58 protein-coding genes and 1 rRNA gene are annotated in these 40,780 nt (G+C 54.8%); 33 read left to right on the top strand and 26 right to left on the bottom strand.

All coding sequences use genetic code 11. The features are described 5' to 3' along the window. A partial coding sequence (locus F7C11_RS01435) for a methylmalonyl-CoA mutase family protein (RefSeq protein WP_297090319.1) occupies positions 1-388 on the bottom strand: 388 nt, incomplete at its 3' end. A gap of 132 nt (positions 389-520) precedes the next feature. Here F7C11_RS01435 and F7C11_RS01440 point away from each other — a divergent pair. From F7C11_RS01440 to F7C11_RS01460, 5 genes are all read left to right on the top strand, one after another. Then, positions 521-1,399, top strand: a complete 879-nt coding sequence (locus F7C11_RS01440; RefSeq protein ID WP_297090235.1) for an MBL fold metallo-hydrolase — start codon at positions 521-523, stop codon at positions 1,397-1,399. 256 nt (positions 1,400-1,655) lie between these two features. Further along, complete coding sequence (locus F7C11_RS01445) at positions 1,656-1,940, top strand: hypothetical protein (protein ID WP_297090237.1); 285 nt, start codon at positions 1,656-1,658, stop codon at positions 1,938-1,940. A 114-nt stretch (positions 1,941-2,054) separates the two neighbouring features. After that, positions 2,055-2,540, top strand: coding sequence for an Hsp20/alpha crystallin family protein (locus F7C11_RS01450; protein ID WP_297090239.1), 486 nt, complete (start codon positions 2,055-2,057; stop codon positions 2,538-2,540). 107 nt (positions 2,541-2,647) lie between these two features. Continuing rightward, on the top strand, positions 2,648-5,035 hold the full coding sequence (locus F7C11_RS01455) for a CDC48 family AAA ATPase (RefSeq protein ID WP_297090240.1): 2,388 nt from the start codon (positions 2,648-2,650) through the stop codon (positions 5,033-5,035). Between the two features lie 74 nt (positions 5,036-5,109). Continuing rightward, the gene (locus tag F7C11_RS01460; protein ID WP_297090242.1) at positions 5,110-5,607 is read left to right on the top strand and encodes a transposase; all 498 of its coding nucleotides are present in this window, start codon (positions 5,110-5,112) and stop codon (positions 5,605-5,607) included. Between the two features lie 2 nt (positions 5,608-5,609). Here the strand turns inward: F7C11_RS01460 and F7C11_RS01465 are convergent, their stop codons facing one another. Next, positions 5,610-5,759, bottom strand: a complete 150-nt coding sequence (locus F7C11_RS01465; protein WP_297068768.1) for a hypothetical protein — start codon at positions 5,757-5,759, stop codon at positions 5,610-5,612. Between the two features lie 192 nt (positions 5,760-5,951). Further along, on the bottom strand, positions 5,952-6,101 hold the full coding sequence (locus F7C11_RS01470; RefSeq protein WP_297068767.1) for a hypothetical protein: 150 nt from the start codon (positions 6,099-6,101) through the stop codon (positions 5,952-5,954). Between the two features lie 64 nt (positions 6,102-6,165). Here F7C11_RS01470 and F7C11_RS01475 point away from each other — a divergent pair, with 64 nt between their 5' ends. The 3 genes from F7C11_RS01475 to F7C11_RS01485 are packed head-to-tail and all read left to right on the top strand — an operon-like array spanning position 6,166 to position 7,282. Next, positions 6,166-6,618, top strand: a complete 453-nt coding sequence (locus F7C11_RS01475) for a M67 family metallopeptidase (protein WP_297090245.1) — start codon at positions 6,166-6,168, stop codon at positions 6,616-6,618. Then, positions 6,615-6,812 carry a hypothetical protein gene (locus tag F7C11_RS01480; protein ID WP_297090247.1) on the top strand — a complete coding sequence of 66 codons (198 nt, stop codon included), beginning with the start codon at positions 6,615-6,617 and terminating at the stop codon, positions 6,810-6,812. Before F7C11_RS01475 ends, F7C11_RS01480 begins: the two co-directional genes overlap by 4 nt. Beyond that, positions 6,809-7,282 (top strand): PIN domain-containing protein, encoded by a 474-nt coding sequence (locus tag F7C11_RS01485; protein ID WP_297068764.1) that lies wholly within the window; start codon positions 6,809-6,811, stop codon positions 7,280-7,282. Before F7C11_RS01480 ends, F7C11_RS01485 begins: the two co-directional genes overlap by 4 nt. 1 nt (position 7,283) lies before the next feature. Here F7C11_RS01485 and mobB read toward each other — a convergent pair whose 3' ends face one another. After that, positions 7,284-8,018, bottom strand: a complete 735-nt coding sequence (gene mobB / locus F7C11_RS01490) for a molybdopterin-guanine dinucleotide biosynthesis protein B (protein WP_297090249.1) — start codon at positions 8,016-8,018, stop codon at positions 7,284-7,286. A 9-nt stretch (positions 8,019-8,027) separates the two neighbouring features. After that, complete coding sequence (locus F7C11_RS01495) at positions 8,028-8,243, bottom strand: LSm family protein (RefSeq protein ID WP_297090251.1); 216 nt, start codon at positions 8,241-8,243, stop codon at positions 8,028-8,030. 63 nt (positions 8,244-8,306) lie between these two features. On the opposite strand from F7C11_RS01495, the gene F7C11_RS01500 reads away from it, so the two are divergent. Next, complete coding sequence (locus tag F7C11_RS01500; RefSeq protein ID WP_297090253.1) at positions 8,307-9,134, top strand: hypothetical protein; 828 nt, start codon at positions 8,307-8,309, stop codon at positions 9,132-9,134. Here the strand turns inward: F7C11_RS01500 and F7C11_RS01505 are convergent. Both F7C11_RS01505 and F7C11_RS01510 read right to left on the bottom strand, forming a co-directional pair. Beyond that, on the bottom strand, positions 9,118-9,825 hold the full coding sequence (locus tag F7C11_RS01505) for a 6-hydroxymethylpterin diphosphokinase MptE-like protein (protein WP_297090255.1): 708 nt from the start codon (positions 9,823-9,825) through the stop codon (positions 9,118-9,120). The two genes, F7C11_RS01500 and F7C11_RS01505, sit on opposite strands and share 17 nt — an antisense overlap. Positions 9,826-9,857: 32 nt before the next feature. Further along, complete coding sequence (locus F7C11_RS01510; protein ID WP_297090257.1) at positions 9,858-10,319, bottom strand: Mut7-C RNAse domain-containing protein; 462 nt, start codon at positions 10,317-10,319, stop codon at positions 9,858-9,860. 64 nt (positions 10,320-10,383) lie between these two features. Here F7C11_RS01510 and F7C11_RS01515 point away from each other — a divergent pair, with 64 nt between their 5' ends. After that, a complete protein-coding gene (locus F7C11_RS01515; RefSeq protein WP_297090321.1) occupies positions 10,384-11,133 on the top strand; it encodes an MBL fold metallo-hydrolase in 750 nt (249 codons plus the stop codon). A gap of 41 nt (positions 11,134-11,174) precedes the next feature. Next, positions 11,175-11,738 carry a nitroreductase family protein gene (locus tag F7C11_RS01520; protein ID WP_297090259.1) on the top strand — a complete coding sequence of 188 codons (564 nt, stop codon included), beginning with the start codon at positions 11,175-11,177 and terminating at the stop codon, positions 11,736-11,738. Here F7C11_RS01520 and proC read toward each other — a convergent pair. Then, the gene (gene proC / locus F7C11_RS01525; protein WP_297090261.1) at positions 11,735-12,514 is read right to left on the bottom strand and encodes a pyrroline-5-carboxylate reductase; all 780 of its coding nucleotides are present in this window, start codon (positions 12,512-12,514) and stop codon (positions 11,735-11,737) included. The genes F7C11_RS01520 and proC overlap by 4 nt on opposite strands. Before the next feature lie 136 nt (positions 12,515-12,650). Then, positions 12,651-13,097 (bottom strand): dual specificity protein phosphatase family protein, encoded by a 447-nt coding sequence (locus F7C11_RS01530; RefSeq protein ID WP_297090323.1) that lies wholly within the window; start codon positions 13,095-13,097, stop codon positions 12,651-12,653. Between the two features lie 141 nt (positions 13,098-13,238). Between F7C11_RS01530 and F7C11_RS01535 the strand changes: the two genes are divergently transcribed. From F7C11_RS01535 to F7C11_RS01545, 3 genes are all read left to right on the top strand, one after another. After that, the gene (locus tag F7C11_RS01535) at positions 13,239-13,985 is read left to right on the top strand and encodes a DUF2202 domain-containing protein (RefSeq protein WP_297090325.1); all 747 of its coding nucleotides are present in this window, start codon (positions 13,239-13,241) and stop codon (positions 13,983-13,985) included. Positions 13,986-14,079: 94 nt separating this feature from the next. Further along, positions 14,080-14,874 (top strand): hypothetical protein, encoded by a 795-nt coding sequence (locus tag F7C11_RS01540; protein WP_297090263.1) that lies wholly within the window; start codon positions 14,080-14,082, stop codon positions 14,872-14,874. 4 nt (positions 14,875-14,878) lie between these two features. Beyond that, positions 14,879-15,121 (top strand): DUF4405 domain-containing protein, encoded by a 243-nt coding sequence (locus tag F7C11_RS01545; protein WP_297090265.1) that lies wholly within the window; start codon positions 14,879-14,881, stop codon positions 15,119-15,121. Between the two features lie 12 nt (positions 15,122-15,133). Here the strand turns inward: F7C11_RS01545 and F7C11_RS01550 are convergent, their stop codons facing one another. Together F7C11_RS01550 and F7C11_RS01555 are read right to left on the bottom strand one after the other, a co-directional pair. Beyond that, entirely contained in the window at positions 15,134-15,802 is a 669-nt protein-coding gene (locus F7C11_RS01550) for a carbon-nitrogen hydrolase family protein (RefSeq protein ID WP_297090267.1), read from the bottom strand. Beyond that, positions 15,771-16,487 carry a carotenoid biosynthesis protein gene (locus tag F7C11_RS01555; protein ID WP_297090269.1) on the bottom strand — a complete coding sequence of 239 codons (717 nt, stop codon included), beginning with the start codon at positions 16,485-16,487 and terminating at the stop codon, positions 15,771-15,773. The genes F7C11_RS01550 and F7C11_RS01555 overlap by 32 nt, the downstream gene beginning before the upstream one ends. Positions 16,488-16,604: 117 nt before the next feature. Between F7C11_RS01555 and F7C11_RS01560 the strand changes: the two genes are divergently transcribed. The 4 genes from F7C11_RS01560 (at position 16,605) to F7C11_RS01575 (ending at position 19,677) form a co-directional block, all read left to right on the top strand. Further along, complete coding sequence (locus F7C11_RS01560) at positions 16,605-17,357, top strand: DUF2202 domain-containing protein (RefSeq protein WP_297090327.1); 753 nt, start codon at positions 16,605-16,607, stop codon at positions 17,355-17,357. 113 nt (positions 17,358-17,470) lie between these two features. After that, positions 17,471-18,184, top strand: a complete 714-nt coding sequence (locus tag F7C11_RS01565) for a class I SAM-dependent methyltransferase (protein ID WP_297090329.1) — start codon at positions 17,471-17,473, stop codon at positions 18,182-18,184. Further along, positions 18,181-19,110, top strand: coding sequence for a hypothetical protein (locus F7C11_RS01570; protein WP_297090271.1), 930 nt, complete (start codon positions 18,181-18,183; stop codon positions 19,108-19,110). The genes F7C11_RS01565 and F7C11_RS01570 overlap by 4 nt, the downstream gene beginning before the upstream one ends. 12 nt (positions 19,111-19,122) lie before the next feature. Then, the gene (locus F7C11_RS01575; protein ID WP_297090272.1) at positions 19,123-19,677 is read left to right on the top strand and encodes a GNAT family N-acetyltransferase; all 555 of its coding nucleotides are present in this window, start codon (positions 19,123-19,125) and stop codon (positions 19,675-19,677) included. A gap of 27 nt (positions 19,678-19,704) precedes the next feature. Here the strand turns inward: F7C11_RS01575 and F7C11_RS01580 are convergent, their stop codons facing one another. From F7C11_RS01580 to F7C11_RS01595, 4 genes are all read right to left on the bottom strand, one after another. Continuing rightward, on the bottom strand, positions 19,705-19,845 hold the full coding sequence (locus F7C11_RS01580) for a hypothetical protein (RefSeq protein WP_297090274.1): 141 nt from the start codon (positions 19,843-19,845) through the stop codon (positions 19,705-19,707). A 71-nt stretch (positions 19,846-19,916) separates the two neighbouring features. After that, on the bottom strand, positions 19,917-20,399 hold the full coding sequence (locus F7C11_RS01585) for a hypothetical protein (protein WP_297090277.1): 483 nt from the start codon (positions 20,397-20,399) through the stop codon (positions 19,917-19,919). A 10-nt stretch (positions 20,400-20,409) separates the two neighbouring features. Further along, positions 20,410-20,850, bottom strand: coding sequence for an ArsR family transcriptional regulator (locus tag F7C11_RS01590; RefSeq protein WP_297090278.1), 441 nt, complete (start codon positions 20,848-20,850; stop codon positions 20,410-20,412). 25 nt (positions 20,851-20,875) lie between these two features. Further along, positions 20,876-21,490, bottom strand: coding sequence for a class I SAM-dependent methyltransferase (locus F7C11_RS01595; protein WP_297090280.1), 615 nt, complete (start codon positions 21,488-21,490; stop codon positions 20,876-20,878). Between the two features lie 52 nt (positions 21,491-21,542). On the opposite strand from F7C11_RS01595, the gene F7C11_RS01600 reads away from it, so the two are divergent. The 7 genes from F7C11_RS01600 to F7C11_RS01630 all read left to right on the top strand — a co-directional run bounded on the left by F7C11_RS01600 (position 21,543) and on the right by F7C11_RS01630 (position 27,708). Further along, positions 21,543-22,715, top strand: a complete 1,173-nt coding sequence (locus F7C11_RS01600; RefSeq protein WP_297090281.1) for an MFS transporter — start codon at positions 21,543-21,545, stop codon at positions 22,713-22,715. A gap of 214 nt (positions 22,716-22,929) precedes the next feature. Beyond that, positions 22,930-23,964: a hypothetical protein gene (locus tag F7C11_RS01605; protein ID WP_297090283.1), complete on the top strand. Its 1,035-nt coding sequence runs from the start codon at positions 22,930-22,932 to the stop codon at positions 23,962-23,964. Between the two features lie 104 nt (positions 23,965-24,068). After that, on the top strand, positions 24,069-24,539 hold the full coding sequence (locus tag F7C11_RS01610) for a hypothetical protein (protein WP_297090285.1): 471 nt from the start codon (positions 24,069-24,071) through the stop codon (positions 24,537-24,539). An 83-nt stretch (positions 24,540-24,622) separates the two neighbouring features. Next, positions 24,623-25,006 (top strand): hypothetical protein, encoded by a 384-nt coding sequence (locus F7C11_RS01615; RefSeq protein ID WP_297090287.1) that lies wholly within the window; start codon positions 24,623-24,625, stop codon positions 25,004-25,006. A gap of 169 nt (positions 25,007-25,175) precedes the next feature. Then, positions 25,176-25,988: a GNAT family N-acetyltransferase gene (locus F7C11_RS01620; protein WP_297090330.1), complete on the top strand. Its 813-nt coding sequence runs from the start codon at positions 25,176-25,178 to the stop codon at positions 25,986-25,988. Between the two features lie 40 nt (positions 25,989-26,028). After that, positions 26,029-26,490: a GNAT family N-acetyltransferase gene (locus tag F7C11_RS01625; protein WP_297090288.1), complete on the top strand. Its 462-nt coding sequence runs from the start codon at positions 26,029-26,031 to the stop codon at positions 26,488-26,490. A 24-nt stretch (positions 26,491-26,514) separates the two neighbouring features. Further along, positions 26,515-27,708: an MFS transporter gene (locus tag F7C11_RS01630; protein ID WP_297090290.1), complete on the top strand. Its 1,194-nt coding sequence runs from the start codon at positions 26,515-26,517 to the stop codon at positions 27,706-27,708. Positions 27,709-27,746: 38 nt separating this feature from the next. Here F7C11_RS01630 and F7C11_RS01635 read toward each other — a convergent pair whose 3' ends face one another. From F7C11_RS01635 to F7C11_RS01650, 4 genes are all read right to left on the bottom strand, one after another. Then, complete coding sequence (locus tag F7C11_RS01635) at positions 27,747-28,310, bottom strand: nicotinamide-nucleotide adenylyltransferase (protein WP_297090292.1); 564 nt, start codon at positions 28,308-28,310, stop codon at positions 27,747-27,749. Further along, complete coding sequence (locus F7C11_RS01640; RefSeq protein WP_297090294.1) at positions 28,303-28,752, bottom strand: type II toxin-antitoxin system VapC family toxin; 450 nt, start codon at positions 28,750-28,752, stop codon at positions 28,303-28,305. Before F7C11_RS01640 ends, F7C11_RS01635 begins: the two co-directional genes overlap by 8 nt. After that, positions 28,733-28,936 (bottom strand): hypothetical protein, encoded by a 204-nt coding sequence (locus F7C11_RS01645; RefSeq protein WP_297090296.1) that lies wholly within the window; start codon positions 28,934-28,936, stop codon positions 28,733-28,735. The genes F7C11_RS01640 and F7C11_RS01645 overlap by 20 nt, the downstream gene beginning before the upstream one ends. Before the next feature lie 87 nt (positions 28,937-29,023). After that, on the bottom strand, positions 29,024-29,794 hold the full coding sequence (locus tag F7C11_RS01650) for an S-adenosyl-l-methionine hydroxide adenosyltransferase family protein (protein WP_297090332.1): 771 nt from the start codon (positions 29,792-29,794) through the stop codon (positions 29,024-29,026). 50 nt (positions 29,795-29,844) lie between these two features. Between F7C11_RS01650 and F7C11_RS01655 the strand changes: the two genes are divergently transcribed. The 3 genes from F7C11_RS01655 to pgsA are packed head-to-tail and all read left to right on the top strand — an operon-like array spanning position 29,845 to position 32,556. Then, positions 29,845-31,446 carry a transglutaminase domain-containing protein gene (locus F7C11_RS01655; RefSeq protein ID WP_297090298.1) on the top strand — a complete coding sequence of 534 codons (1,602 nt, stop codon included), beginning with the start codon at positions 29,845-29,847 and terminating at the stop codon, positions 31,444-31,446. After that, complete coding sequence (locus F7C11_RS01660; protein ID WP_297090300.1) at positions 31,446-31,982, top strand: tRNA (cytidine(56)-2'-O)-methyltransferase; 537 nt, start codon at positions 31,446-31,448, stop codon at positions 31,980-31,982. Before F7C11_RS01655 ends, F7C11_RS01660 begins: the two co-directional genes overlap by 1 nt. A 10-nt stretch (positions 31,983-31,992) precedes the next feature. Beyond that, positions 31,993-32,556, top strand: a complete 564-nt coding sequence (gene pgsA, locus F7C11_RS01665; protein WP_297090302.1) for an archaetidylinositol phosphate synthase — start codon at positions 31,993-31,995, stop codon at positions 32,554-32,556. 109 nt (positions 32,557-32,665) lie between these two features. On the opposite strand, the gene F7C11_RS01670 is transcribed toward pgsA, so the two are convergent. Next, positions 32,666-33,373 carry a TIGR02253 family HAD-type hydrolase gene (locus F7C11_RS01670; protein ID WP_297090334.1) on the bottom strand — a complete coding sequence of 236 codons (708 nt, stop codon included), beginning with the start codon at positions 33,371-33,373 and terminating at the stop codon, positions 32,666-32,668. Between the two features lie 155 nt (positions 33,374-33,528). Between F7C11_RS01670 and F7C11_RS01675 the strand changes: the two genes are divergently transcribed. After that, the gene (locus F7C11_RS01675) at positions 33,529-33,795 is read left to right on the top strand and encodes a hypothetical protein (protein ID WP_297090304.1); all 267 of its coding nucleotides are present in this window, start codon (positions 33,529-33,531) and stop codon (positions 33,793-33,795) included. On the opposite strand, the gene F7C11_RS01680 is transcribed toward F7C11_RS01675, so the two are convergent. After that, entirely contained in the window at positions 33,776-34,345 is a 570-nt protein-coding gene (locus F7C11_RS01680) for an ASCH domain-containing protein (RefSeq protein ID WP_297090305.1), read from the bottom strand. The two genes, F7C11_RS01675 and F7C11_RS01680, sit on opposite strands and share 20 nt — an antisense overlap. After that, the gene (locus F7C11_RS01685; protein ID WP_297090336.1) at positions 34,342-34,680 is read right to left on the bottom strand and encodes an ASCH domain-containing protein; all 339 of its coding nucleotides are present in this window, start codon (positions 34,678-34,680) and stop codon (positions 34,342-34,344) included. Before F7C11_RS01685 ends, F7C11_RS01680 begins: the two co-directional genes overlap by 4 nt. Before the next feature lie 93 nt (positions 34,681-34,773). Between F7C11_RS01685 and F7C11_RS01690 the strand changes: the two genes are divergently transcribed. Then, positions 34,774-34,938 (top strand): class III signal peptide-containing protein, encoded by a 165-nt coding sequence (locus F7C11_RS01690; RefSeq protein WP_297090307.1) that lies wholly within the window; start codon positions 34,774-34,776, stop codon positions 34,936-34,938. Positions 34,939-34,947: 9 nt separating this feature from the next. Continuing rightward, complete coding sequence (locus F7C11_RS01695; protein ID WP_297090309.1) at positions 34,948-36,168, top strand: A24 family peptidase C-terminal domain-containing protein; 1,221 nt, start codon at positions 34,948-34,950, stop codon at positions 36,166-36,168. Positions 36,169-36,320: 152 nt separating this feature from the next. Here the strand turns inward: F7C11_RS01695 and F7C11_RS01700 are convergent, their stop codons facing one another. The 3 genes from F7C11_RS01700 to rrf all read right to left on the bottom strand — a co-directional run bounded on the left by F7C11_RS01700 (position 36,321) and on the right by rrf (position 37,837). Next, on the bottom strand, positions 36,321-36,944 hold the full coding sequence (locus tag F7C11_RS01700) for an HAD-IB family phosphatase (protein WP_297090311.1): 624 nt from the start codon (positions 36,942-36,944) through the stop codon (positions 36,321-36,323). A 40-nt stretch (positions 36,945-36,984) separates the two neighbouring features. Next, positions 36,985-37,647 (bottom strand): protein-L-isoaspartate(D-aspartate) O-methyltransferase, encoded by a 663-nt coding sequence (locus tag F7C11_RS01705; RefSeq protein WP_297090338.1) that lies wholly within the window; start codon positions 37,645-37,647, stop codon positions 36,985-36,987. A 68-nt stretch (positions 37,648-37,715) separates the two neighbouring features. After that, a 5S ribosomal RNA gene (gene rrf / locus F7C11_RS01710) occupies positions 37,716-37,837 on the bottom strand. A gap of 53 nt (positions 37,838-37,890) precedes the next feature. On the opposite strand from rrf, the gene F7C11_RS01715 reads away from it, so the two are divergent. Both F7C11_RS01715 and F7C11_RS01720 read left to right on the top strand, forming a co-directional pair. Then, positions 37,891-39,402, top strand: coding sequence for a hypothetical protein (locus tag F7C11_RS01715; RefSeq protein WP_297090313.1), 1,512 nt, complete (start codon positions 37,891-37,893; stop codon positions 39,400-39,402). Positions 39,403-39,406: 4 nt separating this feature from the next. Next, a complete protein-coding gene (locus F7C11_RS01720; protein ID WP_297090315.1) occupies positions 39,407-39,787 on the top strand; it encodes a ribonuclease P protein component 4 in 381 nt (126 codons plus the stop codon). Between the two features lie 50 nt (positions 39,788-39,837). On the opposite strand, the gene F7C11_RS01725 is transcribed toward F7C11_RS01720, so the two are convergent. After that, the coding region (locus F7C11_RS01725; protein WP_297090317.1) for a cell wall-binding repeat-containing protein at positions 39,838-40,780 on the bottom strand (943 nt) is incomplete at its 5' end.

The following is a 40,780-nucleotide window of genomic DNA, read 5'->3' on the forward strand; positions in this document are numbered from 1 at the left end:
CGGAGTCGTAGCCTATCTGGGTGGGCAGGTCGAAGGCGACGCTCAGACCGGTCTGGCCCTGCTCCAGGAGGTATTTGTAGCGCCTGTTGGACTCCTCAGCGGTTCCGAAACCGGCGTACTGCCTCATCGTCCAGAACCTGCCGCGGTACATGGTGGCGTAAACGCCGCGGGTGAAAGGATATTCGCCCGGGAAGCCGAGCTTTTTGAGGTAATCCCAGTCCTCGCCGAGGTCAGCGGGGGTGTAAATCCTCTTTATCTCAAAACCGTCATCCGTCATGAACTTCTCCTTTCTCTCTGGCCTCTTCTCGATGAACTTTTTGACGGTCGTTTCCTCCCAGCGCTTCTCCTCCTCCCTAATCTTCGCGAGCTTCTCCTTATCGAAGGTCATGCCTACCACCTGCCCCTATTTGGGCGGCGGCCTATAAAAAGCTTTTACATAACTAAAGGTTGGGCTTGACGTTGGATAAATTATCCAGCTAGCGGAGAAGGTCTAAAAGGACTCAACCCCTATTTATTAATGATGATAATAGGTAATGTCGGCCTCGACAGCTCCGCCCGCTTCGCCTTCCAAAGCCACGCCCACACCGACCACTTCGTCAGCGGTGAGGTTATCTACTCCACCAGAGCGACCAAGTTCCTCAGCCACCTCAGGAAGGGCGGTTTTTACCGCGAGGTGGGCTTTGGAAAGACCTTCTACCTGGGCGACTTCAGGGCGAGGCTCTATCCAGCAGGCCACATGCTCGGCTCGGCCGGGATAAAGCTGTGGCTCGAAAACGGGACGCTCTTCTACACCGGAGACACCAAGTGGTTCAAGCTAAGAACGGCAGAAAAGAGCCGCTTCCCGAGGGCGGACTTTCTGGTAATCGAGGCCACCTTCGGCGTTCCCCACTTCACGTTCCCCGCCCCAAGGGAGGCAGAGAAGAAGCTGATAGCCTTCGTCGAGGAGGCCATTGAGAGGGGCAAAAAACCCGTTCTCTACGTCAACCAGATGGGGAAAGCACAGGAGGTCATGAAAATACTCGACCTTCACGGCTACACGGTAAAGGCCTCGCGGGAGATGCTCAAGGTGGCGCGCGTTTATTCGAAGTTCGGCCTCTCGTTCGGCAACGTATCGGTTGATGGAGAGGTCGTCCTGCGTTCCTACCGCTCTCCCCGGGTGGAGAACACACTTTCGCCCTGGGAGCTGACTGTTTCCGGTTTTGGAAGGCTGAAGCTCAGCAACCACGCCGACTTCTGGGAGCTGATGCGGATCGTGGAGAGGGTAAACCCGGAGAAAATCTTTACGGTCTACGGCTTCGCCGAGGAGTTCGCGAGGATTCTCCGGGGACTCGGCTACGACGCCCGCCCCGTGTCCCAGAATTCCGTCCTGGATCCCGTGGACATGATGACAAAAACCTAACTCTACCCGGAGCAAAAACTCAAACTCTTCCATTGAGATGCACATGAACAGACAAATCTTCCAAAAAATTGGCCGAAAAGCTAATATTTTTCAAAGTCGTAGGGATCTAATGAAACCCACGGTGAGTGGGTGGTAGCAGGACGCGGCAGTGCCTGAAATCCGCCCCGAAAAATAGGTCTGTCGTGCCAATAAGCCAAAGGGGGTGGTAGCCAAGCGCCCCTTTCCTTCTTCTCCCATTACCCCTGGGGGTGAATCCATGGAGGCTGTAACCAGACGAAGGCTTCGTCCAAAGTGGGTTACCGGATTAAGGCCCAGGCTTGAGGCCATATTAAGGAACGGCATCAGCAGGGGTTCTCTTCTCGGAAAGGGCCGTATAGTCAGTGACATGCTCGAAGTCACGGAGCTCACCTTGGTAAACGAACCCAGAGAGATGGAGGCCAAGGTAGAAGGGAAGGAGGTCAGGTTCGTTTACCCACTCAGGGGAAACGAGAGCTTTGATGATGTCTACTACCCACTCGTCCGCATGCTGAGCAACCTTTGATCTTTCCCCTGTTCTTTCCAGATTTTAGTCACCGATGCACATTAAAAGACGAAAAACTTTATAAACCTTGAGCTTTTAGTTACTACTGGTAACCAAAAGGTTGGGGGTGAGAGCATGGTCTGGAGGAGGGACCGCTACTGGGACCCCTTCGACCTGATGAGGGAGATTCAGGAGGAGATCGACGCCATCTTCAGGGACATCATGCGCGGGCCAAGGCTCTGGAGCACCAGGGAGCCAGAGCGCTACGAGTTCGTCAGCGAGACCTGGCGCGAGCCCTTCGTCGACATCTTCGACCGCGGAGACAGGTTCGTCATCACCGTTGAGCTTCCGGGAGTCAGGAAGGAGGACATCAAGCTCCGCGTTACGGAGGACACCGTCTACCTCGAAGCCCAGGTGAGGCGCGAGAAGGAGCTTGAAACCGAGGGGGCCATAAGGATCGAGCGCTACTACAGCGGTTACAGGAGGGTCATCAGACTGCCCGAAGAGGTCATTCCAGAGAAGACCAAGGCGCGCTACAACAACGGCGTCCTTGAGATAGAGATACCCAAGAAGAGGCCCAGCAAGCCAGAGGGTGAGGGCTTCGAGGTGAAGATTGAGTAACCCTTTCGTTGTTTCCCATCTTGACTTTGCACCCTACAACCACGGGATAAAATCAAAGTCTCGAATCTCACGATCATCAGTCATGAAAAGTTTGGAGGTGGTGAAAAATGGCCGAAAAGAGGGAGGTCAAGCTCAAGGTCGCCTCTGCCTATCAGCGTGACGTTGGCAGGGGAATAGTAAGGATAGACCGCAAAGCCATGCGCGAGATAGGTGTCCAGAGCGGCGACATCATCGAGATAATCGGAACCAAGAACACTGCCGCCGTCGTCTGGCCGGCATATCCGGAGGACGAAGGACTGAGCATCATCAGAATGGACGGAACCATAAGGAAGAACGCCGGCGTCGGCCTCGGCGATGAGGTCACGGTGAGAAAGGCCGATGTCAAGGAGGCGAAGAAGGTCATCGTGGCCCCGACCGAGCCCATTCGCTTCGGCCACGACTTCGTCGAGTGGTTCCACAGCAGGCTCGTCGGAAGGCCCGTCGTCAGGGGCGACTACATCAAGGTCGGCATCCTCGGGCAGGAGCTGACCTTCGTGGTCACGGCAACGACTCCTGCCGGGATAGTCCAGATCACCGAGTTCACCGAGTTCCAGGTTAGTGAGAAGCCGGTCAAGGAGGTCAGCAAGACCGCCGCCTTAGGCGTCACCTACGAGGACATCGGCGGCCTCAAGGACGTCATCCAGAAGGTCAGGGAGATGATAGAGCTCCCACTCAAGCATCCGGAAATATTCGAGAAGCTCGGCATAGAACCGCCGAAGGGTGTGCTCCTCTACGGTCCGCCCGGAACGGGTAAGACTCTCCTCGCCAAGGCGGTAGCGAACGAGGCGAACGCCCACTTCATCGCCATTAACGGGCCGGAGATAATGAGCAAGTACTACGGTGAGAGCGAGGAGAGGCTCAGAGAGGTCTTCAAGGAGGCTGAAGAGAACGCCCCGGCGATAATCTTCATCGACGAGATCGATGCAATAGCCCCAAAGAGGGAGGAGACCCACGGCGAGGTCGAGAAGCGCGTAGTTTCACAGCTGCTCACCCTGATGGACGGTCTCAAGAGCCGCGGAAAGGTCATAGTCATAGGCGCTACCAACAGGCCTGACGCCATAGACCCGGCCCTCAGGAGACCCGGAAGGTTCGACCGCGAGCTTGAGGTCGGCGTTCCCGACAAGAAGGGCAGGAAGGAGATACTCCAGATACACACCAGGGGAATGCCTATCGAGCCCGAGTTCAGGAAGGGCAGGGTCATTGAGATACTTGAGGAGCTTGAAAGAAACGATGCCTACCGCGAGAGCGCCGAGAGGGCCCTGCTGAAGGTCAAGAACGCAAGGGACGAGGAGATCCCTGAGATACTCAAGGGCGTAGACGAGAAGCTCTACGAGGAGGTCAAGGCCAGGCTCATCGATGCCCTGCTGGAGGAGCTGGCCGAGGTCACTCACGGCTTCGTTGGTGCAGACCTTGCCGCGCTGGCGAGGGAAGCGGCGATGGCAGCACTCAGGAGGCTCATCAGGGAGGGCAAGATAGACTTCGAGGCCGAGCACATACCCAAGGAGGTCCTGGAGGAGCTCAGGGTAACCAGGAAGGACTTCTATGAGGCCCTCAAGATGGTAGAGCCGAGCGCCCTGAGGGAAGTCCTGCTTGAAGTGCCAAACGTCCGCTGGGACGACATAGGTGGACTTGAAGACGTCAAGGAGGAGCTCCGCGAGGCCGTCGAATGGCCGCTCAAGTACCCGGAGGCCTTTATGGGGCTTGGAATCACCCCACCGAAGGGGATCCTGCTCTACGGTCCTCCTGGAACCGGTAAAACACTGCTCGCGAAGGCAGTCGCCAACGAGAGCGAGGCCAACTTCATAGCCATCAAAGGTCCAGAGGTGCTCAGCAAGTGGGTCGGCGAGAGCGAGAAGAACATCAGGGAGATATTCAGGAAGGCAAGGCAGGCGGCTCCAACGGTGATATTCATCGACGAGATAGACGCAATCGCTCCAAGAAGGGGAACCGACGTCAACCGCGTCACCGACAGGCTCATCAACCAGCTCCTCACCGAGATGGACGGAATACAGGAGAACAGCGGAGTGGTCGTTATCGGAGCCACCAACAGGCCGGACATCATAGACCCGGCTCTGCTCAGACCAGGAAGGTTCGACAGGCTGATACTCGTTCCTGCACCGGACGAGAAGGCCAGATTGGAGATACTGAAAGTCCACACCAGGAACGTGCCGCTCGCGGAGGACGTCAAGCTGGAGGAGCTGGCGAAGAGGACCGAGGGCTACACCGGTGCCGACATCGAGGCAGTGGTCAGGGAAGCCGCGATGCTCGCCATGCGCAGGGCACTGCAGGAAGGCGTAATAAGGCCCGGTATGAAGGCTGACGAGATAAGACAGAAGGTCAAGGTAACGATGAAGGACTTCGAGGAGGCCATGAAGAAGATAGGCCCCAGCGTGAGCGAGGAGACCATGGAGTACTACAGAAAGATACAGGAGCAGTTCAAGCAGTCCCGCGGCTGATGTCCACCCTCCCAAACGGGGGAATGAACCCCCAACCTTTTAACTTTTGAAGCCAACTCTTCTAAGGTGGTTCCATGAACGTTAGAAGGCTTGAGGTTCTCTTTGCACTGACGCTGGTTCTGATGATGTACATCTATCCGCTGACCCTCATCGGCCTCTGGCTCCTCATGAGGGAGCTCACGGAGTACAGGAAGGATATCAAAAGGTCGCTCATTGTTTTCATTGCCTCACTCCCCCTCTACGGGGCGAAGATAGCCCTAGGAATCTCCGGGTGGAGCAAAACCCTGGGGATAACCCCCATCGAGACCAGTCCCGCGGTGATAAACACCGTCCACGTGGTCTTTCTGGCGCTTCAGTTCCTGAGCCTCTACTTCCTCTACCGCGCCCTCTCACGGATGTCCGACGACACAGGGGCCGAGATGCTGAAGACCGGCGGGCTAATGCTCCTCGTTGCCATACCGCTTCACTTCGCCACGATAACCGCGTACTTCATAGCGACGTGGATTGGCCTTGTCCTGATAATCTACGGGCTTGAGCAGACCGGAGGGGTCTCCAACATTGGGAAACACTGACTTCAGGCCACCCACTCAACCTCGTACTCCCTAGCGCCAAGCTTTTTCATCTCTTCCCGGGCAATTTCCTCGGCTTTTTTCACGTCGTTGGTCGCCACAATGCGCTCCTCCGGAAGAGTGTGGTCGAAATAGTACACTATCCTCACGAGCATTTCCACACCCCCAAATATATCACTGCGGATGATTCATGTGGCCGACCGTTTTAAAAACATTGATGGTCTTAAAAGCACATCAATGGCCACAAATAAGCGCACAAAAAAGCTCATTAATGGACATGAAAATACAGGGAGACATAGGTGGGCATCGTCACTGCGGGCGGTAGGGGGAAGAAAGGGAGCGGAGAATTACTCAAGCTTTTCGAGTTCGAAGACCCTCGCGTCCTTCCGCCTGAGCTCCTGCTTCGCGAAACGTCTTGCCTCGTCCGCGGTTTCGGTCTCAAAGACGATGGTCGTCCCGTGGTGCTCTCCACCATGTAACGTGAGGGCCCATTTCATAATACCACCGGCAGAGCGTTGTCACATCTCCAAGCTTTATAAGTCTAACGGGGGAGTTTTAATCATGGAACTGATAATCCGACAAGACGATTTAAATGCAATTATCAAAATGGCAGAAAGGAGCGCCGTTGAGATCTGCGGCTTCCTCTTCGGAAGGCGAGAGGGCAACCGCTTCATCGTGGAAGAGGCTCGCTTCGTTCCCAACAGGCTGAACTCTCCCACAGAGTTCGAGATGGAACCGGTCGAGATGGTAAAGGCCATAGACGAGGCTGAAGGAAGGGGACTGGAGGTCGTTGGGATATTCCACTCCCACCTCAACTGTCTCCCCAGGCCGAGCGGGAAGGATCTGGTGGGAATGAAGCTCTGGCCTGTGGTGTGGTTGATAGTTGACGAGAAAGGGAACTACGGGGCGTACGTTTTAAGGGATGGGGAGGTAGTGGCATTCGATGTTAGGGTTGTACCCTTGCAAACAAAGCAACCTTTAAATCCAGAGGGGTGCAAAAACAAAGCGGTGTGAAGGAAATGGGAAATCTGACCCTAAAGAGACTCCTTGGAAACATGGACATAAAGAAGGTTCAGGAGCTCATAGAGGTTGAGGCGATTAGGGAGGAAATACGAGAACTCGCCAAGGAAGTCCGGAGGGGAATGTTCGGCGAAGGGGGCACCAGTGAGGAGCTTAAAAAGCTCAGAGCTGAGGTGTATGAGCAGTGATCTACATTGACACGAGTGTTTTCTACCACTACACCACCAACGGAGAGTTCGCAGACATGGCTGAGGAAGTGCTAACATCTCCTGAGCCTAAGATAACCTCTGATCTTGTTCTAGATGAGTTCCTTTTTGTCATAATCCGGAGAGAGGTTCAACGTGAGTTTGGGATTAGATCTTCGGTCGCCATAAAAGAGAGGCTTTCGAAAAGTCCAGAACTGGCAGAGTTTATCTATGAAACCGGGAAGAAAGCTCTGGCGGTTTTTGAGGCGTTTGATGTCGTGGTAGTTCCAGATTCCCGCGACTGGGCAAAGACATTACTCTTCATGAGGCACTATAACCTCTTCCCCCATGATGCACGGATAATAGCTACCGCCTTGGAGTATGGAACGAAGAGGATAGCCTCACTCGACAGGGACTTTGGGAGGGCCAGGGAGATTATTGAACTTCTCCCCGAAGAGTTCTGGAAGGAATGATTCAATCCTCCCTTATCACGATCTCTATCCTCTTCCCCTCGCGGTAGCCCTTCATGCTCGACAGCATGCCCCTTATCGTCTTCTCAACCAGCTCCTGCACCCAGTCCTTCATGGGCAGGACCTGTCCGTCTATCTTTACCGTGACTTTCGGCTTTGAGCTGAGGACGACGCAGTCCTTGAGCGTCTTCTCGCCGCTCACTATCATTTCCGCCATCTCGGCGCACTTGAATCCGCACATGCCGCAGTCTATGTTGGGCAGCATGAATGCTCTTCTCTCCACGAGGTCGGCGAGCTTCTCGGGCTCTTTAGTCGCGTCTATAACGGGCAACCCGTCTATCTCCTCAACGCCGGTTGAGGCTATAACCCCGCTCACGGCCATAGCAAGGCCATCGTTGAGCTCCCTAACGTCCTCCTCTTTCCTCGCGCATATGACCTTGGGGACGTGTTTTATCGACTTGAACCCCTCAAGCAGGAGGAAGTCAGCGCTGACCATGGAGAAGAGGGCGTTGATGTCCTTGGCTTTGAAGAGGAGCGCATCGGTGTCGTGGGCGCGAACCACAACGGTGTCCGCAATCCGCGAGAACCTCCAGGTGTCGCTCCCCTCCCGATCAAAATCTGCGTGCATGCTCTTCGCTATGGCAACGCGGTAGCCCCTCTCCTTCAGCACCCGGGAAACCGCCTCAACAGCGGTCGTTTTCCCGCTCTTCTTGAAGCCCACAAAGGCAACCGCCTTCATATCCACCCCTCACAGAAGCATTATCCAGTTCATGTCCTCTATCTTGACTATCAGCGCCTTTGCCTTGTTTCCGGCTATGTCGGAGACGTCACGGATGAGTATGACCTCCTCGTCGAAGTCTTCAAGGATTCCGGTAAATGAGTGCTCGTTGCTAACCGCCAGAGCCACCCTTTTACCTTTCCACGCCTCAAGGGTCCTGTCCAGCAGGTACTGCTTCTCCCCCATCCTCTCACCCCCAGAAACCAAAAACCTATAAGGCTTTTAACCGTTTCCGGTTCCGGTGATAGAATGAGGTTCGTCACGAAGAACGAGGCGGTAAGAAAGTCGTTTCTCGAAGACCTGAGAAAGGAAGGTATCAAGTTCGAGCTTCATGAGAGACTCGGCTACGAGGCCTTTGTGGGCTACCTGCTTGAGGGAACGCTTGAAGAGATAAGCGCGCAGATAAATGTTATCGAGGGTGCTGACAGGGAGGCCCTCAAGGAGGGATTCCTCTCGTTCAAGGAGAGCCTTAACCACATCCTGGAGCACATCAAGGTCGGTGAGAGGTTCGAGACCCTGATTCAGGAGGGGCCGTGGGTTGCAGAGCTCCTCGACCAGCTGACCAGGAACGGAGCGGTCGAGTACAGCGACGGAGTTATCAGGCTGAAGGAAGGGGTCGACGTTACAAAGCTCCATTTTGAGTTCAAGTTCCCGTTCAACCTCGTCCACAGTCCAGAAAGCGCGGAGAGAATCGCCAAGCAGTTTGCCTTCACGGACCTCACCATGGAATACGAGTTTGAGATACTGGAGCTGGACATAGCCAAGATAAACGCCCTCGGAAAGATAGCATCGCGCTACTTCCCGGAGGACTACCTGCTGAGGGTGTACTTTGCACTGATAGGCCGCTCGATACTGGCGGGGGAGATACTCAAAGCCCTCGGCAGTGACAGGGTCCCAGAGGAGGAGCTGGTTAAGGGATTCGTCAGGGTGGCGCCAATATCGATACCCACAGAAAAGGGAACCCTCGTGATCAACTACTCCCAGAAGGCCGTTGAAGAAGTCCTGCGCTTCCTCAAGAGGGCCGGCTACGTCGAGATTAAAGCCGGAAAGGTCAAGAAGCTCAGGGATCTGGTGTGAGGTACACTATCCTCGCCCTCCCCTTCTTTTTCAGCCAATCCAGCAGTTCCATCGCGAACTCAAACTTCTTCCTCTTGCTCTCCCAGACCGGGGAGTGCTCCTTCAGTCCCGGCTTGCTCCACCTGCCCACGACCTGACCGAAGTCAAAGCCAACCAGGACGATTTCTCTCGCCCCCATCTCCTCGGCCAGAAAAGCCGCCCTGTCACCGTCGGTAAAGCCCCCGAAGTTGTAAACGATGTCCAGAGGCTCCGTCTGACATGTTCCGAGAATCCGCGAAAACATCGGGACGTAAACGGCCATCTTCTCCACGTTGTCCCCGTGGGCGTGGATGGCCATGAAGGAACCTCGATCGTTGGCCAGCTTTAGGTCCGGGATCCTGCCATCGAGGTCGGTGACTATTATGTCGGGAAGAAGGCCCGCATCGAGGAGTGCAGAGGTCGCCCCGTCGGCCGCTATCAATGTCCCATTGGAGAAGTCATGCTTCCCAAGCGCCCTCTCAAGACTTGGACCGCAGCCGAAAACGTAGGCCCTCCTTTCCACAACCGCGGCCAGCTCGTCCTTCAGGATGTATTCGTCACCCTCAAGGAGCAGTGCCCTCAACAGCTCGGCTGCCCTGCGGTCTTCCTCAATGGAGTAGCCCATCTCACGGACGATCCTCAGATAGAATGGCTTCCACTCCTCCCACTCCATCTCAACACCAGCCAATGGTGGGTAGACACCTTTTAAACCCTTCTCAGCTTTTCGCCTATCCTCAGCATCTCCCTCCACTGTCTCCCCGGCCAGTAGACTTGACCGCAGTTTTCGCAGACGTAGAACTCATCGTATTTCTGATAGACGCTCTCTGGAACTCTCCCCCTGAGGTCGTCCTTGGGGACCGGCCGGATGGGGCCGTTACACTTCGGACATCGGGCATGGGCAGGAAACAGTTCCTCAAACTCAAGGCCACGCTTCTTGAGCTCCCCTACCTGTCCCTCAAGGGAGTTTGAGCTCAGCGCGATCACCTCCACGCCAAGCCTCCTGGCTCTCGCGGCAAGGCCTGAATCCCTGGTGAGGAGAACCCGGTTCTCAGCCAGGGCGATCCTGAGTATCTCATCGTCGTCCTCAACGCCGTAGAGCGTGTCGTAGCCGTACAGCCTGAGCCACCTCGCGAGCCGGCCGAGCATCATATCGGCGATGAACCTCATGTTCGAGGGTAGGCGGCAATCCTTATAAGGGAAACTATTTTACAGCCATAAAACGGTGGTGGGAATGCTCGTCTACTTCATCGGCACAGGCGGGAGCGAGGGGATTCCGGCACACCTCTGCACCTGCTCGACCTGCAACGAGGCGAGAAAGCTCGGCTTTGCCCAGAGGCTGCCCTCAACGCTCGCAATAATAACCGATAACCGGAAGGCGGTTCTCTTCGACGTCGGGACGGACATAAGGGACTTCCTCAACGTTCCGCTGGAGGCCATCTTTCTGACCCACTGGCACCACGACCACATCTACGGCCTCTACAAGCTTAGATGGACGGCGCTGGAAACACCGCTCTACGCGCCGGAGGGGCACGCCGACGCCCTGATCCTGCGGGAACCCAAGAACCTCCAGCCGAGAACGATAAAACCGGGGGACACCGTTGAGCTGGACACGCTTAAAATCACCGCGTTCCGTCTCAACCATCAGGTCGAGACCCTCGGGTACCTCATAGAGGAGGACGGGAAGAGCGTGGCTTTGCTCTACGACACGAAAGGCCTCCCTGAGGAGACGGGGGAGTTTCTGAAAGAGAAGGCCCCGCTAAGGCTCGCCATCGTTGATGCTACATACCCCCCTGGAACCGATGACCCCTATCACAACAACGTTGATGAGGCGGCGGAGATTGGGCTCAGGCTCGCCGAGAGAACCGTTTTAAGCCACATCTCCCACAAGAACCTGCCGTTCCTTGAGCTGACCGGGTACGTGAGGAGGAGGTGGGGGAACAGGGTTCTCGTCGCCTACGACGGAATGGTGTTCTACGTCTAAACGTTTTTATCCGTTCCCGCCCAAAAGAAACCGGTGATGCCATGCGTGTTCTTGAGCTGGCGAAGAGGAGGAAGACCGTGAGGGAATTCCTCCCGGACAAGCCGCCGAAGGATGACATCCTGAAGGCGATAAAGGCCGCGAAGGAAGCCCCATCCGGAATGAATGCCCAGCCATGGAAGTTCGTAGTCATCGATGACGACTGGCTGAAGGGGAAGATAAGGGAGCTCTGCGAGAGGGAGGAGGAGAAGTTCTACTCAAGGACGAAGGGCGACCTGATGGCATGGCTGAACGCCAAGGGATTCAAGCCCGAAAAGCCCTTCCTCAGCGAGGCCCCCTACCTAATCCTCGTCTTCGGGCACACGAAGGCACCCTACTGGCTTCAGTCAACGTGGATAGCGGTCGGCTACCTCCTCCTTGCGCTCGAAGAGCTCGGCCTTGGAACCGTGACGTACACTCCTCCGAACCCGAAACCGATAGAGGAGCTGTTAAACGCACCAGCGGACTACAAGCTCCAGACGATTCTGCCCGTTGGCTATCCCGCAGACCCCAAGCCAAAGTACGATAGGAGGAAGCTCGAAGATGTGGTGAGCTTCAACGGCCTCTAAACCTTTCTGGAGAGCAGCCTGGATTTTTTTGAGGCTGTATCGATGGCCTTCATAACGGCCGTCCTTATTCTGCCCTCCTCCAGCTCAAAGACACCGTCTATAGTTGTCCCTCCCGGAGTTATCACCCACTCCCTCACCTCAGCCGGATGCTCCTCAGTTTTCATCAGGAGCTTTGCGGTCCCCAGGAGTGTCTGGAGGGCTGCCTTGGTGGCGACTTCCCTTGGGAGGCCCACTCTAAGGCCGCCGTAGACCATAGCCTCCAGGAACACCGTCACGTACGCGGGCCCGGAACCGCTTAATCCCGTTATCCCGTCCAGGTATTCCTCGTCCACTCTCACACAGTCCCCAAACGTCCCAAGGATGCCCTCGATGGTTTCTATGTCCCCATCACCGTCCAGCCACGTGGCGTATGCCGTGAATGACTCCTTAACAAGCACCGCTATGTTGGGCATGGCCCTCACAAACCGGGCACTGGCTGCCCTGCTCAGCTCCGCCAGGGATACCCCCGCAACCACGGAGATCACGAGCTTGTTTCCCACAGCCTCCTTTATTTCCTCAAGAACCACCCGGGCCTTCCCGGGCTTCACCGCCAGAATGACGACGTCCGCCCATTCCGCGGCCTTTCTGTTGTCATCCGTGAGCGTCACGCCGAACTCTTCAAGGTATTTAGCCCGTTCAATGTGCCTCCTCGTCGCGGTTACCTCGTGTCCTTCCTCCGCGAGGGCCCGGGCTATGGCGCCCCCTATCATTCCCGCACCGATTACTGCGATCCTCACGATACCACCTCCCATCCCGAGTGCGATCTCAATCGCTGACCCTACCCCTGGGACGGGCATGAAGATAAAGCTATTCCAAGCTCCTTTGCAGTATTGACAAAAATGGACAAAAATTGCGAGATGCTTTGTCACAAATTCAAAATAGTGTCCCCTCAAGCTTCCTCAGAACCCCCATCTGCTCCTCAACCTCAACAGCACCGGGTCTCAGCCGCCGAACCTTCAAGAGGGCATCCCTCAGAGGGACGCCTTCCGAGTACATCACCCATGCAACCGCCACCGTCCCGCTCCTCCCGAGGCCACCCATGCAGTGAATCAGAACCTTTTTGCCCTCCCCAACCCTCGCCTCGATCCAACGAAGGATTTTGAGGAGCTGCTCAAGACTCGGCGCGGTGAAGTCTTCTATTGGGCTGTGGAGAACCTCAACGCCCCGTTTCTGCCATTCATCCAGGCTGTATGGAAGTTCAAACTCCTCAACGAGTACCACAACCGCATCGAAGGTTTTGGCAACTTCGTCTATTTCCCTCCGCGTTGGCATCCGGGAGAAGGCAACGTTACCGTCAACGAATCTGGCCGAGCGCCACATGCTACCACCCACGGGCATTCTGGGGCCATTTAGATAAACCTTTTGACAAAGCACCCACTTCAAATGGTCCGATGAACCAAAAGGTATTTATGAACCTCAGGTAAGATTATCAGATAGACAGCAAACACAGAGGTGATGGAAGTGAAGAGGCGCTACGCCCTCTTCGTGATGGTTGTCCTCGTATCGGGAGTTCTCGCCTCAGGGTGCATTGGAACGAGCGAGACCTCAACGACCTCCACTGAGAGTCCGGTGCCAACGAACACCGTTCCGCTCGTGGCGGACTCAAACGGCAACGTGAACACCAACGATCTCCAGTCCTACATAGACTCCCTCCCTGCGGAACCGCTGACTGACGCAGAAAAGGAGGGACTCCTGTACATGGTGGAGGAGGAGAAGCTCGCCCACGACGTTTACACCAAGCTCTACGAGAAGTGGGGACTCCAGATCTTCGCCAACATCGCCAAGAGCGAAACGACCCACGTTGAATCGGTGAGGATGCTGCTCAAAAAGTACAACCTGACCGACCCGACCGCCAGTGAGGGCATCGGCGAGTTCCAGAACAAGGAGCTCCAGGCCCTCTACGACCAGCTCATTGAGATGGGCATGAAGAGCGAGGTCGATGCGCTCAAGGTCGGCGCGCTGATAGAGGAGACGGACATAAAGGACCTCCAGGAATGGATATCGAAGACGAACAAGATAGACATCATAACCGTCTACGAGAACCTCATGATGGGGAGCAGGAACCACCTGAGGTCCTTCGTCGGACAGCTGGAGAACAGAGGGGTGACCTACGAGCCGCAGGTTCTCCCCAAGGACGAGTATGAGGCGATAATCAACAGCCCGATGGAGACCGGCGGTAGCGGCCAGGGAAACGGCAACAAGCCGTGAAGTCTTTTTCTCCTTTGTTTTTTGTTGTTAAATTCTCAAAGCGGGAATTTACGAAGAAAATATGAAAAAATCTACAAATAACGGGTGATGGCCTGTGGAGCGCAGGGTGATGGTAGCCTTTGTGATATGCGCACTCCTAACGGCGTTGCCCTTCGCCGTCAGAACCGCCGAGAAAAACCTCGGCACCGAAGGCCCCTTATCTCTTCAGCCTCAGAACGAAAGCATAGTCTCAAACGGCGTCTATTACATCGGCTCAGCTGTTTCACACGAAGGTTCAGACCTTCTCTGTGTTGTTCCGGCCAAGGCCTACGTGCCTGAGGTTGGAACGGAGGTTACAATCAACGTCACCGTTAAGTTCAAGCATGCCCAACCCTGCCAATACTCGGACTGGAAGATAACAACGGAAAATCCCACAAACGTTGAGATCGTCGGGGAAAGCGAAACCAAGCTCTCCGACCCGTATACGGCGTTTAAGCAGTACACCGTCAAGGTTCTCGGGAACGGAACACTCGACGTCGTGTTCAAATACGGGAGCGGATGCCCCTACGGCAGCGAGGAGCGGGTAACGGTTCACTTCTACGTGGGGGTACCGTCGGAGGAAGAGGTCGCCAACACTTCAACTCAAATCCCAGAGCTCAACGCGACCGAGAAAGTGATAACTGGAACCATCGAGGAGGTAAACACCGCAGGACGCTACATAGAAGTCAATTCAACCAAGGTTTTCATCAGGGGAAAGTGGACGGACGACGAAGGCAAAGAATACACGTGGCGGGATATGCTCTTCATTCTCAAAGTCGGAGAAAAAGTCGAGGTAACAGCTACATACGAGGACGGTGAACCGAATGCCTATGAGATAAAGATCAACGGCAAGACGTTTGTCAAGGGGTGATCGGATGAGTGCAAAGCTAAGGATGTGGGTGTCGCTGATACTCTTCGTCCTCTGGCTGATAACGGGCATAAGCGGTGTCTTCCTCCTCATAGGCCCCCTCGCCGCGAGGCTGGGAGTCTCGTTGCCCGTGTCACTGATGGACACGGTCCATACGTACGTAGGTTTCGCGTTCTTCGGCCTCTCGGTGGTGCACCTTGCCCTCAACTGGCCCGCGATGAAGAGCTACTTCCGCAGGCTCGCCCGGTGAGGAGCGTCGTTTTTATTCTCCCTTCCAGACGATCATTTCATCTCCTCTGCTTTCCGCAAGAAGGTTCCCGTTCTCGTCGAAGACCCAGGCACCTCCTGGGGGATAGCTGTTCACGATGAAAGCCCTAACGCCGAGGAGCCTAACCCGGTCAGCCATCGCCTCAACGTCCTCCTCGTTCGGTTTTCCATATTCCGGCGAGTACTCCATCGGCACAAAGAGGTAATCCGGCCTTTTCCGCCTCACCCATTTCATTATCCTCTTGTTGTAGAGGTCGCCGCAGATGATTATCGCCACCTTCCCGAACTCCGTTCTTGCCGTCCTGACTGTGTTGCCCGTGCAGAACTTCATCGGCTCCTGGAACTTGCGGTGCTTGAGGAGAACCCCTCCGTCCCTGCCGATTAGGAGGGCGGAGTTGTAAACGCAGTTTTTGTATGGCTCAAGGAGGCCGAAGACGACGTAAACGCCGTTTTCCCTCGCGAGCGAACTTACCCGCTCAACTATTTCGCCGTAAAGCTCTGCCCCGCTGAAGTCCCACTCCTCGAAGCCGGTGAGACAGTACTCGGGAAACACTATGAAGTCGGGGTTATGGTCCAAAGCCTCGTCGAAGCGCCTCTCGAACTCAACCCAGTTGGCGTTGAAGTTTCCAACCTCAACCCTCATTGGAACCAAGGCCACCCTCATTCTTGAGCCTCCTTACCGTTAATGGAACCAGCAGAATGAATGACAGTGCAAAAGCAATTAGCGTGGGCATTTTTACGTCCTCTGGAGCATACAGGGCAAAGGTGAGTGTTTCAAGAAGGTATATGCCCGGTCCGAAGCGCTTGAGGCACGAACATATTGAAGGATCCGAAAGTCGTTCGTAAAGGTAGAATATTATGAGCGAGACGAGAAACCAGCCGAGGTAGTTCGTCCAGGGGATGCCAAACCAGTTAAGGGACGTCGTCCTTATCCAAACCCAGGCGTCCCAGGAGGTCATTATGGGGTCTATAGAGAGGTCAAAGACCACCATCAGGATCGAAGCAAAGAGAATCCGGACGGTTTTCCTCGAAAACAGGAAGCCCGCCGCCAGATAGGCAACGGAGCCGAATATTGCCCATGCTAGTGGTACGAAGAGAGCGACGCCGAAGAGCTGTGGCTGAAGGTTCACGTACTCGTAGCAGCCGAAGGGGAGACAGAGATGCGTTCCAACGAGTTCGGCGAGGAACCCTATGAAAATCCCCAGACCCACTAGAGAGGGCAGGCTCTTCCACTCCCTCCGCGAGAAAAGTGCAAACGCCAGGAAGTACAGGAGAAGGTACACTGGAGATTTCTTCAGAATATTTGCAAGCAGGATCAACAGGAGCGCGGCCTTTAAACGATTGCTCATGAAAAACGTTTCTCCTTCAGGAATATAAGTCTGTTGCCCACTTCTGTAACCCGAAAGGCTTATAAAGCTATGTCACATATGTAATATTAGAATTACATATGGGAGAAGGTGATGAAAATGTTGGGAAAGAAAACCTTTGGACTGCTCCTTATGGGGGTCGTCCTGCTGGGAGTGTTCAGTGCGGGGTGTATAACGGGCGACTCGGCCACAACCACCGAGACTGTGACCAGCTCAACCTACGGCGTCGAAGCGGCCCCACAGGGCCCTCCATCAAACGTGACTGCTGGCGGTGCGATGGATATGTACAGCACTGATTACATAGCATCCCTCCCTTCGGAAGACCTCAGCGTGGATGAAATACAGGCCATCCTCTACATGCGCGAGGAGGAGAAGCTCGCCAGGGACGTCTACCTCACCCTCTACGACCAGTGGGGGATTCCGATATTCAACAACATAGCGAGGAGCGAGCAGACCCATATGGACATGGTGCTGGCGCTGATAGACAAGTACAACCTGACCGATCCTGCCGCGGACAAGGACATCGGCGAGTTTGAGAACCCCGAGCTTCAGGCCCTCTACGACCAGCTCATCGAGGAGGGTATGAAGAGCGAGGAGGCGGCACTCGCGGTTGGTGCCCTCATAGAGGAGGTTGACATCAAGGACCTGCAGGACTGGCTGGACAAAACCGACAACCAGGACGTCGAGTACGTCTTCGAGAACCTCATGATGGGGAGCAGGAACCACCTGAGGGCATTCACAGGAGTACTCGCGAGGCAGTACGGCGTGACCTACGAGCCGCAGGTTCTGCCGCAGGACGAGTATGAGGCAATAATCAACAGTCCGATGGAGAACGGAATGACCACGGGATGAAGATTTCTTTCTTTTCTCCCATTACTCGGTCAGAGGAGCAACGCCCCGAGGCAGATCTGACAGGCAGAAGTAAATATTTAAAATTCTTTTGCGTTGTAGGTTTGGTGGGCGGGATGTTCCAGAACCTTGGTTACACGGACGTTCCACTCTATGAAAAAACCCGAGACGAGTACGATATTGAGAGCGAGAGGGGCCAGGAGAGATTTAGAGAACTCATGGAGCTTCTGTCAAAGCACTTACCCGTTAGGAGCGGTAGAGCTTTGGACATTGGCTGCAACGCTGGGTTAAGCAGTTTTGTCTTAGAGGAGCTTGGTTTTGAAGTTATTGGGATAGATATTCAAGAAAAAGCTGTTGAGCGTGCCAAAGAGCTAGCCAAAAAGAGAGGCTCAAAGGTGAAATTTTATGTTATGGATGCTAAAAATCTAAACTTCAAAGAAAACACCTTTGACCTCGTGGCTCTGCTTGGCTCTCCTTTACCCCACTTCAGTATTTATGACCTCGATGAAATTGTGAGGGAATCACATCGCGTCTTAAAGGCGAAGCGAGCCATTGTAATCGAATACGCGGATAATCTCAGGGGACTTTACAGCTGGTACAGGGACGTTTTTGTTGAGGGCCCACTTGTTTCTATCCGAGAGAGCATTGATTTCATCAAAGGCAGTGAAAGAAGGTTCTTTATCGAGTTGGCAGGGGAGACTATATTTATCGTTGAGTTCTACCTCTGGTCACCGTGGATTCTTGAATTCATCCTGCGAAAGGCGGGTTTTGAAGTGAGAAGCTACCCTATAAACGAGAAAATGATTGTGACTGTGGGGATGAAACCATGAAAACCTACTCCTTCGGCGTCGAAACGGTTCCAGTTGCCATGGCAGGGGATTTGGTAATTGGAAGCGTCCATGACGAGAGGAACTACAGGATAACGCTGGCAAGGATTAACGAAGAGGAAATCATTGAAACCCACTTTTTGGCTGGAGAAAATGACTGGGAAGGGCACAGCGTAGCCAAGCTCGCGGACGGCTACATTATTGGCGGAGCCGTTGAGGGAAAAGCCACCCCAGAAGGCGGAAGTGGCTGGAAGGCCTACGTCGCGAGGCTTGACGGGAACTTGGAAGTCCTCTGGGAGAGGAAGCTGGAAATCCTTGGTAACGAGGCTGTTTACGCAATTCTACCGACCAGAGACGGGGCATTCATAGCTGGAGAAGCCTCGGACGGGAAGGGCAGGGGCCTCTTCATTGGGAGAATCACGGGAGACGGCGAAGTCCTCTGGCTCAAAGCCCTCGGCCCCTGGGACGATGCCGTGATTTCCGGCCTGGTTGAACTCGATGGGAGGCCCCTCCTCGTTGGGAGCCTGAAGGAGGAGAAATGGAAGGTCAAAACGTTTGAGTTCAATGAGAACGGGGAACCGATGAGGGAAAGCGAGTTAACAGAGGGAATCGCCCTAACGGCCGCTGAAATGGGAGGAAAAATAATCCTGGGTGGTTACAAGGAAAGTGACCTCTGGGTCTGGGGCGGAGACTGGGAGGTGACGCTCCCAAACGGCGCGGCGACCTCTCTCCTGCCAACCGGAGACGGTCTCCTCGTTGGGGGCGAAGTCGAGGGGAAGGCGACGGTAATTAAGCTCGACTCGAACGGAGAACCCCTTTGGAAGAGGGAGCTCTGGGAGCGCGGCTGGGTCGAGGTTTTGGGTGAGGGCGTCGCACTCGGGGTTAAGGAGGAGGACGGGAAGACCGTTATGGTGGTTGGGAGGACTTAGGGGGTATCCACAATGAGGCCCATCGTTCTCAAAGGTAAGAAAGTCTCGCTGGGGATCCTCTTAAAGGAAGACCTTGGCAAAAGCTGGGAGTGGTTCAACGAGAGGAGCACCGTAAGGCACCTCTTCAACTCGGCCCACTTCACCCTGCCAGAGGAGGAAGATGAGTTCTATGAGGAGCTGAAGAAGAACAAGGACAAGATGCCGACGTTTGCCGTGATTGAAAACGAAACCGGAAAGCTCGTAGGTATAGCGGGCTTCAACTGGGTGAACTATCAGGCGAGGTGGGGCGAGATACTATACTATCTGGCACCAGACGAGAGGGGAAAGGGCTACGGCACCGAGGCCGTCAAACTCCTCTGCGAGTACGCCTTCAGGCACCTCAACCTCCGCAAGGTCTGGGCGAAGGTGCACGAGGACAACACGCCCTCGATAAGGGTTCTCGAAAAGAACGGATTTACATTGAGCGGTCGCTTCAGGGAGCACGTCTGGAGCGACGGGAGGTATATCGACGAGCTGATCTACGAGAGGTTCGCAGGGAACCATAACTATCTCATTAAAACAAATTGAAAGGGAATTTGGGGGTGAAAAAAGCGACTACCTCCGGGAAAATCCGGAGAACGCCTTTTTGAGCGGCGCGGATAGGTCAAAGTCCCTAACCAGCTCATCGACGACCTCGCTTGGAAGTCCCTCGCGGAGGAGCTCCCTCCTGAACCGCCGTTTTGTCCGGTTTGCCACCTTAAATATACCCACTACCCTGAACAATATCACGGGCAGTCGGAGAAAAAAGCGAAGGAGGGCCACCAAGCTCACTCCTTCCCGTTTTCGGGCTTTCTGGCCCCGTGCATCATAATCCAGTTGCCGTGGTTGCCCTTCCCGATGAGTCCCCCGAGCATCTCCATGAGCTTCTTCCCGGGGTTTATCGCGTCCATGTACTCCTTCGTCAGCTCAAGGGCCGCATCCTTGTCCATGCCTGCCTCCGTGAGGTTCTTGTAGAACTCCGCCACGCTCCTTCCCATGGCCTGAACCCTCTCGGGGCTGTAGAGCTCGTTGAGGAGCTCCTTGAGCGGCTGAAGGATGTCCTCGATCATCTCCCCGACCTTGTCCATGATGGCCGGAATCTTTTCGAGGTCCTTGTCGCCCTCGTAGGTCTCGATGAGGTCTTCCACAATCTCGGCCTTCTTCTTGAGGAGTTCAACCTCCTCCTCGCTCTTTGCGTTCCTTATCTCCTCGACCAGCTCGTCGAGGAGTTCCTCCAGCTTCTTTGGGGCTCCGGCATTTTCATCCACCATATCAACCACCTCAATAATCATTAGTCTGGTCAAGCCTAATCGGCATTCCGATCATTTCGAGCCACTTTTTGACCACCTGCTTGGAGAGGGCGTAGACCTTCCCCCTCTCGCCGGGAGCCTCGACGACGATGCCCATCTCCCTCAGCTCGGCCAGTTTCGCCCTGACAGTGTTCCGCGAGGCCTTCCCGCGCCTCCCCTTCAGTTCGCGGGTTATCTGGCTGACGTTCGCCCTCCTCAGGTCGAAGAGAACCCTCACGATTTCCCTCGCTATTGGGTCGTTCCGTATCTCGGGCACGACGACGTCTATACCGAGCCCGCCGTACTGGGTGTAGACGTTGATGAGCCTCAAATAAGCCTGCGCCATCTGGGAAACGACGGCGAAGCTCTCCCTGAGCTCCTCAAGGGCTTTCCTGAGTTCCTGAACTTCCCTGGCAAGGTCTTCATCGGGCATGATTGTCCATAGGGTGGTCACTCCTTTAGCCTTTCCGGTCAGGGATGAGCAGTTCAATTTCTGCAATCCAGACGTAGCGGTTCACCCTCTCGAACCGGCACTCCAGCCCTAGCTTCGTGCAGATTTTCCTCAGCTCATCAACGGTGGCGAAGTACTCGTCCTCTATCTCCTCCTTCAGACCGTCCTCCTCCCCGATTCTCATCTTTTTCTCCTCTGACTCAAACATCACATCGGCGATGACGATTTTCCCTTCTGGCTTTAGAATGCGGAGCATCTCCTTCAGCGCGTCCTTCTTTTCCTCATCCGGCATGTGATGGAGAGCGTAGGTGCTTATCACGACATCGGCCGTTCCGTCAGGCAGGGGAATGTGGAGAAAATGCCCATTGAAAGGCTCAAAGCCGTGTTTTTCCCTGAACTTCACCCTCATCCCGCGGGAAGGCTCAACCCCGATGTAGCGTTCGCACTTGAGAAAGCGCAGGATGTTGCCCGTTCCGCAGCCGATGTCCACAACAGTTCCACTGACCTTCCCCGCCACGAGCGTTAGAACCCTCTCGTAATCGGCGTGAATCCAATCCTCTATCCTAACGTCCTCGTCATAGGTTTCGGCCCAGGAATCGAAGTCCCACTCCAAGGAAGTCACCTATGAAAGGGAATTCACAAGTCTTTTTAACCCCTCCGCCTCACTCCCCACCATGAACCGCCGCCTCTACAACCTCCACCTGCTCACCTCAGCCCTCCGAACCGCAGGCGATGCAATCGAGAGCGTCGCCCTGCCGTGGAGCCTGCTCGATGCCACCGGCTCACTGGTGAGCATCGGGGGTTTTGCGCTCTTCACCCACCTGCCATGGATCATCCTTCCTCCCCTCCTAGGCAGAACACTTGATAAAACCAGAAAGAAGGTCAGGCTGGCGTTCCTGGCTCTGCTCCTTCAGGCCTTTCTCGCTGTCGCAATAGTACCGCTCTCCTCGAACGTCTGGGCCTTCTACCTCGTCGTCTCCGGCATCTCCACCCTGGATATCCTCCACCGCTACTACGGGTTCTCGCTTATAGCGACCATGACCCTTGACGAGTCTGAGCTTCAGGGACTGAACGCGGCGCTGGCAACGGTCGGGAACACGGTCTCGCTGGTTGCGTTTCCCATCGCGGGGTTTCTGGCGTACCGCTTCGGGGTAAGGGCGATGTTCATCGATGCGGTTCTCCTTCTCCTCGGTGCGCTCACGCTCCTTCCCTACCTGAACGTCGAGGTGAAGCGCGAAAGGACGGCTGAGAAGCTGGAGGAGAAGCGGTTGAAGGTGGACAAAAGGCTCGTGGTTGGAGTCCTAGCCTCGGTGCTGCTCTTCAACTTCGCCCTCGGCTCCTTCAGGATATTCGTTTTTGCCTCGCTGAGGGAACTCGCCGGGGGCAAGGTTCTGTACGGCCTCCTCCAGGGGCTCACGACGGTCGGAAGCCTTGTGGCGGTGGCGGGGCTGACCTACCTGGCGGGCAGAAAACTGGCCGGGCTAAAGCGCCCGCTGATGGCCGGAATGCTCCTCCAGAGCATCGCTCTCCTCATCGTAGGCCTTCCCGCCGTGATAGCATTGTTCCCTGCGGTCTTCCTGGTGGGCTTCGGCGGGGAGCTCTTAAACGTCTCCTTCGACAGCCTGATGCAGAAGGTTATCCCCCTCGAAAGCCTCGGGACGGCGAGGGGCATCTTTGACGCCCTCGCGACGCTCGCTATTCCGCTGTCGCAGTTAGCTTTTGCGTGGGCGATTGAAAAAGGAATGGCGGTGTTGACCGCTTCCCTCTCCGCGGCTGGACTGGCATGCGCTGGGACAGTTCTGTCGTATGCTTGTTTTGTCAAGTTGAGCATGACTCGAGGGAAATAATTAAGTGTAGGACTTCTACCTAACGTCTTGTTCTGATTATTGTGAACTTCTCAGCACTTTAAATTGCTCTCCAAAGTTATTTTGCTTTAATCTCGGCTATTTCTAGAAACGATAGTGTTACAAGTTACTTTTTTTTCTGAGTGATTTTTACTTATGTAACAAGGAATTCTTAAATAGTTTGAACGCACACAATATTATGAAAATCCATGTGGGGATGCCAATGCGGTGGAAATTGCTGAGTGTTTTGTTACTTGGTTTGTTGGTTTTGAGTTCTTTTGGGAGTGCAGCACCAAACCAAGAGAAAGAACAGCCACTTAAAGTTCTAACTTACAATGGGGATAGGTATGTAGTTCCATTTGGGGCGTATGTAATTCACGAAAATGGAAGAACGCTAATTTACAACAAGCAGCATGAACTAATCGTGAGTGTATGTGATGACAACGTGCAAAAAGTATATGTTCCAACAAGAGGAGAAGTCCCAATAACTCGTGTTTATCCAGTACCTTCGGGAGCACATGTATACTACAAAAGAGGCATAACGAAAGTGATTTACAGGGGAGATGTCATTTTGACCATTATGGAAAAAGACACAAATACAAATAAAATCAAAAGCAAGAGCTCAGCATTCCTTCCTGATTTCGATGGATGGATAGAGGATGCACAGGACTGGCATGTATCGGAAGTTACATGGTTCTCTGCATATTGGGATGTTCCTACTTCACCATCTACCACCTCAAGCACTATATTTTTATTCCCGGCAATAGAACCTAGTGATGGAAGTGCCATTATACAGCCAGTATTGGAATGGAAGAATAGGGAATCTCCAAAATGGACAATTGCATCTTGGTGGGTTATGGGCAGTGATTCTTTATACAGCACTCCTATCGATGTGAGTGTTGGTGATACGATCTATGGTGTGATGGACTGGCATGAGAATCTTGCAATGTGGTCAGTCGAGACATGTGATGTAACAACGAATAAATGCACAACTCTTTATACAGATATATTTGACCAATTCGGAAATGCTGTGTTTGTAGCCTTAGAGGGGTATGATGTTACAAGCAAATCGGATCTCCCAGGAGATACATATTTTTACCAGGTACGGGCCTATAACTCCAATGGGGGATTTTATCCAGATTGGAAACCGTGGGTTAGTGAAGAGGCCCAGCAAGCTATAGGAGACGGACTTAAGGTAGAGATACATTATTACTATGGGAAAACCGGCATATGGCTTCTGACGCCGAATTGAGGAGGGAATGCAGATGCATGTGAGAAGCTCCAGCGTTCTTTTCTTATTATTTTTTTTGATAATTATTATGGTGGTACTAACAATGTATAAACCCCTACCAATGTTTGGGGAAACTTCAAAAAAACCCTGATAATACTGTAAGACATGAATGCCTGCGCCCTGGTTATGGAGAGCTAAATACTCACTCCCTACAGCTGGATAAAAAGAAGCTCATTATCAGTGAAGGAAGACATTTTGTGGTTAGAGGTCATATCACAGGGAGGGAATACCACGTAGGGGAAGCTGGTGGGTCTGAGATTACATGCTACTATGATGGCCACGTAGTATTGAAGGCATATCTCGGTCCGGAAGCTTCAAAGGATTCTTGGAGCTATATGCAGGGAAAACTCACAGGTGTAGATGGCTTAGATATCAAAATCATCCCTCAGGAGTTCCCTTTAAAACCCAATGAAACTATAGACTTTCGAGTTGAGATACATGTCCAAAAAACTGGGACTTACTACCTTTATATAGTGGCCTTTGGAGAGGGAGGATGGAAAAGCTGGGATGTCGTAGAGATTGATGAAAAAACTTGACATGGTGTTAGATAAATATTGTAGATCGTAGATAAAATGGAATAACAGCAACCATAGTTCAAAAGCGTTTGGAGGTTATCCCTATGACAGCAAAGGAATTCACACTTTCTATTGTTTTCATAGCCCTGATCATTGAGCTAATGATGCTTATCCTCAGTAAAATTGGGGGCTGGATCACTGACGTAGGGGGCGATCTGGCCGTTGTTGGGGTTATTATTTTTGTTCCTGCCCTTGCAACGCTTCTCTTTCTTTCATATCTCCGTGTTCCAGCTGGAGAGTTTGGAGCCTTGGCAACTTTGACAACACCACTCACAATACTCCTCCAGGTCATGACTGCGAGGGTATTAAGTCCCGGCTACTACGATGAGAGTTCGGGTGGAGTAGTTGTTACCCTCCTTTTCTACATTGGGTTCTTGTTGGGGATAGCGTTTTACAAAGCCTTCCAACCATTTAAGGCAAGTCGCTAAAAGCTACGTAGCGGTGATCCGGAAATGAAGACGTCGAAAACAGCCCTTCTTCCTTTCTGTCTCCCGTACCCAACTGCAGAGACGTATTTCTGTTCATTCTAGTAGAAGATACTTCGAGGAACACAAAAGCATAAAATCCTGAGTGTCGAAATACCCGCAGGTGAAGGCTATGAACCCAACCATCCGCGAAGCCCAACCCGAGGACAGGCCCTTCATCGAGGAGATAGCGCGTTTAACCTGGGGTGGTGAGGACTATCTGGCGAGGGTCTTCGACGATTGGGTCAAGGACGGGAACTTCTACGTCCTTGAGCTCGGTGGGAAAGTAATAGGAACTGCCAAGCTCACCCTTTTGCCGGGAAAAGTTGGCTGGCTGGAGGGACTTCGCGTTCACCCTGACTACCGCGGCAGGGGATACGGAAGGCTCTTGCACAGCTTCATGCTCGAACTGGGCGAGGGGCTCGCCCGGGAGGGAAGGATCGAAGCCCTTGAGTTCTCCACGTACTTCCTGAACAGGGAGAGCATTGCGATGGCGAAGAGGGACGGGTTCTCAATAATCGCGAAGTTCTTCAACATGGGGGCAAAGGTTTCCACCTTCGAACCGGAGGCCGTCGAGAGGGCGGAGCTGAGCATTGATGACCTGGCCTTTGGTATCGTCCCCCTTGGCTGGAAATTTGTTCACAGAAGCGAGGAAGCCCTGAGATGGCTGAGGGAAAAGGGAGAGGTGTACGAGATCAACGGCTTCAAGTTTCTTACCCCGAAAGGGGAGGCAACGTTTACCCCTCTTTCCACGGGCCTAGCGTGCCTAAGGGCTATGCTTCCGGGAATGGCGTGGGCTGCCATGAAAATGGGGCGGGAAGAGTTCGACCTCATGATTCCCAGCGGCATGAAACCCGTCCTCCCGGGACTGAAAAGGCTCGGCCTCTTCCTCTGGGACGAGACAGAGGAACCGAACGTGCTGGTGTTCAGGAAGAAACTCCCGTAAGAAGGACTTTAAGGGCACCTTGAGAAAAGGGGGAGGTTCAATGAGAATCAAGTCCCTCGAAACTGAAATTGAAAGGCGCGCCTGCATTGAAATTGTCAGGGAGCTGCCAGAGTGGTTCAACGAGAGGGGAATAGAGGCCATCGGACGGGACTTAACTAGAGGAGAAACGTTCATAGCCGTCGAAGACGGCCAAGTCCTCGGCTTCGCAACGATAAAGCCGGTGAGTGATAGGGCCCTCGAAATCCTCTGGATGGCCGTTAGGAGGGGGCTGAGGGGTAAGGGAATAGGCACGAGGCTGCTCCTGTTCGTCGAAGAGTGGGCGGGGGAGAGGGGCTTTGAGGTTCTCGTCGTCAAGACCTCGGGCGACCTCTCGTATAAGCCCTACGAGGAGACGAGGCGGTTCTATGAAAAGAACGGCTTCGTGAGAATAGCGCTGATTGACCCCTACCCAGAATGGGGCGAGCCGGCGCTGATTTATGTGAAGTGTCCCCTCAAAATTTAAATGTAAAGTTTTTCATCCTTTTCCATGCACTGGAGTGAAATTCCGAGGGAAGCCAAGGCCTACATGCTCTACCACACACTCATCGCCCCAGGTCTGATAGTCTGGATCCTCTTCCCGCTCTACCTGATGGAGACCGGCTACTCGGTTCTGGAGGTCGGGGCGTTCTTCACGGCCGTCAACATCATCGCGATTCCCTTAACGTACCTCTTCGGCAGGCTGTTCAACCGCTGGGACATCAAGAAGGGCCTCATCGCGATAGACGTACTCGACGGCATCGCCTACGTCCTCTACGGCCTTGCCGGAGGTGCCATGGCCCCCCTCATGCTCTTCGTCGGAAGAACCGTGGAGAAGCTCTCAACGATCCTCTACCCCCTCTATCGAGCCTACGAGCAGATAATCTACCCAGAGGACAAGTACGAGGAGATATTCGCCTGGCACCTCCGTCTGCCGGAGATAGCGAGACTGATAACCTTCCCGGTTCTCGGCTACATCTTCGGCTACCTATATCCCGGCGCGGAGAGCTACCGGTGGGCATTCCTATTCTTCGGTCTCTTCTCGGCCGTTACGGTCGCCTACATCCGGCTCTTCCTGCCATCGGTCGGCAGGGAGGAGAGGATAACGCCGGAGGGATTCACCTTCAAGGCTGGTGAGTTCAAGCTCCTCCTCGCCTTCGAGGCCTTACTAACGCTCGCCTGGGCGCTCGCCCCGGAGCTGGTGCTCATCAACTACGTCGTCTTCGTGCTGCATAAGACGGTCTTTGAGGTAACGCTCATTGCCTGCGCGAGCAGTCTGGCATCGATAATCGGCACCTACGCCAGTGAGAGGGTTCCAAAGGGGAGAGACTTCCAGGTCATCGGCCTCGGAATGTTTATCAACGCGGTCTACGCGCTGGTCATGGCGCTCTCACCGCCCTTCTGGCTGGCGCTGGCGGTGTATGCCCTCGGCGACTTCGGAAACACGCTCTGGCTCCCCTTCTACCGCTCATGGCAGTTCTCGCTGATTCCGAAGGAGCGTGCCAGCGAGTTCCACGCTGCAATATCGAGCTACAACAGGCTTATCGGCCTCGTCACACCATTCATTGCCGGCGCACTGGCGAGCGTCCATGCAACGCTGCCGTACGCGGCGAGCCTGGTGCTGTTTTTGGTAACGGGAGCCCTGTTCATGTGGCTCTACAAATCCAGGACGGCAGGAGCACCGGCGTCTAAACCTCAACCCTAGTCCTCAAGCGCCTGCTTCCAGTCCCTCATAACGCCACCTCAGAACTCCGGAATCCTTATCGGTGCCTGCAGCTCCTTCTCGTTCTTCTCAAGGTTCGTCGCGAGCATGCGTATCCTTTCACATCCCTTTATCTCCCTGATGAACTCGGCCACGCTCCTGGGCACAAGCTCCTCCCAGGGCTGTCCCTCGATCATGCGCTTCCGTATCTCGGTCGCCGAGAGGATGTCCTTCCTGAACATCGGTTGAACTATCACCTCATAGCCCTTCTCGCGGAAGAGCTGTGCAACGAGCGAGTTGCCGGTGAAGACGACGTCGAAGCGCGGAACCATGCTGACCACGTAGGTCGCCCAGATGGCGTTGAAGTTTATGTCCGGGAGAGGAATCAGGTAGTAGTGCTTCTCCAGACCCGCCTCGTTCAGCGCCCTGATGAGCATTTCCATCCTCTCGCTCGTCGTGAATGGGTTCTTCAGCGTGTGGCTGGCCTGGGCGCTTCCGATTCCTATGATTACCTCATCAACCTGGGAAAAAACGAATTCAAGGGCCTTAATGTGCCCGTTGTGAACCGGCTGAAACCGGCCGACGAAGAGACCTCTTTTAACCATCACTTTCACCTCCAATCAGGGAAATTTCTTCGTTTTTGGCGGCATCCACGAAGTCGGAATCAAGCGTCACCAAGGTCACTCCGTAGAATTTCGCCGTAGCAAGGATTATAGCGTCGTTGGGGAGAAGGGCATGTTTCATCATCAGTTCAAAAGCGAGGTCGCTTACCTCTTCCGTTAGGGGAAGCTCTGAGAAGTTCTCGCGTAGGAACCTGTGGAGCTTGGAAATCTCGTTCCGATGCTTAAGAAGTTCCTCTCTGTTGCCCCTTAACGTGCGGTAGCTTTTCCCGGTGATGTTCTTCAGGAATATGAAGAGCACCTCGCTGAATATCACGGAGTTTATGAACTTGGGGTTGTTCCCAAGGCCGTTCAGCACCTCCCTCGCCCTAGGATTCCCCTTGAGGGCCTCAAGGATTACGGAAGAATCAACCAAATAGCTCCTCATACAGCTCCAACCTCATCTCTTTTGAGGACTTCTCCGAGGGCATAATTCCAAAGACGTCATCCAGGGTAACGGAGGGCTTTTTCTTCAGCTTCAAAAGGCCCGCCGTCAGGGCTTCCAGCTCCTTTTTAAACAGCTCCTCCATCCCATCTGGAACGGAGATTTTCACGGTTATCTCACCCATCATCTCACCACCCCAATCTAAGGATTTGAAGTTGATAAACCTTCTCAACAGGAGGTTACCCTCGAATTCCAAGGGAAAAGTTTGGCTTCACTACACGAGCCTCACCCTCACCTCGTCCCCGACCTTCAGGCCGAGCTTTTCAGCGGCACTCCCCTGATTGACGGCTATCTCCAGGTAGTCGTGGCTTCCCGGCAAAGCCAAAAGCTCACCGGGATTCACCTGGCCGTATGTCTCCAGGTAGGGTATTCTGAGCCGAAGATCAACCAGCTCGACTTCCTTGGGCCTTTCGTAGCCCTCAAGGTTCAGTATGACGTTGCCGAAGTCGTCGATATATATGACCTTGAGCAGCCAGAGGCCGTCTTCCCTCCTCGGTTCGACGTCCAGCCTAATTAAGCTTTCCAGCGGGATCTCGTTTCCGAGCTTCTCCGGCTCGACCCACGCATCAAGGAGCGCCCCAACGGGGCCAAAAACGTCCCTTCCGTGGAAGGTCGAGCTTATTTCCCACTTTGTGAAGTGCTTTACCCTCTCGAAGTCTATCTCCCACGCCCTCTTCGCCTTAATGTGCTTGAGGGGAAGTGTGGCCAGGCCGTTGTCCGGAACGACGAGGAACTGCTCGCCCTCGATTATAACCGCCCGCCTCTCGGTTCCAACGCCCGGGTCAATAACGCCAACGTGAACCGTTCCCTCGGGAGAGTACTTGACCACCTGCTCCATTACAAACGACCCCTCGAGGACCGAATGCCGGGTTATTGAATGGCTGACATCAACGATTACCGCCTCCGGGTTGAGCCTCAGCATGGCAGCCTTCATCTCCCCAACGTAAGGGCCCCTCAGGCCGAAGTCAGTCGTCAGCGTTATCATCGGCACCACCTAAAGCTTATTAACGGTTGGGGCTTTAAAGGGTTTGGAAGATGGTCATGAGAAAGCTAATCCCTCTCCTGCTGATTCTCATCGTGGTAGTTTCGGGCTGCCTCTTCAAACCACCGGCCGAGGTCAGGTTCTCCGTCGACAAGACGCTTGTACGGCCGGGCGGAACGATTCACGTGATGATACTCGTCAATAACACCGGCAAGGTTGGCCTCACCGGTGCGACACTTGTTCTGGGCGACGACAGCTTTCAGATACTCCAGGAGCCGAAGTTTCCGGAGGTACTACCCGTAGGTGATGCGGTGCAGCTCGTCTGGATTCTAAGGGCACCGATGAAGCCCGGAGTCTACAACCTGAAGCTGTCTCTTGAGCTCACCGATGAGCTCAAACGCTCCTGGACTGGATTTTACGGGCAGTTCAGGATAACGGTGTCGAGCGAAGCCGGGCCCTCTGATGATGTCGAGATCAGCGTGGAGGCGCCCAGTGTGATCAGCGGCGGGGAAACCGCCGATATAACCGTGGTCATCAAAAACAAGCTCGACGTCCCGATAGAGCTCCGCGACCTCAGCTTCAACCTGTTCAACGGTATGAAGATCGTAAGCGCCAACGCCCTCCCAGCAACGGTCGACGGAAATGGGGAGGTCAGGGTGAGCTACACTGTAAAGGCACCCTACGCCTACCGCGAGGGGTACATCTCGGCCATCCTCAGGTACGCGATAAGCGGCGCCGAGGGCAGCACCGTCAAGAGCTTTCCAATGAAGGTAGTGTGGAGGCCCTGGAACCAGAGCAGGGAAGTCCTCAAGGAGGCCTACGGTCTGAAGTACCACTGGGTAACCGACGAGTACATAGTTGACGGCTACTGGATGGAGCTCTACAACTCGACGTCGGAGTTCAACAGGACGGAGCTCAGAAACATTGCACTGAAGGTAATCGGGGATGCAGAGTCGGAGTCCCAGGCCGCGGAGGCAATATACGGCTGGATGATGAGGACATATTCCCTGGGCGACACGACGTCCAGCCTTGAGCCCTCAAAGATACTTCAGCAGGACAGGATAAGCTACGCCGAGGCACAAATACTGATCACCGCCATGCTCCGCTCGGTGGACATCCCGGCGAGGATAATAACGCTCTCAAACGGAACAGACTGCACCCTCAGACCCATGACGGAGTTCTACACCGCCGACGGATGGTACATAGTGGACGTGAGGCACGGGTTCGTCGGGTCGATTGACGAGTACATCGCCAGCCCGTACTTCCCGAAGATATATCAGCTCGTGACCCGCGACGGATACAGGGTGGTCGCCCAGGCACCGGCCACCCTGAAAGGACACGAACACGTCGATGTTACCGGAGATTTCCTCGCGAACTTGGAGGACAGACTCCTCAAGATGGTGACTGAAAGGCTCAACCCAGAGCTCCGCTCGAAGCTTATGATAGTCATGAACAACCTCGACGAGAACGAGAGGCTCTACGCCCTCTTCCTCTTTGCCTCGGCGCCCAGTGAAGATGACCTGAACAGGGTGCTGAGCGAGTACAGCACGGGCAAGATAGAGCAAGACGTAAAAACCATGTACGAGTTCTACAAGAACATGACCTGGAGGGACGACTTCACCAGGTACTGGAAGATATTTGCGGGGGAGGTGTGATGATAGCCGTTCTGAGACTCGGACACAGGCCCGAGAGGGACAAGAGGATAACCACCCACGTGGCACTGACGGCGAGGGCCTTTGGGGCGGATAAAATAATCATCGCCGCCGAGGAAGACGAGCACGTGAGGGAGAGCGTCGAGGACGTTGTTCGGAGGTGGGGAGGACCCTTTGAGATAGCCTTCGACCCCGGCTGGAAGAGAATTCTGAGGGAGTGGAAGGAGCGGGGAGGGGTGATAGTCCACCTCACGATGTACGGAGTTCACATCGACGACGCCATGCCGGGGATCAGGGAAGAGCTGAAGGATGGAAGGGACATCCTCGTCGTAGTCGGTGCCGAAAAGGTGCCGAGGGATGTCTACGACATCGCCGATTACAACGTCGGCGTGGGGAACCAGCCTCACAGCGAGGTCGCGGCTCTGGCCGTGTTCCTCGACAGGCTCCTCGACGGGGAGGGCTTGAGGAAGGAGTTCCAGAACGCAAAGCTCAGAATAATCCCGCAGGAGAGGGGCAAAAAGATAATCGAGCTGGAGTGAGGGGGTTCAAATGGTTCTCAACAGATACCGCGGGAACGTGAAGGGTTACCTGGAGGCAATCGTCAGGCCCCTCGCGAAGGCCGGCGTCACACCGAACCAGATAACAGTCCTCGGCCTGCTGATAAGCCTTGCCGGTGCTTACTTCTTCTACCTGGGAGAACAGGTCATCGCGGCGCTCATTCTACTTTTCGGCTCGCTTATAGACGCCCTCGATGGAACGCTCGCGAGGCTCACAGGGAAGACGAGCCGCTTCGGGGCCTTCCTCGACTCCACCTTCGACAGGATAAGCGACGGTGCGGTGTTCCTCGGAATAGCCCTCGGGAACCTCGCGGACTGGCGAGTGGCCTTCATCGCCTTCATGGGGAGCTATCTGGTGAGCTACGAGAGGTGCAGGGCGGAGCTGGCCGGTTCAGGGAGGCTGGCCGTTGGAATAGCGGAGAGGGCCGAGAGGCTGCTCATACTCATATTTGCGGCGCTCTTCGGCCACGTCGAGTACGGTGTTTACCTGGTGGCGGTGCTCGCGTGGATAACCGTCCTTCAGAGGATGTGGGCCGCCTACCAGAGGCTCAAATGAGAAAGAAGGAATAAAACCGGGGAATGATGACAATTTCGCTAGGCGAGGCCTCGCCGATGAAGAGCCCTGCCGTTGCTGACCCCCGCTACTCTTTTTTATCATCCGGAACTCATTTTCCCATCAGTCCCTTCACGATTTCAACGACCTCGCTAAGTTTCGAGACCACGAAGTCGCAGTTGCCCCACAGCTCCCTCTTCGCACCATCCGGGTCGAGGAGGATGCTCATCATGCCAACCTTCTTAGCACCAACGCAGTCCTTTGACGGGTTGTCGCCGACGTAGATGGCCTCGCCCCCTCCAACGCTGGCCCTTTTGAGGGCGAGCCTGAATGGCATCTCGTGGGGCTTGTAGAAGCCGGCATCCTCGCTCGTCGTTATGCTGTCGAACAGGTCGTAGATTCCGAGGGCCCTGAGGTGGGCCTCGATGTAGTCGTTGTCAGAGTCTGTTATGATTCCGACGTGGAGCCCGAGGGCTTTGAGGGTCTTGATGGTCTCGACGGCATCTGGGAAGAGCTCCCCAAAGCGCTCGTGCATGGTGATGCTTATCTCCCAGAAGTCGTCGGGAACGGAGAAGCCGTAGCGCCCGGCCACCTTTCTCATGGCCTTGGTATCAACCTCCCGTATTCTGACGTAGGGCTTGCCGGCGAGCTCCCTGAACATGGCGGAACTCTCGGCCTCGTACTCCTCCCAGAGCCTCACGTAATCGAGGTCTTCCCTCCCGGCCCTTTTGAGGACTTCCCTCACGATGTTCTGATGGGTAACGTTTTCGCCCTCCTTCGTTATGAGCGTGCCCACGAAATCGAAGAAGACGGCCTTCACCACAACCACCGGAGGAAGTTGGAGGCGGACGTTAAAACCGTTGCCTGGCAGAACGACAAGTTGAACCCAAAAATCTTTCAGAAATTTGCATTGATGACAGAAAATATCTAGAAAAACTTTTATCCCATCCGGAGGAGGGGTCGGCGACGGAGGTGATGGGGATCGAGGCGATACTCCTCGTCTGGGGCGTCCGGGACGAGGTTCTGGAGAAGCTCCCCGTCGAAGGGTACTGGCTCTACGGGGAGTACGACTTCATAGCAAAGATGGAATTCAGGGACGAGTTCGAGATGGAGGAGTTCATGAGAGACCTCAAGCGGGTAATCCACGGGGGGACCTTCAAGCTCATCCCGGTTGTAATCTCGGCGATCAAGAACGGAGAAGGGACAAGCGTAGTTGAGGGGCTCAAACCTTTGGCCCCATGATTCCCCTCCTTTTCAGCTCCTCGTATGCCCTCCTGAGGGCGTCCCTGATCAGATACCTCTTGTTCATGCCGCCAAGCCTGTGGGCGGCCTTTCTCAGACTTCCGGCCCGGAGGAAGAGCTCAAGGAGTTCCCTGTCCTCGTCGGGGAGGTCGAGGTGCTCAAGAGCCTTCTCGGCAATCTCCACCGGCAGGTTGCCCTCGTAGGCGTAGTCCGAACTCATGACAGGATTCTTGAAGCGCTCCACGATGCGAAAGACTATAACGTGGGCAATGGAGTCGTCGTTGACGTACTTGTAATGGCCTTTGAGGGCCTTTATCAGCTCTTCCCTGTCAGAAAAACCGTCCAGAAAAGCGTCCTCGTCGGTGAGCTCGCCCACCTTCTTGCTCTCGACCCTCTCGATAACCGCCCTCGCTATGACCCTGCCCCCGGAATGTATGAGAACCTCGTCCCCGGGTTTGAGGTTCGGCCTCCTGCCCAGCCTCACCGTTGCCCGCTTCTTTCCCCCCAGTATCGCCTCGGCGTAGCGTCCATCAAACTCTAGGTGCCTCATCTCCCCTCACCGAGGAGCTTGAACTTTATGGCGATTACTCCGTAGCGGTTCTCCTTCCACTTTGGGTACATGCCGTGGAACCTCTTAACCGCCCTCTCAAAGCTCGGTTCGTCCGGGAATATCTTCTTTATGGGCTCCTCCCTCAGAACCTGCCGGAAGGTCTCGTAGCGCTTTACACCGGTCACTACGGCGGGAATCGTGTCGTTGAATATGAGCTTGTCTCCCGCTTTTATGCCCCTAAGGGCTGGATACGCAACCCTGACCTCGATCCGCTTTTCTCCGGACTTTATATACTCCAGGTACTCCTCGCGAACCCTCAAGTGATAAACCCTCATTTTCACCACGTTAGGCCTTCTCTTTTCCCTTAAAAGATTACCCTATGGAAACTTTTAAATCCTTTAGCTCCTTAGAATGTTTAGGTGTAGAAGATGAGACGAGCCCAGGGAGCCCTCGAGTACCTGTTCATGCTGGCGGCGGTGCTCATTCTGGTAACCATAGCGGCCAGGGTTGTCCTCAACAGCACGAGGAACCTCAACGATGCAATATCAAACTACACCACCCAGATAAGGAAACAGATCCTCGAAGACCTATGAGGTGAAATCATGGATTACGTTCCCCTGATTCTGGGGCTGGTTATGGGAGTCGTTACTTCATATACCGATATAAAGACCGGATTCGTTTTTGACACCCACATCTTCCCGACGCTAACCCTCATAGGAAAGCTCCTCGGATGGGAGGAAGAAGAGGAAGGGGAGGAAGACCTTCCGGGATGGGTTTCAAAGCTCATAATACCCGCCGTCGAGGTCGGGATACTCTATTACATATACCTCGGAATCAGCCGGGGGGATGCACTCCTGGCCGCATCGGGATTCATGGGGCTTATGTTGGGCCTCATCCTGGGGCTTCTCCTGTACTACCTTGGGGCATGGGCAAGCGGCGACGCGGTGATACTCGCCGGATTTTCCGCACTCCTGCCCTACGCACCGGCAACGGCCTCGGTCGTTGCCCCATACACCGTTGAGTATCCCCTCTACCCCCTGACGATACTGATCAACAGCATCATAGCGGTGTTTCCCTTCATCTTCCTTTACTCCCTCGGCGTGCTCATCGCCAGGAGGAAGTTCGGGGAGCTGAAAGGTATATTCACCGACAGGGCGAGGCTTACACTTGAGGTCTCCCTCTGGATAATGGCCGCCCTCGGCCTCAGGCTGATTCTCCACGACCTGACCGGGGTGTCCATGGCTGGAATCTGGTCGTGGCTCTTCACGATAGCAGTCATCTACGCCCTGGGGAAGTTCAGGAAAGCGGGGGATCTCATGGGACTTGCGGTGCTGGCATACCTGGTCTATCAAGAACCATCTGCGGCAGTGGTGGCGTTTCTGAGGCTCCTTGCCGTGCTGTACATCTTCAAGGTCTTCCTATCCCTCGTAAAGTTCATGCGCACCGGGATCCTGATGGAAGAGGTCACGGTGGATGAGCTCAGGGAGTGGGACATTCTGGGTGAGACCGTCTTTGAGAAGGACGGAGAAATCCTCAGGGACAGGACGGATCCATTCACAAGGATAAAGAACGCCCTCCTGAGTGCCGACCTGAGCGCCCTCCACCCGGACTACGGCAGGGTTATAGCGTCCCCAACAGCCGAGGGACTGACCGGGGAGCAGATAGAAGAGCTGAAACGCCTCGTTGAGGAGGGAAAACTCGAAAACCTCTTCCTAAGGAAGAAGTCGATGCCCTTCGCTCCGGCCCTCTTCCTCGGCTTCCTGATAAGCTACTTCTGGGGCGATATCTTCTGGTGGATTCAGCTCAAGATGGCGGGGCTGTAAGAAAATGATTTAAAACCGTCCCCGAACATCTATCCGGCCCGGCGTCCGCCCACCCCGCGGAGGAGTGAGGCGGGGATTCCGGTCGGGCCAACAGGGGGATGACGAGCTTTTGCTTTGCCGAGCGGTGATGAACACGCCCTTCACTGACCCCGTTATTCTATGAGCCCCTTAACAATCTCCATGACCTCGTAGAGGCTCTCAACGTTGTGGTCGCCTTCAACGCCCTCGTGGGGGTTTATCGCTATGCTGACGTCGGCCTCCCTAAACATGCTCAGGTCGTTGTAGCCATCGCCCACCGCAACGGTAAGCTCCGGCCTTAACTCGTTCTTCAGCCCGCGCAGGATGACCCCCTTGCTCTTGAAGTCAACCAGGGACTTCACCTTTCCGGTGACAACGCCGTTCTCGTCAAAGACCAGCTCGTTGGCGAAGACGTAATCAACTCCGAGCTCCCCCGCTATCCGCTCTGCGAGGCACATGAGACCACTGCTCAGTATGGCTATCCTGAAGTCGTTTGTTCTCAGAAACTCGATGAGCTCCTTCGCGCCGTCCATGTACTCAACCGAGTTCGCCCACCCCATTATCTCCTCCCTCGTGTGGCCCCTCCAGAGGGAGGCATCGAGCTCGGCCCACTTCACGTAGTCAATCTTTCCGGAAAAGAAGAGCTCGGCGTATTCCTTTCCCTTCTCCCATGTCCCGAACCTCTTGTGGAGTTCCACCCAGCTGGATACGGATTTGACCAGAGTCCCTTCGAGATCAAAAGCTATGAGCCTGACCATCTTACCACCTTAAAGGAGAGCTGGCGTTGGTCTTAAAAGCCTATTCCCCCCAGCCGTGCTCCCCTATGAGGGGCACGAAGGCAACGCCCCCGTGGTTCTTAGTTTCAATCGAACCATCGGGGAGCTTGACGACCTCCAGGAGATCCTGCCAAAGATGGTAGCCACCCACAGGGATCAGGAGCTTCCCCCCAGGCTTCAGCTGTTCCACGAGGGGCTCGGGAACCTTAGGCGCCCCGGCGGTAACGATTATCCTGTCGTAGGGCGCCTTCGGTGGAAAGCCCTTGGTTCCGTCTCCGGGGATCACGTGGACGTGTCCCACTCCAGCCCGCTCAAGGTTTCTCCTGGCGAATTCGACCAGTTCGGGGATCCGTTCGATAGTGTAGACGTCCTTCTTGACGAGCTCTGCTATCAGGGCCGCGTTCCATCCGCTACCGGTTCCCACCTCAAGGACGTTCATCCCCGGTTTAAGCTCCGCCAGCTCAAGCATTATCGCAACCATGTGGGGGGCGCTTATCGTCTGTCCGGCGGGAATCGGGAGGGGCTCATCAACGTGGGCGTAGTCCCAGTAGCGCTTCTGGACGAAGAGATAGCGCGGGTATTTAAGAAAAGCCTCCCTAACGGCCTCACTCCGAATAATCCGCTCCCTGAAAAGCCTCTCAACGGTTCGCCTCCATCTCCTCCGGAGTTCCTCCTCGGGGACCATAGGACTCATCGAAAAAAGTACGCACCCAAACGATTTAAGACTTGCGAGAAGTGCATCAGAAGGATAGTGGCCGGCGGCGTCCCCGGCTTCCCGCCCCCTCCCGGAGGGCAGTACAACCGGGATCGCTGGCGGGCTTAACTTCCGGGGTCGAAACGAGACCGGGTGTGACCCCGCCGCTATGACCGCCGTACCGTTCTATACCTCCCGCGGTGCATTTATAAATCTTGCGGTCGATGGAGGTGAATGATGGAGGAGCTGATTGAACTGCTGGGGCTTGAGAGGACGAGAGAGCCGCTCAGTCCAGGGAAGCGGCTCAGGGAGTTCCAGATAAGGATCCAGCGGCTCAAAAATGGAGAGGAAATTGAGATAGCCGGTTTTCTGCTGGGCAGAAGGCCGCCCCATGCGCCGGCGGATGCTCTCTACTACATGCTCTCTCCCCTGTCACCATCCGAGCTGTCCTCCCTGGGCCGTGAGACCTTCCGCACGTACCTGGTTATCAGGGCAACGGAAAAGACTGCAATATCCGGGAGGGCAAAACCCGGGAGCTACGTTCTCGTGAGGGGTGTTATTGATGCCTACCCCTGGGGAAGCCTAAGGATGGTTCACGCTTCCAGCATCGAGGGGCAAGACTACTCGGAGTACTGGAAGGACTATCGCGAGTTTGCGCTCAGCAGGCAAGAAGTCCTGGATCTGTTTGAAAGAACGGTGTATCTGCGAGATGATATGCGAAAAGCCCTCATCTACTCGATATACGGCGTCCCGTACATACCGGGGGAGGAGTGGGGCGAGGGGTTCGAGTTCACGGTGTTCAAATACAGGGAGAATTCCGGACTCCTGGCCCTCTGGAAGGCCCTAAAGTACTTCTACTCAAGCCTTCCCTGGGAGGTTCGCCTCACCAGAAAAAGGGTTCTTGAAATAGACGACCCCTTCCTCGGCATAGATTTCAGGCTCGGAAATCCCAACGGAAGCGACATGGTGTACTACACACCGCCAACGAAGAGAGGCACCGTCAGCCTGCCCAAGTGGGTCGCCGAAAGAATACTGAACAAGCGGGCTATCGGTCTGCTCCCCAAAAACGTCGACGCCAATCCCCTCAACAGGATGGCAAGGATCTCAGAGACACCCTTTGTTCTCCTGCCCTCCGAGGAAAAACCATACTTCGAGGAGAACAGGGAGTTCCTTCAGCTCATACCGAACCTTCTAGTCACCATCTTCACCCAGAGGGAAAAGCTGGGATCGCTTGACTGGGAAAAGGCCCGTGTCGTTGAGGAGGAATTCCTGAAGTGGCTCAGGGAATCGCGGGACGACTATGGGGACCCCTTCCGGGCTTTAACCGCCCCCAGCGGCCCGATGAACATCAGGCTCAAGGTGGAGCTTGGCAAGAGGCTCTTCGGATCAATAGTCAGGTTCAACGGCAGGGCCACCAAAAGGGCCGCCAGAGACGTCAAGCTGATAAACGAGGCCATCGTAAACGACTGGATGGTCGTTCTCCGGGATCACCCCTCCGAGATGATAAAGCTCCTGAAGGAATACCGCATGTACGTCCCGGGAACCCTCAAAGCCCAGAGGGCGCTGGAGATACTCCACGACCTGGCCTCGGTGAGCCCCTCGAACGAGGTAACGAGGGAAGACTTCGTTCGCGAAATGGTACGGGACGGCTTCTCGGAGAGAGAGGCCTCTGAGCTCCTTGAAAGGTTTATAGCGGCGGGATATGTATATGAACCGTTCCCAGGAAAACTCAGGCTGATAGGGTGATTGCATGTCCAAGAAGTTCATTCGCCAGAGGGAGCAGAGGGAAAAGCGCAGAATCGCCCGCGAGAGGGTAAACGTCCTCTTTACCCTCGCAGAGCGGGTTTTTCCCTATGAGCCAGAGCTGGCCAACCGCTACGTTGAGATAGCCCTCGCGGTCCAGCAGAAGGCCAGAATAAGGATGCCGAGGAAGTGGAAAAGGAGGTACTGCAAAAAGTGCAACTCCTTCCTCGTCCCGGGCAAAAACGCCCGCGTGAGGTTAAGGAGCAGGCCCTATCCCCACGTCGTGATCAAGTGCCTCAACTGCGGCCACATCATGAGGTACCCCTACCTGAGGGAGCAGAAGAAAAGGAGAAGGGAGAGGCAGAAAGGAGCTGATTCAAGCCCCTGATTTTAGCTCCCATACCGGGGGTTGGTGGTGCCCAACGTGTGTTAGTCTATTCACGGCCGTGATGGGCGCATTCCGTGGGTTTTCTGAGCGCTGTCCCTGATGGCCTGCCTTCCGTTCTGGTAGGCGTCCCGTATCATGGCCTTTATCTGGTTCATGAGTTCTTTGGCCTCATCGTACTGGCCGTTCTGAACCATTACCTTGAGCTCCTCCATCAGGGCGGTGATTGAGCTGACGTCTATTCCAGCCCTCTCCATGACACTTATCTGGGCCTCCAGCTTGGCTATCTCGCGCTCAAGGGCAACTTTTTTGTTAATCTCCATCATCGCCTTCATTTCACCGTTCGCCATCTTGAGGCCGAACTCAGTCTGGATCTGAAGTTCGAGCATCAGCTGGTACGCCCTGGTATAGTTTCCTGCCTGGAGCGCAGTATTGGCCTTCTCCATTGTCATTTCCATGACCCTGACCTGCTGCATGAGCTGGGTGGAGTTGGTTTCGTTGGCTATTTCCTCTATCGTTTTGACCCTCTCCCTGACCTGAACCATTAGCTGAAGAACCGTCTCCCTGGTGACGTTGACCTGAACCTCCGCGGCGGTGCAGTTGCACTCGCGGAGCTGCTCCTTAACGCGCTCCATAACCCTCTCAGATGCCTGCGTCTTGACCATGGTAGCCGTTTTCACCCGGAGCTTCTCCATGACTCCAGTGACGTTGGTGCTCTTGTTGACGTAGATTATCACTGCCCCGTTCTGAACCGCGAGCTGAAGGGCGTTCCTTATGGCCAGGGTGTCGTTTCCAGCAACTATGACACTCCCGTTGAACTGTAGCTGGAACTCCACCTCCGCCCTTTCCATTGCTATGATGTTGGTTTGGTATCTGTTCTGGCCGCCCCAGCGTTCGACGGTAATTCCAAGCTCCTGAAGGTCTGAAACGTACTGTTCAACGACCGCATCAGGCCCGCCGATGATTATCACTTCATCTGGGGCGTAACTCATGATC

It is taken from the genome of Thermococcus sp. (genome assembly GCF_015521605.1).
Lineage (GTDB): Archaea > Methanobacteriota_B > Thermococci > Thermococcales > Thermococcaceae > Thermococcus.

Coding starts and splice junctions, on each gene's coding strand:
- F7C11_RS01700 (WP_297090311.1), bottom strand. CDS start 36,944: ATGGTCAGGCTCATAGCTTTTGATCTCGAAGGGACTCTGGTCAAATCC.
- F7C11_RS01685 (WP_297090336.1), bottom strand. CDS start 34,680: ATGAGGGTTTATCACTTGAGGGTTCGCGAGGAGTACCTGGAGTATATA.
- F7C11_RS01640 (WP_297090294.1), bottom strand. CDS start 28,752: ATGAGGAGCTATTTGGTTGATTCTTCCGTAATCCTTGAGGCCCTCAAG.
- F7C11_RS01465 (WP_297068768.1), bottom strand. CDS start 5,759: ATGCTCGTGAGGATAGTGTACTATTTCGACCACACTCTTCCGGAGGAG.
- F7C11_RS01550 (WP_297090267.1), bottom strand. CDS start 15,802: ATGAGGGTGGCCTTGGTTCCAATGAGGGTTGAGGTTGGAAACTTCAAC.
- F7C11_RS01625 (WP_297090288.1), top strand. CDS start 26,029: ATGAGAATCAAGTCCCTCGAAACTGAAATTGAAAGGCGCGCCTGCATT.
- F7C11_RS01675 (WP_297090304.1), top strand. CDS start 33,529: ATGGGGATCGAGGCGATACTCCTCGTCTGGGGCGTCCGGGACGAGGTT.
- F7C11_RS01590 (WP_297090278.1), bottom strand. CDS start 20,850: ATGCCCGATGAAGACCTTGCCAGGGAAGTTCAGGAACTCAGGAAAGCC.
- F7C11_RS01470 (WP_297068767.1), bottom strand. CDS start 6,101: ATGAAATGGGCCCTCACGTTACATGGTGGAGAGCACCACGGGACGACC.
- F7C11_RS01660 (WP_297090300.1), top strand. CDS start 31,446: ATGATAGCCGTTCTGAGACTCGGACACAGGCCCGAGAGGGACAAGAGG.
- F7C11_RS01600 (WP_297090281.1), top strand. CDS start 21,543: ATGAACCGCCGCCTCTACAACCTCCACCTGCTCACCTCAGCCCTCCGA.
- F7C11_RS01520 (WP_297090259.1), top strand. CDS start 11,175: ATGCGTGTTCTTGAGCTGGCGAAGAGGAGGAAGACCGTGAGGGAATTC.
- F7C11_RS01680 (WP_297090305.1), bottom strand. CDS start 34,345: ATGAGGCACCTAGAGTTTGATGGACGCTACGCCGAGGCGATACTGGGG.
- F7C11_RS01655 (WP_297090298.1), top strand. CDS start 29,845: ATGGTCATGAGAAAGCTAATCCCTCTCCTGCTGATTCTCATCGTGGTA.
- F7C11_RS01565 (WP_297090329.1), top strand. CDS start 17,471: ATGTTCCAGAACCTTGGTTACACGGACGTTCCACTCTATGAAAAAACC.
- F7C11_RS01555 (WP_297090269.1), bottom strand. CDS start 16,487: ATGAGCAATCGTTTAAAGGCCGCGCTCCTGTTGATCCTGCTTGCAAAT.
- F7C11_RS01445 (WP_297090237.1), top strand. CDS start 1,656: ATGGAGGCTGTAACCAGACGAAGGCTTCGTCCAAAGTGGGTTACCGGA.
- F7C11_RS01510 (WP_297090257.1), bottom strand. CDS start 10,319: ATGAGGTTCATCGCCGATATGATGCTCGGCCGGCTCGCGAGGTGGCTC.
- F7C11_RS01620 (WP_297090330.1), top strand. CDS start 25,176: ATGAACCCAACCATCCGCGAAGCCCAACCCGAGGACAGGCCCTTCATC.
- F7C11_RS01690 (WP_297090307.1), top strand. CDS start 34,774: ATGAGACGAGCCCAGGGAGCCCTCGAGTACCTGTTCATGCTGGCGGCG.
- F7C11_RS01505 (WP_297090255.1), bottom strand. CDS start 9,825: ATGGAGTGGGAGGAGTGGAAGCCATTCTATCTGAGGATCGTCCGTGAG.
- F7C11_RS01455 (WP_297090240.1), top strand. CDS start 2,648: ATGGCCGAAAAGAGGGAGGTCAAGCTCAAGGTCGCCTCTGCCTATCAG.
- F7C11_RS01450 (WP_297090239.1), top strand. CDS start 2,055: ATGGTCTGGAGGAGGGACCGCTACTGGGACCCCTTCGACCTGATGAGG.
- F7C11_RS01605 (WP_297090283.1), top strand. CDS start 22,930: ATGCCAATGCGGTGGAAATTGCTGAGTGTTTTGTTACTTGGTTTGTTG.
- F7C11_RS01545 (WP_297090265.1), top strand. CDS start 14,879: ATGAGTGCAAAGCTAAGGATGTGGGTGTCGCTGATACTCTTCGTCCTC.
- F7C11_RS01635 (WP_297090292.1), bottom strand. CDS start 28,310: ATGGTTAAAAGAGGTCTCTTCGTCGGCCGGTTTCAGCCGGTTCACAAC.
- F7C11_RS01615 (WP_297090287.1), top strand. CDS start 24,623: ATGACAGCAAAGGAATTCACACTTTCTATTGTTTTCATAGCCCTGATC.
- F7C11_RS01440 (WP_297090235.1), top strand. CDS start 521: ATGATAATAGGTAATGTCGGCCTCGACAGCTCCGCCCGCTTCGCCTTC.
- F7C11_RS01475 (WP_297090245.1), top strand. CDS start 6,166: ATGGAACTGATAATCCGACAAGACGATTTAAATGCAATTATCAAAATG.
- F7C11_RS01585 (WP_297090277.1), bottom strand. CDS start 20,399: ATGGTGGATGAAAATGCCGGAGCCCCAAAGAAGCTGGAGGAACTCCTC.
- F7C11_RS01650 (WP_297090332.1), bottom strand. CDS start 29,794: ATGATAACGCTGACGACTGACTTCGGCCTGAGGGGCCCTTACGTTGGG.
- F7C11_RS01460 (WP_297090242.1), top strand. CDS start 5,110: ATGAACGTTAGAAGGCTTGAGGTTCTCTTTGCACTGACGCTGGTTCTG.
- F7C11_RS01720 (WP_297090315.1), top strand. CDS start 39,407: ATGTCCAAGAAGTTCATTCGCCAGAGGGAGCAGAGGGAAAAGCGCAGA.
- mobB (WP_297090249.1), bottom strand. CDS start 8,018: ATGAAGGCGGTTGCCTTTGTGGGCTTCAAGAAGAGCGGGAAAACGACC.
- F7C11_RS01500 (WP_297090253.1), top strand. CDS start 8,307: ATGAGGTTCGTCACGAAGAACGAGGCGGTAAGAAAGTCGTTTCTCGAA.
- F7C11_RS01695 (WP_297090309.1), top strand. CDS start 34,948: ATGGATTACGTTCCCCTGATTCTGGGGCTGGTTATGGGAGTCGTTACT.
- F7C11_RS01715 (WP_297090313.1), top strand. CDS start 37,891: ATGATGGAGGAGCTGATTGAACTGCTGGGGCTTGAGAGGACGAGAGAG.
- F7C11_RS01530 (WP_297090323.1), bottom strand. CDS start 13,097: ATGTGGCGCTCGGCCAGATTCGTTGACGGTAACGTTGCCTTCTCCCGG.
- F7C11_RS01705 (WP_297090338.1), bottom strand. CDS start 37,647: ATGGTCCCCGAGGAGGAACTCCGGAGGAGATGGAGGCGAACCGTTGAG.
- F7C11_RS01570 (WP_297090271.1), top strand. CDS start 18,181: ATGAAAACCTACTCCTTCGGCGTCGAAACGGTTCCAGTTGCCATGGCA.
- F7C11_RS01495 (WP_297090251.1), bottom strand. CDS start 8,243: ATGGGGGAGAAGCAGTACCTGCTGGACAGGACCCTTGAGGCGTGGAAA.
- F7C11_RS01575 (WP_297090272.1), top strand. CDS start 19,123: ATGAGGCCCATCGTTCTCAAAGGTAAGAAAGTCTCGCTGGGGATCCTC.
- F7C11_RS01645 (WP_297090296.1), bottom strand. CDS start 28,936: ATGATGGGTGAGATAACCGTGAAAATCTCCGTTCCAGATGGGATGGAG.
- pgsA (WP_297090302.1), top strand. CDS start 31,993: ATGGTTCTCAACAGATACCGCGGGAACGTGAAGGGTTACCTGGAGGCA.
- F7C11_RS01515 (WP_297090321.1), top strand. CDS start 10,384: ATGCTCGTCTACTTCATCGGCACAGGCGGGAGCGAGGGGATTCCGGCA.
- F7C11_RS01560 (WP_297090327.1), top strand. CDS start 16,605: ATGTTGGGAAAGAAAACCTTTGGACTGCTCCTTATGGGGGTCGTCCTG.
- F7C11_RS01630 (WP_297090290.1), top strand. CDS start 26,515: ATGCACTGGAGTGAAATTCCGAGGGAAGCCAAGGCCTACATGCTCTAC.